At 50.9% G+C, this 57,671-nt stretch carries 32 protein-coding genes and 1 tRNA gene (2 of these 33 cut by a window edge); 21 read left to right on the top strand and 12 right to left on the bottom strand.

Going from position 1 to position 57,671, the window contains the following annotated elements; all coding sequences use genetic code 11:
• The 4 genes from ssb to F4Y64_04580 form a co-directional block, all read left to right on the top strand.
• Nucleotides 1–501 carry the 3' portion of a single-stranded DNA-binding protein gene (ssb, locus tag F4Y64_04595; protein MXX96878.1) on the top strand. 15 nt of this gene lie to the left of the window's left edge, so only the last 501 of its 516 coding nucleotides appear in the window; its start codon lies off the left edge, out of view; the stop codon is at nt 499–501.
• A gap of 278 nt (nt 502–779) precedes the next feature.
• Nucleotides 780–2,177, top strand: a complete 1,398-nt coding sequence (locus F4Y64_04590; GenBank protein MXX96877.1) for a sodium-dependent transporter — start codon at nt 780–782, stop codon at nt 2,175–2,177.
• Nucleotides 2,178–2,325: 148 nt separating this feature from the next.
• A complete protein-coding gene (locus tag F4Y64_04585) occupies nt 2,326–3,603 on the top strand; it encodes an HlyC/CorC family transporter (protein ID MXX96876.1) in 1,278 nt (425 codons plus the stop codon).
• Nucleotides 3,604–3,672: 69 nt separating this feature from the next.
• A complete protein-coding gene (locus tag F4Y64_04580; protein MXX96875.1) occupies nt 3,673–5,169 on the top strand; it encodes an amidophosphoribosyltransferase in 1,497 nt (498 codons plus the stop codon).
• On the opposite strand, the gene F4Y64_04575 is transcribed toward F4Y64_04580, so the two are convergent.
• On the bottom strand, nt 5,166–5,642 hold the full coding sequence (locus F4Y64_04575; protein ID MXX96874.1) for a nuclear transport factor 2 family protein: 477 nt from the start codon (nt 5,640–5,642) through the stop codon (nt 5,166–5,168). The genes F4Y64_04580 and F4Y64_04575 overlap by 4 nt on opposite strands.
• 310 nt (nt 5,643–5,952) lie before the next feature.
• Between F4Y64_04575 and F4Y64_04570 the strand changes: the two genes are divergently transcribed.
• The 4 genes from F4Y64_04570 to F4Y64_04555 all read left to right on the top strand — a co-directional run bounded on the left by F4Y64_04570 (nt 5,953) and on the right by F4Y64_04555 (nt 13,487).
• Nucleotides 5,953–7,524: a sugar porter family MFS transporter gene (locus F4Y64_04570; protein ID MXX96873.1), complete on the top strand. Its 1,572-nt coding sequence runs from the start codon at nt 5,953–5,955 to the stop codon at nt 7,522–7,524.
• Between the two features lies 1 nt (nt 7,525).
• Nucleotides 7,526–8,848, top strand: coding sequence for a hypothetical protein (locus F4Y64_04565; GenBank protein ID MXX96872.1), 1,323 nt, complete (start codon nt 7,526–7,528; stop codon nt 8,846–8,848).
• Nucleotides 8,796–12,263: a hypothetical protein gene (locus tag F4Y64_04560; protein MXX96871.1), complete on the top strand. Its 3,468-nt coding sequence runs from the start codon at nt 8,796–8,798 to the stop codon at nt 12,261–12,263. Before F4Y64_04565 ends, F4Y64_04560 begins: the two co-directional genes overlap by 53 nt.
• Before the next feature lie 129 nt (nt 12,264–12,392).
• Nucleotides 12,393–13,487: a beta-lactamase family protein gene (locus F4Y64_04555; protein MXX96870.1), complete on the top strand. Its 1,095-nt coding sequence runs from the start codon at nt 12,393–12,395 to the stop codon at nt 13,485–13,487.
• A 163-nt stretch (nt 13,488–13,650) separates the two neighbouring features.
• Here F4Y64_04555 and F4Y64_04550 read toward each other — a convergent pair whose 3' ends face one another.
• The 3 genes from F4Y64_04550 to F4Y64_04540 all read right to left on the bottom strand — a co-directional run bounded on the left by F4Y64_04550 (nt 13,651) and on the right by F4Y64_04540 (nt 21,358).
• Nucleotides 13,651–17,751 (bottom strand): S8 family serine peptidase, encoded by a 4,101-nt coding sequence (locus F4Y64_04550; protein MXX96869.1) that lies wholly within the window; start codon nt 17,749–17,751, stop codon nt 13,651–13,653.
• Nucleotides 17,752–17,818: 67 nt separating this feature from the next.
• Nucleotides 17,819–20,869 (bottom strand): glycosyl hydrolase, encoded by a 3,051-nt coding sequence (locus F4Y64_04545; GenBank protein ID MXX96868.1) that lies wholly within the window; start codon nt 20,867–20,869, stop codon nt 17,819–17,821.
• 416 nt (nt 20,870–21,285) lie between these two features.
• Nucleotides 21,286–21,358, bottom strand: a tRNA-Ala gene (locus F4Y64_04540).
• A 245-nt stretch (nt 21,359–21,603) separates the two neighbouring features.
• Here F4Y64_04540 and acnA point away from each other — a divergent pair.
• Entirely contained in the window at nt 21,604–24,318 is a 2,715-nt protein-coding gene (gene acnA, locus F4Y64_04535; protein ID MXX96867.1) for an aconitate hydratase AcnA, read from the top strand.
• On the opposite strand, the gene F4Y64_04530 is transcribed toward acnA, so the two are convergent.
• Together F4Y64_04530 and F4Y64_04525 are read right to left on the bottom strand one after the other, a co-directional pair.
• Nucleotides 24,285–25,859 carry a hydantoinase B/oxoprolinase family protein gene (locus F4Y64_04530; GenBank protein ID MXX96866.1) on the bottom strand — a complete coding sequence of 525 codons (1,575 nt, stop codon included), beginning with the start codon at nt 25,857–25,859 and terminating at the stop codon, nt 24,285–24,287. The genes acnA and F4Y64_04530 overlap by 34 nt on opposite strands.
• Entirely contained in the window at nt 25,849–27,885 is a 2,037-nt protein-coding gene (locus tag F4Y64_04525; GenBank protein MXX96865.1) for a hydantoinase/oxoprolinase family protein, read from the bottom strand. Before F4Y64_04525 ends, F4Y64_04530 begins: the two co-directional genes overlap by 11 nt.
• A gap of 325 nt (nt 27,886–28,210) precedes the next feature.
• On the opposite strand from F4Y64_04525, the gene F4Y64_04520 reads away from it, so the two are divergent.
• Together F4Y64_04520 and recO are read left to right on the top strand one after the other, a co-directional pair.
• Nucleotides 28,211–29,146, top strand: a complete 936-nt coding sequence (locus tag F4Y64_04520) for an outer membrane beta-barrel protein (protein ID MXX96864.1) — start codon at nt 28,211–28,213, stop codon at nt 29,144–29,146.
• A gap of 134 nt (nt 29,147–29,280) precedes the next feature.
• Nucleotides 29,281–30,138 (top strand): DNA repair protein RecO, encoded by an 858-nt coding sequence (recO, locus tag F4Y64_04515; GenBank protein MXX96863.1) that lies wholly within the window; start codon nt 29,281–29,283, stop codon nt 30,136–30,138.
• A gap of 65 nt (nt 30,139–30,203) precedes the next feature.
• Here the strand turns inward: recO and F4Y64_04510 are convergent, their stop codons facing one another.
• Nucleotides 30,204–31,907, bottom strand: a complete 1,704-nt coding sequence (locus F4Y64_04510; GenBank protein ID MXX96862.1) for an SGNH/GDSL hydrolase family protein — start codon at nt 31,905–31,907, stop codon at nt 30,204–30,206.
• A gap of 579 nt (nt 31,908–32,486) precedes the next feature.
• Between F4Y64_04510 and F4Y64_04505 the strand changes: the two genes are divergently transcribed.
• The 10 genes from F4Y64_04505 to F4Y64_04460 all read left to right on the top strand — a co-directional run bounded on the left by F4Y64_04505 (nt 32,487) and on the right by F4Y64_04460 (nt 52,905).
• Nucleotides 32,487–33,479: a LacI family transcriptional regulator gene (locus tag F4Y64_04505; GenBank protein ID MXX96861.1), complete on the top strand. Its 993-nt coding sequence runs from the start codon at nt 32,487–32,489 to the stop codon at nt 33,477–33,479.
• 136 nt (nt 33,480–33,615) lie between these two features.
• Entirely contained in the window at nt 33,616–35,247 is a 1,632-nt protein-coding gene (locus tag F4Y64_04500) for a CRTAC1 family protein (GenBank protein MXX96860.1), read from the top strand.
• Nucleotides 35,244–36,428, top strand: a complete 1,185-nt coding sequence (locus F4Y64_04495; protein ID MXX96859.1) for a tetratricopeptide repeat protein — start codon at nt 35,244–35,246, stop codon at nt 36,426–36,428. The genes F4Y64_04500 and F4Y64_04495 overlap by 4 nt, the downstream gene beginning before the upstream one ends.
• 213 nt (nt 36,429–36,641) lie before the next feature.
• Nucleotides 36,642–39,623, top strand: a complete 2,982-nt coding sequence (locus F4Y64_04490; protein MXX96858.1) for a T9SS type A sorting domain-containing protein — start codon at nt 36,642–36,644, stop codon at nt 39,621–39,623.
• A complete protein-coding gene (locus F4Y64_04485; GenBank protein MXX96857.1) occupies nt 39,623–42,388 on the top strand; it encodes a TonB-dependent receptor in 2,766 nt (921 codons plus the stop codon). The genes F4Y64_04490 and F4Y64_04485 overlap by 1 nt, the downstream gene beginning before the upstream one ends.
• A complete protein-coding gene (locus tag F4Y64_04480; GenBank protein ID MXX96856.1) occupies nt 42,388–45,765 on the top strand; it encodes a hypothetical protein in 3,378 nt (1,125 codons plus the stop codon). The genes F4Y64_04485 and F4Y64_04480 overlap by 1 nt, the downstream gene beginning before the upstream one ends.
• Entirely contained in the window at nt 45,762–46,817 is a 1,056-nt protein-coding gene (locus F4Y64_04475) for a PorV/PorQ family protein (GenBank protein ID MXX96855.1), read from the top strand. Before F4Y64_04480 ends, F4Y64_04475 begins: the two co-directional genes overlap by 4 nt.
• Nucleotides 46,717–48,057, top strand: coding sequence for a peptidylprolyl isomerase (locus F4Y64_04470; GenBank protein ID MXX96854.1), 1,341 nt, complete (start codon nt 46,717–46,719; stop codon nt 48,055–48,057). The genes F4Y64_04475 and F4Y64_04470 overlap by 101 nt, the downstream gene beginning before the upstream one ends.
• A 425-nt stretch (nt 48,058–48,482) precedes the next feature.
• Nucleotides 48,483–50,339 carry a family 16 glycosylhydrolase gene (locus F4Y64_04465; protein MXX96853.1) on the top strand — a complete coding sequence of 619 codons (1,857 nt, stop codon included), beginning with the start codon at nt 48,483–48,485 and terminating at the stop codon, nt 50,337–50,339.
• A 373-nt stretch (nt 50,340–50,712) separates the two neighbouring features.
• Entirely contained in the window at nt 50,713–52,905 is a 2,193-nt protein-coding gene (locus F4Y64_04460; protein ID MXX96852.1) for a glutamine synthetase type III, read from the top strand.
• A gap of 58 nt (nt 52,906–52,963) precedes the next feature.
• On the opposite strand, the gene F4Y64_04455 is transcribed toward F4Y64_04460, so the two are convergent.
• The 5 genes from F4Y64_04455 to F4Y64_04435 all read right to left on the bottom strand — a co-directional run.
• Entirely contained in the window at nt 52,964–53,626 is a 663-nt protein-coding gene (locus F4Y64_04455) for a nitroreductase family protein (protein ID MXX96851.1), read from the bottom strand.
• 2 nt (nt 53,627–53,628) lie between these two features.
• Nucleotides 53,629–55,134 carry an asparagine--tRNA ligase gene (locus F4Y64_04450; protein ID MXX96850.1) on the bottom strand — a complete coding sequence of 502 codons (1,506 nt, stop codon included), beginning with the start codon at nt 55,132–55,134 and terminating at the stop codon, nt 53,629–53,631.
• Entirely contained in the window at nt 55,130–56,602 is a 1,473-nt protein-coding gene (locus F4Y64_04445; GenBank protein ID MXX96849.1) for a GWxTD domain-containing protein, read from the bottom strand. Before F4Y64_04445 ends, F4Y64_04450 begins: the two co-directional genes overlap by 5 nt.
• Nucleotides 56,603–56,711: 109 nt before the next feature.
• A complete protein-coding gene (locus F4Y64_04440; GenBank protein ID MXX96848.1) occupies nt 56,712–57,152 on the bottom strand; it encodes a hypothetical protein in 441 nt (146 codons plus the stop codon).
• Nucleotides 57,153–57,424: 272 nt separating this feature from the next.
• Nucleotides 57,425–57,671 carry the final stretch of a DUF3524 domain-containing protein gene (locus F4Y64_04435; protein MXX96847.1) on the bottom strand. The gene runs 872 nt beyond the window's last position, so only the last 247 of its 1,119 coding nucleotides appear in the window; its start codon lies off the right edge, out of view; its stop codon occupies nt 57,425–57,427.

Genomic DNA, 57,671 nt, shown 5'->3' with positions numbered 1-57,671 from the left:
GTAAATAAAGTCGTCCTCATTGGACGCATTGAAGAAGAACCTGTCCTCCGTCATACCCAAGCCAACACAGCAATCTGCTCGTTTCGTGTTGTAGTAACTGAGACGTATGTCAATCGGGATGGGAATCCCACGGAACGCAAATCCACGCACAGCGTGGTCGTTTGGGGGCAAAAAGCGGAGACATTCAAAAATCAGGCCCACGCAAATTCTCTCATATTTGTAGACGGGAGTATTCGAAACCGCTCTTATGAGGACCGCGAGGGAAATCGGAAGTGGGTCACGGAAATAAATGCTCAAAATGCATTCGTACTGGATGCCGTGAGCGGACATCAAACGCATCAGGGAACACAAGGTGGATATTCGCAGCCTCAGCCTGCTACCTATCAGACCCCAGCCCAACAAACTGCGCCTCCCTCACAACAGCCTCCGGCTCAGCAGGCCCCCCCGGCGGTGGAAGGCTCTTCTACATCACATGTACCGGAAGATGACCTTCCCTTCTGAGGATATGAGTAGAACACTCCGGGTATATTACGTAAAATTCCGTTTCCACCCATCAGTACGCAGTTGATCCCCTGCCCAGTCTTCCGCGCATTGTGGCAGGAGTCTGACCTTGCTGTTAGTCACTCTCGTCGAGTCAAGTTGCTTTTGACAAGCTTTGCGAATTGATCCCCGAGGTAACTTGCAATCCCCGTAGTTCTTTATCTTAAGCGTTATTCTCAGTGAGAATCTATCTACACAAGTAACTCTAGCAAAAATAGAAATCAGAGATCATGGCATCAATTCAGCAAGGCGGCGCGAATGATCGCGGACAGTGGAGTGGAAGGGTAGGATTTATTCTGGCTGCTGCCGGAAGTGCGATTGGATTAGGGAATATTTGGCGCTTCCCCTACTCTGTAGCAGAAGGTGGCGGAGGCTTATTTGTCCTGATCTACCTGTTTTTTGTTCTTGCAATCGGCCTCCCTGTGCTACTGGCTGAACTCAGTCTGGGCCGCGAATCAAGACGTAACCCTGTCGGTGCATTCAAGGCGGTGATCCCTGGGAAAATGTGGCCCTACGTGGGCGGTCTCGGGGTTTTGACGGGCGCAGGCATCCTTGCCTTTTACTCCGTAATCGCCGGCTGGACATTGGGGTACCTTGGCAAGGCCGCATCTGGAACACTGGCACAGGCGCAGGATGGGGAAACCAGTGGAGCGATCTTTAACTCCTTCGTGGCAGATCCTTTCTGGCCTATCCTACTAAGCGGATTGTTCTTGCTGCTGACCCTGTTCGTTGTGCGAGGAGGCGTTTCCAAGGGAATTGAACGGGCAACCACACTGTTGATGCCGGCTCTTTTTGTACTGCTGATTGCAATGGCAATTCGAGCAGTCAGCCTCCAGGGAGGCATGGACGGACTGGTTTACCTCTTCACGCCCGATTGGTCGAAACTGAGCCTGAATGTGGTCATGGGGGCACTTGGACAGGCACTGTTCAGCTTAAGCTTGGGGATGGGGGCAATGATCACCTATGGATCCTATGTTTCTAAACGGGAGAATCTCTGGAAGTCAGGCATCTTTATTGCAATTGCAGACACCGGGATTGCCCTGTTGGCTGGGCTCATTATTTTTCCAACCCTCTTTTTTGCAAACGCAGACCCTCTTGCCGGTCCAGGCCTCGTATTTGTGGTACTTCCAACCATCTTTAACCAGATGCCTCTTGGAACTGTCTTCGCTGTAGCGTTTTTCTCACTACTCGCGATTGCTGCACTGACCTCAACCGTTAGCCTTCTTGAGGTCGTTGTTGCATATTTCGTAGACGAAAAGGGTTGGAAACGGAATCGGGCGGCGGCAGCGGTTTCCGGATTTTGCTTTGTTCTGGCTGTGCCTTCCGCACTCGCATTCGGAGCAGCACCGGCACTGAGTGGAGGCGAAGGTTCTCTGCTGCCATTCAACCTTGATTTCCTAACCCTGAACAATAATATCTGGGGGAATTACTCCCTGAGTATCGGAGCGTTTCTGATATGCATCGGAGTCGCATGGGCGTGGGGTGTTCCCAAGTTCCTGGCTTCGCTTGAAGATGGCGGTGATCGTAAATTCCCTATGCCTGGGCGTGAGCTCGTCGGCTTCTTGGTTAAGGTCGTTTGCCCACTAGCCGTACTGATTGTTCTTATCTTTATTGTAGTAACTGGGGAATATTTTTAATTGCGTGAATATCCACCTAGTTCTCTGATTCGTATGCACCAAATCTTTTCGAAGTTTGGACCCTCCTGAAGGCCCCATTCTGGCCATACTCAGTCTGCTACCCCAGGCTTTTGGTGTGCCGGTATCACCGACTGAAATTATTGTCTTTCTGCTGCTGCTTCTTGCCAGCGCAGTCGTATCAGGTTCGGAAGTGGCGCTTTTTTCGTTGAGCACCACAGATCGGGAAACGCTCGCTGCGCGGGGGGATCGCCGCAGTCAACAGGTGCTGACACTCTTGGAAAAACCTCGTCAGCTACTGGTTACAATCCTTTTTCTCAACACACTGATCAACGTTTCTGCCGCCATTCTTGCGGCTATGGTGACAAAAAACATCGCAGAACACCTTGAATTCAGCATTGAAGTTGTTTTTGCCGTTGAGGTAGTTGCACTCACGCTCACGCTGCTGATTGTATCCGAGATCACTCCCAAACTGATTGCGTCCAGATATTCAATCTCATACAGTCGCAGTGTTGCAGGAGTGCTTGCGTTCATCTCCCGTCCCCTGTATCCAGTGACATTCCTGCTGACACGTATGTCGACCGGCGTACAGGGAGTTTATCGTAGCTGGGGAAATCATGAAGATATTGACAGACTTTCTTCAGATGACCTGAGAGTGATGGCCGAGATCGGTAAAGATCATGGTTCTCTGGAAGAAGACGAACATGGCTGGATTCAGTCACTCCTTGATCTTGGTGAAACCACCGTCCAGACCATAATGGTCAATCGCCTGGATATTTCGGCCATCCCCGTCACTGCATCTCTGGCCGAGGCATTGGACTTGATTCGTGCCTGTGGTCACTCCAGACTTCCACTCTATAAAGACCACCTAGATAATATCCAGGGCATTGTCTATGCAAAGGATCTGCTGCCCTTCATCAACCAACCTGACTCCAAAGTATACTGGAATCAGATCATCCGGCCTCCGATTTTCGTACCACTTGGTCGAAAATCAGATGATCTACTGCAGGACTTCCAGCGCCGTAAAACCCATCTGGCAATTGTAGTGGATGAGTATGGAGGTACGGCGGGACTGGTAACGCTGGACGATATATTAGAGGAGGTTGTCGGAGAAATTGAAGATGAACATGACGAGGCGCGGGATACGCTCATCACTCCACTGGGCGAACTGGAATACCGCGTGGATGCGCGGATCCCCCTGACGGATCTCAATGACACCTTAGATATTTCCCTGCCAACGGATACCTACACATTCGAAACCCTGGGTGGACTCATATTTCACCTGGCCGGAGATATTCCTGAACCAGGATTTACGACCACACATGGTCAATTGGATCTTTCAGTGGAAGAGGTGGAAAACAACCGAATCCGCTTGGTACATATCCGTGTCCGCAACGACACCAAAGAGTCGAACGACATAATTTCATAGTAATATGAAACCCTAATGAGCTCACTGGATTCAATGGCTTATCCATCACTGCTACGCCACTGAGCTCGCATGGACAGCATGAGAGACCACTGCGGAATTTTTGGCATTTTTAACTCGCCGGAAGCCGCGCGGCTTACCTATTTTGGTCTGCACGCTCTCCAGCACAGAGGGCAAGAATCGTGTGGGATTGTTAGTTCCTCCTTTGACCCGGTACGACAGCGACGAATCATGTCTGCTGTACGTGACTTTGGCCTTGTCCTGGATGTATTTGATGATCCCAGCCTTTTCCAAAATCCCCTGAATGGTAAATCGGCAATCGGCCACACTCGTTACTCTACGAGTGGTTCTTCAGTAAATCGTGCCAATATTCAGCCTTTCCATGTTCAGTACCGAGACGGAAATCTCGCGGTTGCCCACAATGGGAACCTCTCCAATGCAGCCAAACTTCGGCGTTCATTCAGTGAGCAGGGAACGCTATTTCAGTCAACCTCTGATACGGAACTCATTCTGCATTTGATTTCCCAAAGCCGCCAGGAAGATCAAGTTGATCAAATTCTGGATGCACTTTCGGGAGTCGAAGGTGGCTATGCATTGACCCTGCTTACTGACAACCGCCTGATTGCGGTTCGCGATCCCAATGGCTTCAGACCGCTTGCGCTTGGACAATTACCCGAAACAGAAGCGAATGGGGGAATCTCCTACTGCGTTGCGAGTGAGACCTGCGCCTTTGATATGATTGGGGCCGAATATATTCGTGATGTTGAACCGGGTGAGGTCGTCATCATTGATCAGGATGCCTGTGAGATGGGGGAACCCCGCAGTGAACAGCTCAATGGCCAGTACGGTGTGAGCCAATGTATTTTTGAATACATCTACTTTTCCCGGCCAGACTCCCGGATTTACGGCGAGATGGTTGATAAAGTGCGCCGAAAATTTGGCAAGCAACTCGCTCACGATGCTCCTGTGCCTCGTGTACCAACGGAAGAAAAAGCTCCCCTTGTGATTTCGGTGCCGGACTCTTCCAACACTGCTACACTCGGGTACGTAAGTGAATGTCAAAAGCTTGGATACCGTTGCAAGTACGATATAGGTTTGATTCGCAACCACTATGTGGGTCGAACCTTCATCGCACCAGGCCAGGACAGCCGCGAGCTACGAGTGCGGTGCAAGTTTAATACCGTTGATGGTGTACTGAGAGACCGGATTGTCGTCGTCCTGGACGATTCGATCGTTCGGGGAACGACAGCAAAGCTGCTTGTGAAGATGATTCGGGAGGCTGGTGCGAAGGAAGTTCATTTTCGTGTCGCTTCACCAACTGTCATGAATCCCTGTTTCTACGGGATGGATTTCCCCAGCAAGCAGGAATTGCTTTCAAGCAAATTCGATGATGTAGCCGCCATAGGAGAGTGGCTTGGCGTCGACTCTCTTGCTTACTTGAGCATCGAGAGCCTCAAAAAAGCGGTCGGGGACGCCCATGACAGCCCGCACGGCTACTGTGATGCCTGTTTTACAGGATGCTACCCTGTACCCGTGGAGAACAGTGTCGCCAAAGAGGCCTACGATTAAGGGCCCTCTTCTGGCACTTCACAGGTGGGTGGACGATTCGTGTCCGCCAGATAAATGATCTTCCAGCCCTCGTCCGTCCGGTAAAGCTGCATTGAGTTCACCCCGCAGTGACTGAGCGTATCACCAAGAAAGAAAGCAAACTCCATCCACGCCGAAGCCAGTCGCCCATCAATTGAGATATGAACATCCCATATCCGCTCATCCCATACCTCGTCGTGCGGTGTACCAACCGCCCGGACAAACCCATCCGTAGGACCGATACGTAGACCTTGAGAACCAGCCCGGGCCATTAGTGCTTCTTCATGCAATACGCTGCGTACCATCGTACTGTCACCAGCGCGCATCCCGTCAAATAAACGATCAATCACGGCCCGAACGTCGGCTTCATCAGACTGAGCGTACGCAGGTACACCCATCGCCGCAATTAATGTAATTATGGAAACACAAGAGAGAAAAAAAGAGAGCCTTTGCATTTGGATACCCATATAAATCTCCCGCCAAAACTCTCACTTGGCAAATCCGTTCCCTCCATTATGCCTCATGATTTCTCCTTGTACTTGAGTACATAATCGCCGGAGATTTTGCGTAGAGCATATAATTTTCTAAATTTTCCCGGTTGAAATAAATGCATGCCTCTTACCTGTAAGGACTAGGGACCCTTGTTCGCCGCACGAACGAGAGCATGAAAAGGTTTTCGTAAAATCTTCGTACATTTCTCCGATGTACCATTACGTACACCTTCCTTGACTGAACTGAACCCTAACGCTTCGTAGCGCCAACACCATGAAAAACAATCTTTATGTCGCAAGAACTGCCCTCATTGTTGCTTTGGGTGGATTCCTCATGGGCTTCGATGCTTCCGTCATCTCTGGAGTTGTTGGCTTTATTGAGGTCGAATTTGCTCTTAGTGATTTGGAACTTGGATGGGCAGTCAGCTCGTTGACACTTAGTTCAACGCTAGCCATGTTGGCAGCCGGACCACTCAGCAATCTGATCGGTCGGCGCAGCGTCCTTTACTGGGCGGCTGTCCTTTATGCTGTTTCAGCGATTGGATCTGCTATGGCTCCCTCCTATCTGATTCTGGTGATCGCCCGCATGGTTGGAGGTCTGGGAGTTGGTGCATCGCTCATTATCGCCCCGATGTACATTGCAGAAATCTCTCCGCCCCTACTTCGGGGACGCATGGTATCATTCAATCAACTCAATATCGTGATTGGAATTACCGTCGCCTTTTTTACGAATTATGTCATTTTGGAACTCGGTGATTCGACTGCTGCCTGGGCACAGGAAATGAATTTCGGCCCGTGGAACTGGCGCTGGATGCTGGGTCTGGAAACACTTCCCGCTGTACTCTACTTTTTTGCGCTTTTTGCGGTACCTGAAAGTCCCCGCTGGCTTGTGATGAAGGGGCGTGTCACCGAAGGACTGGCAATCATGACGCGGGCAAGTGGACCCGATGAAGCAGAAAAAGATCTGCAAGAAGTACAGGCTAGTCTGGATGCAGACGCGGCGAAGGATACGGTTGGTATTGCTGCTTTGTTTGCACCGGCACTAAAGCTTGCACTCCTCATCGGAATTGTAATTGCCGTTGTGCAACAAATTACAGGAATCAATGCCGTGTTCTTTTACGCTCCTATGATCTTCGAGCAGTCGGGGATTGGGACGAACGCCTCTTTTGTCCAGGCGATCCTGGTTGGCATCGTCAACCTAGTCTTTACCATTGTGGCCATCGCTCTGGTTGATCGACTGGGGAGAAAGCCGCTGCTTATTTTGGGGCTTACAGGAATCACCATCGCCATGGCGGTACTGGCCTACGGATTCTATAGCGCCAGCTACACGCTACCTGTAGACGTCGCTCTCCCCGCCGCGATCAATCAGCAGGCCCTTCAGGATATAGTTGGCGTAACCTTCAACTCTGACGTTGAGTTCAAGCAAGCACTTGAAGCCGCACTGGGGCTTTCTGCCGCAAGAGAATTTGAGTCCGATCTGATTGCAGCAGCTATCAGCATGAACCCGATCCTCATTCTGACCGGCATCTTGGGGTTTGTCGCTTCGTTTGCGGTTTCCCTTGGCCCAGTCATGTGGGTACTTTTCTCAGAACTCTTCCCAAATCGGGTACGCGCACTGGCGATTTCATTTGTTGGACTGATCAATTCCGGCATAAGCTTTACCGTCCAACTGATTTTCCCATGGGAGCTTGCCAATCTGGGTAGTGCTACAACATTTCTCCTATATGGGATCATGGCTGCGTTTGGCCTCGTTTTTGTCATCCTTGTTCTTCCTGAGACGAAAGGACGCTCCCTCGAATCCCTGGAGTCCCTCCTTGCAGGAGAACCGAAAACTGAACCCCAATAGTATGTTTTATCGAAGTCTTATCTCCCTTTCCGTGTTGCTCCTCTTCGCGCCTGGGGCAGACCTTCTACAGGCACAGGAACCCGCTGTCGTGGAAATCCGCCAAGTGGACGGAAAATATCATCTATTCAAAGACGGGACCCCTTTCTACATTCATGGAGCGGGTCTCGAATTCGGAAATGTCGAGGTCCTAGCCGTGCACGGAGCCAATTCCTTTCGTACCTGGCGTACGGATAATGGCCAAAGCAGTGGCATAGAAGTACTTGACCGGGCCCATGCAAACGGGTTGATGGTTACGATGGGGATTGAAATTGCCCGTGAGAGACCTGGGACTGGACGCGGCATATTCAACTTTGATTATGGCGACTCTGCGGCGGTTGCCGCCCAATTAGAGAGGGTTCGAGAGGAGGTCATGCTCTATAAAGATCATCCCGCCCTGCTGATGTGGGGAATCGGAAATGAATTAAATCTAGGAGCATCAAACCCACTGGTCTGGGATGCAGTGAATGATATCTCCAAAATGATCCACGAAGTGGACGGGAATCACCCGACACTGACGATGCTTGCTGGGATCCATCCCGAACTGATTCGGCAGATCAAAACTCGCGCACCCGACCTGGACCTGCTTGGGATTCAGATGTACGCCGATATTGTCAATTTGCCACGTTACCTCAAAGAATCTGATTGGACCGGTCCTTACGTCGTGACCGAATGGGGAGCAACAGGACATTGGGAAGTCGCGACCACATCTTGGGGGGCACCGATTGAAAACAACTCCACGGTCAAAGCAGACTGGTACGATCGACGCTACGAAATTGCAATTGTACCCGACACCACTCAATGCGTTGGTTCTTATGTATTTCTCTGGGGGCAAAAGCAAGAGCGCACAGCTACCTGGTATGGCATGTTTATGCCAGACGGAGACAAGACCGCCGCGGTTGATGTCATGGAGCACAAATGGACCGGTTCATGGCCATCGAATCTGTCCCCCAGGATTGATTCCTTTACACTCAATGACATGGAGGCAAATGCCAGTATTGAATTGACTGCAGGCATGGAGGCATCCAGCACCGTCATCGCGGCCGACCCTGAAGGGGATCCACTCAGCTATCAATGGGGTGTTCGGCCCGAAGCCACGGAGGTGGGCCATGGTGGGGATGATGAAGCCGAGCCACCCCTCATACCTGATCTGTTCATAACCGTTAATGACGGACAGGTCAGTTTTAATGCGCCGGCGAAACCAGGCGCCTATCGATTATTTATTCATATTACCGATGGCCAAGGAAGTGCGGCGCACGCCAACATCCCGTTCCTCGTCACAGAATAGTGACTTTCAGGGCATCTTTGCCGGGCACACTAAGCTGTACCCTAGCCGCGGCACATGCTCCGGGCAGTTCGTTGAGCGCTACGGGGAATCCTGGTACAGGATTTCAAATTTTGACCAACTGGCCCCATTCCTGATTACGCTGGCCAGCATCGGAGATCACTGGCTTTTCATTTCCAGCACGGGAGCGTTGACCGCTGGGCGCCGAGACGCAAATCATGCGCTCTTCCCCTATGTGACTGACGATAAGCTTCATGATGCGGCGTCCCATACCGGGAGCGTCACCTTGGTACGCATTGACCGTTCCAACCGAACCATGCTTTGGGAGCCATTTAATTCCGGGCAACGTGGGTTATATCGAATTGAACGGAATCTATACAAGAATGCTGCCGGCAATAAACTGTTATTCGAGGAGTTCAACCGAGATCTCAGTCTCCGTTTTTCCTACAGTTGGCAGTGTGTCAATACGTTTGGCTTTGTTCGCCGTGCTCGGCTGGAGAGTACCTGGCATTTACCCATGCGCATTAGCGTACTGGATGGAATTTCCAATATTCTCCCTTCCGGGGTCAGTGTGGAACTCCAAAGATCTCGTAGCACACTGGTTGATGCCTATAAAGTGAGTGAGTTGGAAAAACAAATCGGCGTCTTTTCGCTGAGTTCATTGATCGTTGACCACCCAGTTCCAGAGGAAGCATTACGAGCTACTCTGGTCTGGCAAAACGGACCGCGCCCAAACTCAATCTTGCTGTCTACAGCACAATTAGACACCTACCGAGAGGGGCAACAACTCAGTACAGAAGATTCAATCCTTGGCCGGCGAGGTGCGTACTTGGTCGAACGTAATCTTCGTCTCACAAAAGATCGCGCTGTGTCCTGGGATTTGATTGCAGATGTGGATCAGCATGTGGGGAATCTGATTGAGTTACAAACAGCTCTGGAGAAATCCTCCACACTCGTCCGTAAGCTGCGTCACCAGGAGCAACAGGATACCACCGATCTTCGGAAACTCATTGCAGGTGCGGATGGTCTGCAAAAAACCGCGCAAAGCATCCAAGATCTGCGACACTATAGCAATACACTGTTTAACGCGATGCGGGGAGGGATCCCCCTCCGCGGATATCATGCTGATAAACAGAATCTGATCCGTTTCGTGTCTGTGCGTAATCGCAACCTTGCATCTTCTCCCTATCTGGAAGCTCTGGAGGACAGCATCGATCTTTCGCAACTATCTCCCCCGGAAGATCCTCAATTATGCAGACTGATTGCTGAATATTTGCCGCTGGCATATAGCAGGCGACATGGGGATCCGAGCCGCCCCTGGAACCTGTTCGAAATCCGCACACACAACGAAAACGGGGAACTGCTATTGGACTATTCGGGGAACTGGCGGGATCTATTTCAGAATTGGGAGGCTTTGGGGAGGTCCTATCCCCGGTACTATTCAGCGATGCTGACCGCCTTTGTCAACGCCTCTACAGCCGATGGATATAATCCATACCGGATTGGACGGAGTAGTGTGGACTGGGAGATCCCTGATGAAACTGATCCATGGGCCTCCATTGGGTACTGGGGGGATCATCAACTCACGTATCTGCTCTGCCTGTTGGAATGGGCGCATGCGCATGATCCAGATACTCTTGCGCAACTCATGGATCTGCGCATCTTCAGTTATGTGCAAATCCCCTACCGACTTGCTGATTATGATCAGATCCTTGCCGATCCAAAACATTCCGTAGAATTTGACTGGGATTTACACAAGAAACTATCCGCCCGAGTGCTGGAAACGGGATCGGATGGATACCTCCTGCAGACCCCCGAGGAAGAACCGGTTCTTGTAACGCTTGCAGAAAAGCTCCTCGTTCCCGCCCTCACCAAGCTCTGTGCAATGGTACCTGGAGGAGGGATCTGGCTTAACACGCAGCGCCCCGAATGGAACGATGCAAACAATGCCTTAGCGGGCTGGGGCTGTTCCCTAGTAACGCTCTTTCATTTGCACCGATATCTGGAGTTTGTTGGAAATTTGTATCAGACCGCAGGAAAATCCTATTTGGTTTCTCCAGAGGTTTCTGGCTGGCTGGATGAGGTCCAACATGCATTAGCCGTCTGCGGTAGCGTATCGAATTCCTCCGACCGATTTGAAGCGATGGATGCGTTGGGAAGTGCTGCATGCCGATATCGTGCAACCCTGTATACCCAGGGGCTCCAGAAAGAGCCCCTCTCACTGGATGCCTCCGCCTTGGCAGGTTTCTGTGCGCTTGCCCGTGAAGCGATCCAACCAACGATTCAGAAATCTATTCGGGAGGATGGTCTTGTGCACAGTTATACCGTGTTTCATTCCCGACCGGATAAAACCATTGATGTTGAAGCACTGCAGCTCATGTTGGAAGGACAGGTGGCTGCTCTGGCCTCAGGCAGTCTCAATACGCAGGATGCACTGAATCTGCTGAATGCGCTCAGGAATAGCCCCCTCTACAATAATCGACATGGCAGCTATCTGCTTTATTCTGATAAAAAACTGCCAAAATTCAGTCTACGCAATCATATTTCTCCGAACGACGTCGTGCGGCTTTCATTGGTGAGGAAGTTGATCCAGAACGAGGATAACCGCCTCATTAGCCGGAATGCTACCGGGCAATACTACTTCAATCCAGCGCTGGTGAATGCCGTCGAATTGGACAACTTAATGGAGACCTTGCAGAACGAAGGCTATAAAGTCACGGCCGACAGTCGATCACAGATTCTCGCACTCTACGAAAAGACTTTTAAGCACGCATCTTTCACGGGACGGTCCGGTCGATTTTTTAAGTATGAAGGTCTTGGTTGTGTTTACTGGCACATCATCTCCAAGCTGCTCCTAGCGGTACAAGGCACGTTTTGGAAAGCAGTCGACACAAACGCTCCGGCGGGCTCCCGTAAGGCACTTGCCAGACATTATTACGAAATCCGCAATAGCTTGGGAGGAAGTCAGCCACCTGCCAAATATGGTACATTCCCCCAAGATGCATATTCGCACACTCCCGGTTGGGGAGGTGCACAGCAGCCAGGCCTGACCGGGCAGGTTAAAGAAGATATTATTTGCCGTTGGGGTGAATTGGGAATTCGTATTTCAGATGGAATCTTGAGCATCAATCCTGAGCTGCTTCGTAAGTCCGAATTCTGCCAAAAACGCGAGCTATTCAGTTGGTATGATATAGATGGTACGCAACAGTCATTCCAGTTGAGTGCCGGTAGCCTTGCATTCACATATTGCCAGGTTCTCTTCGTCTATCATCTTTCAGAGACCCCGCTTCTGATAATTCGAGGAAAAGATTCTGCAGAGAGACCAGACCTGACCCTCTCGCATGAGGAAAGTTCAGCATTGTTTGGGCGCACAGGCGCAATTACCCGAATTGATGTCCATCTGACCCCGGGCGTTTAGTGCTGTGGGAAGGCATGGGAATTCCTCCGCAACAATAACCTGCACGGAGACTGGTCGAAGTCAACATCTTCACAGTCAACCAAGATCAAAACAAAGCGTATTTTGCCCCTACTAAATACAAAATCAACAATGAGTTTTCTACGCTATCTACTGCTGCTGCTGATACTCGTACGGAATGCCACAGCACAATTTGCCCAACTTCCAGATCAATATCGGTCTGCTGCTGATTCTGCCTATGGAATGATTACCCAGACCTGGCAGGAGCAGAAATTCCCGGGAATGGCCGTAGCTGTGGCGGTCAACGGGCAATTGATCTGGTCCGATGCGGTTGGTTTTTCAGACCTTGAACAACGGGTACCAATGTGGCCACACAGCCGCTTTAGGATCGCAAGTATCTCCAAACCTCTCACGGCTGCGGCAGCAGCCAAACTCTATAGCCAAACGAAATTGGATGTTGACGCAAGTATTCAGGAGTACGTGCCGAATTTCCCCCAAAAACGCTGGACCATTACCACACGCCAGCTTGGTGCACATCTTGGAGGAATTCGAGGATACCGGCCAGGCGAAATGCTCTCCGCCGTACCCTACTCCACCGTTGAAGATGGGTTGGATATTTTTTCGGCGGATACCCTGCTGCATGAACCTGGTACGAAGTATCTCTACTCCAGTTATGGATGGAACCTGATCAGCGCAGTGATTGAGGGAGCAGCCCAAGAGCCGTTTCTGGACTATATGCAACGGGAGATCTTCCTTCCATTCAACATGCTGGATACGGTGGCGGATCACCCAGACAGCCTGATTGTGCATCGCGTCCGGTTCTATGTCCGCACCCAGGACGGAACCCTACTGAATGCCCCCTATGTGGATAATAGCTATAAATGGGCTGGTGGTGGCTTTTTATCTACCCCGATCGATATTGTACGATTCGGAATTGCCCATCTGGATACGTCCTTCTTCGACCAGAATGCTAAAGAACTGCTGTTTACCGAACAGCAGACCACTGCCGGTGAACCTACCGGATACGCTTTCGGGTGGCGCGTGGAAACCCGTTCCGATCACCTTCGCTACTTCAGTCATAGTGGAGGAGCCATTGGTGGGACCTCTCTTCTTGTCATTCAACCGGACACCGGTGTCGTCGTTGTTGCCATGGTGAACATGAGCAATGCGAACCTGGACGTGGTTCAGCAGATCGTGTCCCTATTTGTTGACCAATCGCAGAGTTGAATCCGCCAGCACAATAGAAAAAGAGATCCTGGCGCAGCAAGAACGACCCGGCAGAATACCTATTCTGCGAAGATCCGTAAAATTTAGGGCCGCGGGTCGGCCATAGATTCCCTGTATGTATCCAGTTGGACTCACTGAAGCAGTATCTACGCCCGCACATTCATTACCGCACACGCAGGAAGCGGCCGGCTAGTCTTCGAATTCCCACCGGCGATTCTGCTTGAATCCGATACACATACAGGCCCGAGGGCAATGCCGAACCTTCAAGAAGAATGCTCTGGCTCCAGCCCGCAACCAGATCCACCGGGGGCAGAGAAAGTACGCGCCTTCCCATCACGTCAAATACCTCCACGTTCAGGGTGGCGGGCCAGGGAAGGTCAACGACGAGGCGCGTGGATTCTCGAAATGGGTTGGGGTAATTTCCTTGGACCGTAAATGATTCCGGCAGCTCTGCCTGCTCCGACGCGACTGGGCTAAAGACTTCAATTCTGAACATCAAGCTATCCGTCACCCCGATGAAATCGATAGCTTTGAAGGTAAAAGGCATCGGACTTGAAGTAACCACCGTCGGCGTTCCACTGATCGTACGTGTAGATGGATCATACATGAGCCCCCATGGGAGGGATATGGGAGTTATAACGTACGTAATTGGTGAAATGCCTCCCATGGCTTCTGGCAGAATCAGCGGAGTAATGGGCTGCGTACGCGGGTACGATTGATCCGGGATATCATCGGCAAAGTGTAATGCTATACATGTTGGTCCCGAGTGACTCGGGATACTGTTCAGCCACGTCTGAAACTCATCATCGCCGGGAGCACAAAGGTTTTGGCCACCGAAGTCGATTACCTCAAGACTATCCAATTTCATCAAGCTCCTTGGAAGCCGTCCCTTTACGACATTCCCCTCTAAGTTCAGCCGCCTCAGCCGCGAAAGATTCCCGAGTTCGGGTGGGATTGGTCCAGAGAGGGAATTGTTAGACAGGTTTAGGTCCTCCAGCTGCTTGAGGTTCCCAAGTTCAGATGGGATTGATCCGGAAATAGAATTGTTCTCCAGTCTCAAGTCCTTCAGTTGTCCGAGGTTCCCAAGTTCGGGTGGGATTTCACCAGAAAGAGAATTGTTAGACAACCACAGCGCCTCCAGTTGCGTAAGGTCACCGAGTGTGGATGGGATCGGTCCAGAGAGGGAATCACTCTCCAGTCTCAAATCCTTCAAATTGTCGAGGTTTCCTAGCTCGGGCGGGACCTCCCCGAAGAGAGAATTGTCAGACAGCCACAGTCTCTGCAGTTGTTGAAGGTTTCCGAGTTCACGTGGGATAGGCCCGGCAAGAGAATTGCCAGACAGGTCCAAGTCCTCCAATTGCTTGAGAATCCCCAGTTCGGGTGGAATCAGGCCAGAAAGAGAATTTCTATGCATCCACAGCGTCTGCAGTTGTTCGAGGTTCCCAAGTTCGGGTGGGATCGACCCGGTAAGTGAATTGTCCCAGAGCCACAGCCCCTCCAGTCGTTTGAGATTCTTGAGTTCGGATGGAATCGACCCGGAAAGTGAATTGCCAGAAAGGCTCAGCCTCTGCAGTTGTTCGAGGCCCCCGAGTTCACGTGGAATCGGTCCAGAAAGAGAATTGCCCCGCAGGCCCAGCACCTGCAGTTGTTCGAGATTCCCGAGTTCGGCCGGGATCGTCCCGGAAAGAGAATTGTTCTGCAGTATCAGCGTCTGCAGTTGGTCAAGATGCCCGAGTTCAGACGGGATCTCCCCGGAAAGAGAATTGCCCGCCAAGCTCAATATCCATAGTCGTTCAAGGTTTCCGAATTCGGATGGAATCGATCCGGTAAAAGAATTATCCGCCAAGCTCAGAATCCGCAATTGTTCAAGGTTCCCAAGTTCAGACGGGATCTCCCCCGAGAGGGAATTGTTCTGCAGCCACAACTCCTGCAATTGCTTGAGGCTCCCGAATTCAGGGGGGATTGGCCCGGAAAGGGAATTGCTAGAGAAACTCACCCCCTGCAATTGTTCAAGATTCCCGAGTTCAGGTGGAATCAACCCAGTAAGAGAATTACCCCGCAGGCTCAGCGCCTGCAATTGTTCAAGATTCCCGAGTTCGGATGGGATCGACCCAGTAAGCGAATTGTCCCGTAGTATCAGCCTCTGCAGACGTTCGAGATTTCCGAGTTCGGGCGGGACCGGCCCAGAGAGTCCCTCATTCTCGAATAAACCGAGAATTCGTAGGTTCCGCAAGTTCTCAAGTGCGGGCGGCAATGTTCCTCTGAGATTATTGTTTTCCATGGACAACTCGACCACGAGTCCCTCACTGAGCGAGACACCAAACCAGTCGACCAGTTCCTGTTCGCTTGGCACCGTCGTGATATCCCAGTTGTCATTCTTCACCCAGTTATCTCCGTCTGTCGCGGTGTAAAGCGCGCTCAGACCTTGATGTACCAATTCTAGCTGCTGGTTTACGCGAAGCGAAATCATGTCCGCTACATCTTCAAAGGCTCCCTCATGAACATGAGTGAAGAATCGCACGCGCTCGTTGGCAGGGGCATCGGGCGCTACAGTGAACTCGAAGACCACTTCTGCTGAGTCACCGTTATCTAGACGGCCGACCTCAACTTCCGATGTAGTCAACCGCACAAATGAATAGGGCTCGGCTCCGACAAGTCCCACTCGGAGCTGATTGGCATCGACAAGATGGTTGGCTAATGTCATTGTGATGGTCACCCGGTCACCGGGCTCAATGATGCGGTCTCCGTCATTGTCTTCCCATGACCAATGGCTGAGACGTATGGCGGGCACAGTAGGTCTCCGAACTGCCGCCAGTGCATCGACAAATCCCCGGCCCAATTGACCAGCAACCTCGGGATTATCGTCGTCTATGCTCTTGCTCGCCAACCGCACCTGCTCCCGCAGTTCATCTGGAGAGAGGTTTGGGAACCGTGTCTTTACCAAGGCAGCCACGCCAGCCGTCAGAGGAGACGAAAATGATGTGCCGTTGATGCGTACATATCGATTGTCTGATCCGGTGGTAATGATGCTGACCTCTGGAGCAAAGACATTGACCAGCTTCCCATAGTTGGAGAAACCTGCCTTCACGCGCGTTTCCTTCTCTGTGGCTCCTACCGAGAGAACACGTGGATGCCTGGGCGGATAGTCACGGAACACATCAATACTATAATTCCGATTGCCAGCCGCGGCTACAACCAAGGCACCCATGTCTGTTACTAAGTCAAGCACCTGATCAATATTCCTCAGCCTTTGATCTTCCGCCACTAAACCACCCCAGCTTGCATTGATGATATCGGCACCGTTTATAGCCGCATAAAGAACGCCTGTATAGCCAAAGCAAATAATATCATCGAGTTCGGCCCTTCCACATCCCGCGTTGATGTGCATCAACTCTGCATTCCAAGCTGCACCGGCTACCCCCGTATTGTTGTTGGTTACCGCACTAGCCGATCCCGCAACTGCTGTGCCATGCCTAGCATTGCCAGGAGTCTCGGGCATTCCTGTTGGATCGTTATTGGTATCATCCCGGTTGGCAAGGTTTATGCCGTGCACATCATCAATGAATCCATTGTTATCGTCATCAATCCCATTGCCTGGAATTTCATTCGTATTCGTCCATACATTTGCCCGAAGGTCCTCATGTCGCCATTCGCCCCCTCCGTCCACGATCGCGATCACCACCTTTGGGGTACGATCTGAACCCCTCACAACGTTCCAAGCGTTGGGGAGCTTCATAGCTTGCAGTTCGGTCTGGAGATTGAATCCGGGATCATTTGGATCGATGTACTCCCAGTGGACTGGCCCCGAGGTTCGATTCACGGGTATTGGTTCTGCGTAGATGACGCCGGGGGCAAAAGCCAAGTCCTTGGCAACTCGTTCAGGGACCACATCGGCGCTGTAGCGTACATAATACGAGCGGCGCAGCGCCAACAGATTATTTCGCGTCTTAGGAGCCGGCTCTACACGATCCAGAAATGGGTACATGCGCTCAATGGTGTGCACTCCGTAGGCAGCCGCTTTGCGGTCAAAGACCTGTAAACCCGTTGTGGATGTCTTGCCGGGAAAGTAGATTCCGTCCTCGAATTGAACCACCACGACATGGGGCACGACCTCCGGGACGTTCTGGGCCAGTGCTCTACCAGTGCAAAAGAATAGAACAAAGGTAAGCCCTAACGTCAGCAGAGAGAATGATTGGTGGATCTTCATGGTCATACAATGAATGACGCGAGCACTGAACGTTAGATCTTGTCCTGGCTTCGGCATTCAGGCCTACACCGGATCCCGTTTCACGGTCAACCTAACCCGCCCCCTTTTCAATCTTTGACCAAAATTATTTTGATTCCAGGTTGATAGCCGGAATGTTTTCCTGCCATATCATCTCATTCAAGGCAGGTACATCCGTCTCAAATATGACCTGAAGGGCCTCCAGCTCAACATCTGTTTGCCTCACTAGCTCATCACGTACCTCGACCGCTTGATCGGTCGGCCGAAAATCACCAATCGCTGCGTTCGAGGCAACCGCTGCCAGTTTATTGTTCAACCGGATTGGAAAATTCAATGGATCCTGACGACTCTGATTTTTCGTTTGATACAACATCTCTTCAATTGCTGTGATCTTCTTAATCAGAGCTTCAGCAGCATCTTTGATGTCTGCATGCTCTTCATCCAAGTTGGAAATAACCCTACGAATCTGACTACGTACAGTGCGGATATCCTTGATGGCCCGATGCATCTCACTGAGCTTGTCCCGGATTCCAATCAGAAATTCAAACTGCATCTGCAAGTCCTCGACACTGGAGCCTGAGCGTGGATCTTTGCGCAACTCAAACGTTGTTTCCAGTGAATCCTCTCCGGCGACAAGTCGAGCGCGATATGTCCCTGGCGCTGCCCTGGGACCTCGGACATTCCCCGCCCACATAATCAGTCCATCAAACGATTCTGCATCTTCATAGCGTGTATTCCAACTGAACACGTTCATTCCGGCTTCTATTTGGAGATCGTCTCCGCCTGCACTGAAACTTTTGATTAGGGTCCCGTCGGACTCGAGGATTTCAAGTTTTGTCGTACTTGAATCAGGAGATTCGTTGAACCAGTAACGCAAATTCACACTTGCACCAGTCCGCCAAGTGAGGTCCGAATCATAGAGCCACATGGAGGAAGAGGCGGGTATGTTGGGTAGTTGGTGTAATGGAGTCACATCCTCCATAATCCAAAATGACCGCCCTTGCGTAGCGACGATCAGATCGTTCTCTTTCCAGTCCAAATCCGTTATGGGCACAATCGGTAAATTCTGTTGGAATGAATTCCAGTTCTGCCCGTCATCAAATGAGATATACAGGCCTGATTCGGTTCCGGCCCATAGGAGTCCGGGATGCACATGATCCGGTTGAACTGAACGGGTAAAGTGCTGAGAATCAATCCCATCAACAATCAACTCCCAATCCGCACCGTAATTTGTGGTCTTGTAGATGTATGGAGAGAAATCGTCAAGCTTGTACCGCGTGCCTGCGAGGTATGCCGCGCCTTCTTTCATGGGATGAGCGACCAGCTCATTGATCTGCATCCACTCCGGCATCCCTTCTGGCGTTATGTCTGTCCAGGTATCTCCGCCGTCGCGGGTAATATGAACCAATCCATCATCTGAGCCGACCCAGATGACCTGAGCATCATGCGGACTCTCTGCCATCGCGAAAATCGTGGCATAGTACTCCACTCCTGTATTGTCTTTCGTAATCGGGCCTCCGCTTGGGCCAAGCTTTGTCGAATCTGCACGGGTCAAATCTGGACTCATCATCTCCCATGATTGCCCTTCATTTGTCGTTCGGAAGAGGTGATTTCCGGCCGCATAAAGTACATTATGGTCGTGCATAGAGAAGACGATGGGAAAATTCCACTGGAACCGGTACTTCATACCCTCAGCGCCGTGTCCCATTGGATTATCCGGGTACACATTCACGGCCCTCCGTTCCCCGGAGTCGTGATCCACGCGGGTCAGATACCCACCATAGGATCCTCCGTACACGATCTGTGGCTGATCCGGCTTGGGGGCTAGCCAACCACTCTCACCACCAGCGGTCGGCTCCCATTCCCGCTCATTGCGGCCATTGGAAGTATGGAGAATGCGTACGGTTGAATTGTCCTGCTGTGCACCAAGAATGCGATACGGAAAGTGGTTGTCTGTGGTCACGCGATAAAACTGTGCGGTGGGCTGGTTGTAGTAGGTGCTCCAGTTTGCCCCGGCATCAAAGCTCACCTGCGCCCCGCCATCGTCTGCAATGATGAGATGACTAGGATCGTCCGGATTAATCCACAGATCATGATGATCGCCGTGAGGGGTCTGGATACTCGAATATGTCCTCCCCCCATCTTTCGACCGCCAGAACTGTACATTCACCACATACACGATGTCTTCACTGCCGGTATCTGCATAGATCCGCGTATAATACCAAGCACGCTGGCGCAAATTGCGGTCTTCATTGATCTTGTGCCATGTCTCACCTCCATCGTCAGACCGGAATACACCACCCTCCGCGGCCTCAATAATCACCCAGATCCGGTCTGGGTTGACTGGAGAAATAGCAATGCCGCTGATGCCAAGCGTGCCAAGCGGCAAGCCGTTATCCTTCCCTGTAATCTCCTTCCATGAATCTCCTCCGTCAGTAGATTTCCAGATCCCACTTCCTTCTCCTCCACTTTCCAGACTGTATGGCGTTCGAATCACGCGCCAGGCACTTGCATACAGGATTCGTGGGTTGGATGGATCCATCGCAAGATCTACAAATCCGACTTCATCATTAATGAAAAGAATCTTTTCCCAGGAATCACCGCCATCAAGCGATCTGTAGATTCCTCGCTCTTCATTGGGACCGGACAAATGCCCCATGACCGCAGCATAGACATGGTCTGGGTCTCGGGGATGAATACGGATTCGTGGGATTCGGTGACTGTCTGACAGTCCCTTGTGCTCCCATGTGCGACCGGCATCAAGAGATTTATATACCCCATAACCATGGGACACATTTCCTCGCACCGTTTTTTCTCCGCCACCAACATAGATTACATTCGGATCCCAAGTACTGACTGCAACGGCGCCAATACTGCCTCCGAAGTAGCCATCAGATATATTTTCCCAGGACGCTCCACCCGTTGTTGACTCCCACACTCCCCCACCGGTAGCACCAAAGTATGCCTTCATGGGCTGACCTGGAACTCCAGAAACCGCCGCTGACCGCCCACCTCTGTAGGGACCAACACTCCGAAATTCCAACGCACTATAGTAAGTTGAATCGTAAGGCTGGGCAGATCCAGGTATCGACCAGAATGGTATTAGTAATAGAGTGATCAATCCCAAGGCGGATTGCAGTATTTGGTTACGCAACATCGTTAAAGTGTCTGAAGTCAACTGCCTAAAATAGGCATTTAGCGATAGTCCTACCCCATAATATGTCATGAATCATGCCCTTGAGTTAAAATTTTGTGACCAAGAAGAGCCCGAAGAGCATAATTTTGGGAACAACCAAATCAAGATGCCCTTTTTCTTGCCTGTCTGGCTTGACGAAGAGCTTGAGGAACCACTCGGCGACCTGAGGGAAAACCAATCATTCGTGACGAGTTCTCGGACGTCATGTACGACGTGCGCAATGAATCAAGGCATCCCAAGAATGATCTGGCCCGATTTTGAGCCCTACCATTGTCTCTTAGCGTCTTTCAGCACGTTACCGAGCAAGCGTAGTAATACAAACTCTACCGGTCTCCTCCCACCACATATCTGCCACGCGTTACCTTCAACCTTCCAAGTGGAGCTAAGCGGAGTCGAACCGCTGACCTCCTGAGTGCGATTCAGGCGCTCTACCATCTGAGCTATAGCCCCTGGAGTTGCGGCGGGTGTACGATTTTTTTTCTCTTCGGATCCGTACAAATCGCCGAAAACGATGACGAATCACTGTACCAGTGCCGTATTGGATCCTGATCAACACGGACACTCTACCTCACGGCAAACTGGAATTACCCTCTTATATACCTGATCTGGGGGACCAACCCATACAAGAATCAGCAAACCATCTGCCCTGAAAATCGTTGACTTGTTCTCACTCTGCTGCCAATATCAAAGTAATCATGAGCGTATCCATACCCACCAAAACTAAAGATCATTTCGGGACTCGAACCTCTTTCGAAACCCCCGATGGATCTGCATGGATGTATCGCCTTGATTCACTCAAGGTAGCCGGGTATACGCTTGATCGACTCCCTTACTCAATCCGGGTCATGCTGGAAGCGGTTCTGCGTGGCTGTGACGGATTCACTGTCACCCCCGAAAATGTGGAGCAACTAGCACAGTACAACCCCAAAGCTCCCCTCCGCGCAGAAGTCCCCTTCTCACCGGCGCGGGTCCTGTTGCAGGATTTTACTGGTGTGCCCGCCGTGGTTGACCTTGCCGCGATGCGCAGTGCAATGGCACGTGCCGGTGGTAACCCGTCCGCAATCAACCCGCGTGTGCCCGTACACCTGATTATAGACCACAGTGTTCAGGTTGACTACTATGGGATCCCCGACGCGTTGCAGCTCAACTCTGATCATGAGTTCCGGCGCAACCAGGAGAGATATGAATTTCTACGCTGGGGACAGCAGGCATTTGACAATTTTTACGTCGTCCCCCCTGCCAGTGGCATCTGCCATCAAGTAAACCTGGAATATGTCGCTCGCTGCGTATGGACAGCAGATGAAGGTCAAGACATCGTGGCATTCCCGGATTCATTAGTCGGCACAGATTCTCACACCACTATGATCAATGGACTAGGTGTTGTGGGATGGGGTGTGGGTGGAATTGAAGCCGAGGCCGTCATGCTCGGCCAACCCATCTATATGCTGATGCCGGAGGTGATTGGCTTCCGTCTCACCGGCTCACTCCCAGAAGGAGCAACTGCGACCGATATGGTCCTTACGGTTACACAAATGCTGCGCAACTACGGGGTCGTTGGCCGCTTTGTCGAATTTTTCGGCCCAGGGATCCGGGCGCTTTCCGTACCTGATCGTGCTACGATCAGTAACATGTCTCCCGAATATGGCGCGACCATGGGATTTTTTCCCATTGATGAGGTGACATTGGGATATTTGCGACGCACAGGTAGAGAGGAGAACCTGATTAAATTGGTGGAGCGCTATACGAAGGAGCAGGGGCTATTTCTGACCCCGGATGCCCCAGAGCCACAATACCTGGACATCTTAACGTTGGATTTGGGAGATGTGGTTCCAAGTGTTGCCGGACCGAAGCGACCGCAGGATCGCATTCCGGTCCCTGACTTGGGTCAATCTTTCCGCACCTCTTTTACTGCACCTACTGGACCGCAAGGGTTTGGACGTCAACCGGCAGACCTGGAGCACCGCGTCGAATCAGCTGACCTCCCGGATCCACTTCGCCACGGGGATGTCACCATCGCCGCTATCACTAGCTGCACTAATACCAGCAACCCCAGCGTCATGATTGGTGCAGGATTGGTTGCAAAAAAAGCGGTTGAACGCGGACTTAAAGTTGCCCCGTACGTCAAAACCAGCTTGGCACCCGGATCCCGCGTGGTGACGGAATATCTCCAAAACGCCAACCTGATGCCCTATCTGGCTCAATTGGGCTTTGATCTGGTTGGCTACGGGTGCACCACTTGTATTGGAAATTCTGGCCCCTTACCGGAGGCAGTAAGCAGTGCCATCCAAAAGGGAGACCTGGTGGTTTCGGGAGTTCTAAGTGGCAACCGCAATTTTGAAGGCCGGATCCATGCTCTGGTCCAGGCAAACTACCTTGCTTCGCCACCCCTTGTCGTCGCCTACGCGCTGGCAGGAACCGTGGACATTGATCTTACCCGTGAACCCATTGGGAATGATCTTGCCGGTCTGGAGGTCTATCTACGGGACATATGGCCGACTGAGGAGGAGATCGCTGAAACCATCGAATCCTCTATCACACCAGCGTTGTTTCTCGACGAATATGGTGGCATCGAAACATCCAACGATACGTGGAATGCGATCGAAATCCCGAGTGGCTCTATCTATGACTGGAACGCTGATTCAACCTATATCCAGGAGCCTCCTTTCTTTGTCGGCCTCACACGTGAAGCCGCCGCTGTGTCTCCAATCAAGGATGCACGCGTCCTAGCAAAATTAGGCGATTCAACTACGACGGATCATATCTCACCGGCAGGTGCAATTCCACGGGAATCCCCTGCTGGCATCTACTTGAGTGAGAATCAGGTTCTGCCACGCGACTTCAACTCATTTGGAGCCAGACGCGGGAACCATGAGGTGATGATGCGTGGTACTTTTGCGAATATCCGCATCAAAAACAAACTCGTTCCCGGCACAGAAGGTGGCGTCACACGGTGCTTTGCCAGCGGTGATGAAATCATGCCCATCTACGATGCAGCGATGCGCTATCAGGAAGCCGGAGTCCCTCTCATCGTTCTGGGAGGAAAGGACTATGGAATGGGATCCAGCCGGGACTGGGCCGCAAAAGGAACGGTCCTTTTGGGAGTCAGAGCCGTCATCGTGGAGAGCTTTGAGCGGATTCATCGCTCGAACCTGATCGGAATGGGAGTGCTACCCCTGGAATTTGTGGATGGCGAAAATGCAAACACGCTGGGACTCGATGGCAGTGAATCCTACAGTCTTGTACCGCCGCAGGAAGCCGGTACTACGGTAGATGTTGTGGCTGTGCGCACCAACGGAGAAGAGGTCCACTTTCAAACACGGTCCCGACTGGATACCCCTGTTGAGGTCGAATACTACCGCAACGGGGGAATTCTGCACTACGTACTGCGCGAGTTTCTTGCCGAGGAATGACCTCCGCCGCCAGGCGTCTCAATGCGAAGACGGGCTCCGGCCTCTAGCCTGCGTGTAAATTGGCCCGGAAGGTTGGTTTTCTGCCCGTCCGCGGAGATGAGAATATTTTGCCCCTTCCGACCCGGAGCACCACCGTGGAGTCCCCAGGGTGCATGGCGGCGGCGTTCGCTGAGCATAGTCACCGTTGCCTCCTTCAAAAGCTCGTACTCTCGCACGATTCCGTCCCCACCGCGAAATCTCCCCTCTCCTCCACTGCCCTTGATGAGTGCGTACTCGTTAATCCGAAAGGGGAACTGCATCTCCAAGGCCTCAACAGGTGTGTTCAGCGTGTTGCTCATATGTACATGCGCACCACTTAAGCCATTCGCGTCCGGTGCTGCCCCCATCCCTCCACCTAGTGTCTCATAGTAAGCATACGTGGTCCCATCCAGATGCCTCCCTCCGATCGTCACATTATTCATCGTGCCCTGACTTGCAGCAGGGATCTGTTCCGGTAACGCCTGTGCCAGAGCCCCGAGAACGACATCCGTGATTCGCTGAGATGTCTCCACGTTGCCCCCTGCGACAGGCGCTGGTCTTGACGCATGGACCAGCGTATCCTCGGGGGCCGTCACATGGATCGGCAAAAAACAACCTGCATTCACTGGCACATCTTCCTTGAGAAGGCACAATACGACGTAGTAGCATGCCGATGCCGTGACAGCCAATACAGTATTTAATGGTGCATCCAATGTTGGATCCGTGCCCGCAAAATCAAACGTGACCTCGCTACCAAGAATTTGAACCGAGGCTCTGATGAATGCATCCTGGCCATCCCGCAATTCCAGCTTATCCTGAAATTTATAGATCCCATCGGGCCAGGTTTGAATTGCAGCCCGCACCAAATTCTCGCTGTATTGCTGCAGATAGGAGCTATACATACAGACCTCTGTCTGCCCATACTTTTCCAATAGTGACTGAAGACGCTGCTCTCCGACTGCATGTGCAGCTCGCTGAGCAGCCAAATCTCCACGCCTCTCGGCGGGGGTACGTACATTGGCAAGTACCACGCGAAGCACACTCTCATTTAATTTCCCCGCCTCGTAGATCTTGATCGGCGGAATGATAATTCCTTCCTGAAAAAGCTCCGTGGACAGAGGAAGCGACCCTGGACTCATCCCCCCGACATCCGCATGATGGGCCCGGCTGGCAACGAAGAAAACCGGTTCGTTACCTGCAAAAACAGGCGAGATCATGGTAATATCCGGCAGGTGGTTGCCCCCATCAAACGGATCATTCAGAATTACGACATCTCCTGGACTCCATTCAGCAAAGGTCCGGAGCGCTGCTTCACAACTCGCAGGCATGGCCCCAAGATGAACGGGTATATGGGCTGCCTGGGCAACCATATTCCCCTGACCATCAAAGACTGCACAGGAATAATCCAGACGCTCCTTGATGTTGGGCGAGTATCCGGTACGCTGCAGAGTGACCCCCATCTCATCGGCAATACCGACGAGTCGATGGCGATAGATTTCTGTCAGAATTGGATCAATCATCATTACGGATCCAGTCAAGATGGAGATTTTGCGATTGGTCAACCATCACACTCCAATCAGAAGAAATCACCAACGTCGAATCATACTGAACGACCAAAGCAGGTCCTTCAAACCTGTACCCTGCGTGCAGGAGATCCCGGCTTAGAAGAGGGACCGTCAATGGCTCATCCGCTGTAAAATAGACGGGAGTATGCGGAGCATCTGCTAGGCTGAGGGAGCGATTTACTGCGTCTTTGTTCGGGGATGGAATCTTTTGCGATTGGGCGATACTGGCCTGCAGTCGTACCGCGACCGATTCGACAGGTAACCCCGGCGTAGAATATCCATAACGCGCATGATGGGCAGCATGAAACGCCTCCCCTGCTGCATCAATGTTCTTCAAAGTAACGGGTAAACTAAGGGGCACGGTGAGTTCGTAGCTCTGCCCGGTATAACGCAAATCAAGGCTACAATCCAATTGTGCGGCATCTGAATCCAGCCGGGATAGGACGACAGATTCCAATTGATTGACGACAGCCTTCAATCGTCCGGGGTTCGCAGCAAGTTCTGCTAACGGAAGCAAAAGTGCCTGCGACGCATCGCTAGTGATATCTGCCATCAGAAGCCCGAATGCACTGAGAACACCGGGGTAGCGCGGAACCAGGATCTTCTGAACTCCTAACGAACGCGCAATCGCGCACGCATGCAGTGGTCCGGCCCCTCCGAACGGGACCAGCACATGTGATCGCGGGTCGTACCCGCATTCCACCGACACACATCGCAGTGCCCGCTCCATGGTCGCATTTGCAACCCGCAGAATCCCCAGTGCAGTTTCTTCTACAGAAAGCCCGAGAGACGCTCCCAATCTTGCAATTGCCTTACGTGCCAACTCCGTGTCCAGTACGCGTGAGGATTTTCCACCAAGAAACTGGGATGGAATCAACCGTCCTAGTACGAGGTTGGCATCTGTGACCGTGGGGACTTCGCCTCCTTGTCCATAACAGACCGGACCTGGTACGGCCCCCGCACTTTGTGGACCTACACGCAGTATACCGCCTGCATCTACGCGGGCCAGACTTCCCCCACCTGCCCCCACGGTATGAATCTGTGTAGCGGGTAACCGGAGTGGAACCTCACAAACAACACTTTCAGTTGTTTGAGGAATCCTGCCAGGACACAATGCTACATCCGTACTAGTCCCCCCCATATCCAGCGTCATGATTTGTGGTTTGGTGGTTCCCAATGCATGCTTCGCCAAAGTAAATGCTCCGACCACGCCTCCTGCGGGTCCACTCAAGACTAGCCGGGCCGGTTGCGATGTCGCCTGTTCAGCGTCCAATGTTCCACCGCTGGACTGCATCACTTTCAGAGTCCTGCCTTCAAGCACGCGTCCAAGGTGTGTTAAGTAACGCATCACCAGAGGGCGAACATACGCATTCACTACCGTAGTTGTCGTTCGCTCGTACTCCCGATACTCAGGCAGGAGATCAACGCTGAGTGAGAACGGCACCCCCGAGAGTTCTTCTTCCAACAGGTCTGCAATCAAGCGCTCGTGCACATTATTCAGGAAGGAAAAAAGCAGGACTACCGCCACGCTTTCCACACGTTTTTGTTTGAGAACCTGCAATAGCTCGCGAAATGCAGAGACATCCAATGCCTTCAGGATCTCACCGTTATGGTCAATCCGCTCGTCTACTTCAAAGCGTAATGATTCGGGAATTAATGGGGAAGCTGCTGGCTGCGAAAACTCATATAATTGAGGGCGATTCTGCCGGCCGATTGCAAGTACATCCGCAAACCCCTGTGTCGTAATGAGTGCCGTGCGAGCTCCACGCTGCTCCAGAAGCGCGTTTGTTGCAATGGTTGTACCATGCATGACTGGTGCTTTGGAGTCTACTTGAAGTATGTCCATACCTCGTAGAATTGCTTGACTTTGATCCTCGGGAGTCGTCGATACCTTGTAAACTGTAAGCCCGTGGGCATCCAGCACTACAAAATCTGTAAAGGTCCCGCCTACGTCAATTCCAATACGCTGACCATTCGCGTGCATTATCTAGCCTAGCTATAGCGTAGCATGATCTAAAGGTACTACTGCAATCGTTGTGAACCGGTGAAGAACGTTTCGCTTACTTGAGGTTCATTCAAGAATATCCAGTCGTTGACCCGTTTTGCAACCGAGCGTGTAACCCCTAACTCATACTCAAGTTACAGGCCGTTAACTGCCCAATATCCAGGAATACATCGCCTTCAGGTGCCTGAGCTTCAAGAGGAATTTTGCTACAGCTCCCACCTGCAAAAACAGTACTTTTCAAAAGGCACAAATTATTCGGATTCTCCGTTGTATTATGTGTCTATAACCATTTTTTGAGACTTCAATGAATTACGGAAAAAGGATCGTGTATTGGGGAACGTCATTCTTCGTAATCTCCCTTATGTTAACCGCAACTTCGTGGGCGCAGCAGACCGCAAAATTTTATATTGGCGGTTCTGCCGGACCGTCCTGGTCTCCCAATGTTACGGTGATAGGAGATAGTAACGACCGCAGCAGTATCTGTGATGAATTCATTAACCCGCTGTATGCCCTATTGCCTGAGTGCACCGTCCCTAATCGTGGGGAAGGCGACAATTGGTCTGTACCATTTGATGCCACCTGGGGAGCTTTTGGCAGTGCCTTTGTAGGATATCGTCTTTCTTCCCTTGTTCGCGCAGAATTGGAGTACCTTGTACGGATCAGTAACTATGGAGAGCGATCTCCTGTCGTCTCAGCAGCGGGTGTAAATTTGGACAAGCTCAACAATGAGCTTTTTATTGCTGAGGAATGGCTAGGAACGGTGTCAACGCTCGGGCTCATGGCAAACGTGCATTTTGATCTGAATATGATTGACGGGCCCATTTTGCCTTACTTGGGAGTGGGGATTGGGTTTGCGAATACCAAGGTTGACTATGGAAGCGTCTGGTCAAGAAGCCCAAACCCTGACGATATTCGTACCGGACGGGACCAGCCCAATGCTGAGGAGATTGCTCGGAATCTGGCAGGTGTGGCCAGCAGTGGACATGTTACAATGGAAAATACTCTACTTGCGTTCCAGGCGATTGCTGGTGCGGAATATTTTGTACATGAACGCGTCGCGTTTGACTTTCGGGCTCGCTTGTTGTTGTCACAGGAATTCAGTGGAACAATTGTCTGGGACCCACTGCGGAGCCACGTCCCGAATCTGCGTAGAGACGGGAGCGAACCCGTCGATGGAATAATGAGTTCTGACGATTTCTCCGCTGTGGTGCTGAGCTTCGGAATGAAATATTTTTTCTGATTCGCAGCAGTGATTGAATTTATCACCCCAGATGATAATCTCTCTGAGTTTACACTCAATGTGTGACTCATTGCTTTAACCTGGGGATTCGGTCCTACCCGGTTCGTGTACGAGATCTTTAACACAACCCTGTCGTGCACCGTGAGAGCGGGGATTTTCTGGCGTATGCAAACGCAACTAAGAAAGATGGACAACTTCAGGTATATGTGTACATTGAGAGGAATCAGTCTTTCAGGATAGCCATGCTGGTTCGTACTGAGGGCATTGTACTGCGATCGGTCCCCTACAAGGAAACTTCCCGACTTGCCACGTTATACACGAGGACGCTTGGGAAACTGACGCTCATTGCGCATGGAGCCCAATCAATCAAGAGCCGCTTTGGGGCAACCCTTCAGCTACTTTCACATGTCCAAGCCGTCATTTACACCCGTCCCACACGATCTATTCAAATCCTGTCAGACTGCTCACATGTGAGGGTTTACAACGAAATCACCAGTGATTTAACGAAAGTGGCTATTGGGCAGCGCATCTGTGAGCTCGTACTGTCGCTCACCGAAGAAGGCCAAAATTCTCCTGAAATTTTCGACCTTCTCGTCCGAGTCATGAACGCCTTGGACAGTCCGGACGTGGATGCCGTTTTGTTGAAACTGTATTTCCAGATTCAATTGATGGAATTGCTAGGTTTTGCACCTGCTTTTAGCCGGGAGTCGGTCGAGGAAATTGCCGAGTCAGGAGGATACCTATTACTGGAGAATGGCACGATCACAAGTCAGGCAATAGATGATCTGTCCACATTATTTGCTTCCAGAAGCGTACTGAGAGCCTTTGCGATTCTGCATCGTGCTGACTTTGACATTATTTTACGCCTAAAACTCACCGCCGCTCAGCGTAAAGAACTCCATACACTGGTCACCACGTTTATGCGATATCATGTACCGGACACCTATCCGGTGCGTGGCCAAAAGGTCATTGACCAACTCTTAGGGTCGTAGAAAGGGTCAGTCGAAACAGGTGAAAGTAATTCGGGGCAACAACCACAAGATCAACCCCAGATAAATCAACGACCTGACTGTGCCGCTCTCTGATACCTTCGGAAATAAACCTCTGCATTCAAGGTATCCCCCGTCAGGACCAAATAGCGAGCCATATTGTAAAGCATCACCGGCGATTCCGGGTAAGAAGATTCAATCTGATGCAACAGGATCCCCGCAGCCCTGAACGCTCCCTGCCGCAGCCGTAATGCTGCCAGTATATTCAAATTGATCTCCGATGGCTGCCTCGCTACCACTAGCTGCATCACCTCCCCAGCCAAGTTGCTTGATTGTCTCGAAGCAAGATCTGCAGCCTGTACGTGCATGCGTTCATTAAAGGGCTGCCAGTACAGAAGTGAGCGTGTATGGGCCAGTGCCTGAGCCGTATCCAGAATTGCAAGGTTACGTGTTCTGGCTTCTAGGAGTGCTTCGTAGATGGGCAGTTGGATGGTAACGGCCAGCGCTGCCAACGAATCTGCAGCGCTTCCCGATTCCCGATGAATCTCCAAGATCTGCTCAAACTGGCGCATTTCCTCCTCCTCTGTGAGCCCTTCTCTGAACGGAAAGCCTAAACGGAGCCTGGCGATCAGTAATCTGGCATACGCAGCATCCAATGGGGATGGATCTCGGGCACCCAAATCCAAGCCCTGGACGTTCACATTCTCCTCCATGGCACGGATGAAAGCCTTCGCGATCAGATCATACCCAAATGCGGTCGGATGAAGATGGTCGGTGAACAGAGAGTCGCTGACCTGATCCGCAAAGAATGACTCCGTATCGACTTTAATCACACCGTGATCCAATGCCAGACGATTGATCACCTGGTTCATTGCCTCTGGAGCTCGAAACCGAATGGGATCATATTCCTTGGCCTCTACGAAAGCTTCCATCGCTGCAGTCGTATCCCCGAGCACCCAACTCTCTTGGCCGTGCTCCCATGCCTCGTTAGCAATTGAATTGACTCCCAGGGGTGGCTGGCCGCGAAGGTTTGAAACCAATGTGCCGACATAGGTCTGGATCCCGGCTCGATCCAGTGATCGAAGGATTGCTGCCAAATTTTTTTCAAAGTTCTCTATCCCGGCAGCGTATACCGGACCGTCCCGGGTAATGGCGACGTCTGTCGTAGACTGTGCCATCATCGTTCGGTTCGACTCGTTAGGGGGTGAAATAATCCGCTCAAACCTTCGGAACAGCACACTTTTCTTGAACCAGAAAAGCGTACGCGTAAGTATTCGCCTTCGATTCGGACCGCCGGCTCCGTATGCTCCGTAGTATTCATTGTGCCCCGCATAAATCAGGACGATGTCCGGCTTCATCTGGAGAACATGAGGAGTAATATCTCGGAGGACATGACTGCTAAGCGCAGTCATCCCGAGGTTGATCATTTCCACCTGACGGGTTGGCTCAATTGAGCGCAGCCTTGCTGCAACTCTCTCTGGAAATCCAGAATTAAACGGATACGGATAGCCGGCAGTGGACGATCCACCCAGAGTTACAATCCGAAGAACGGAGTCGGGCTTCTCCTTCAGAAAAGGATTATAGGCAACTTGAGGGACGAAGCCCCGAAAATAACGACTCGCATAGGCAGGATTTACAGTCTGATACTCTGATTCTCCCGGAACAGGAATGAGAAAAGGATCTGTTCCGAAAAGACGGACGACTCCCTCCACTACTACCAGAAGCACCAGTGGCATTAGTATTGCCAAGGCTTTGAATACAGCCGTTCTCATGTCCAAACAAGCATTACCGGATCCACTTTCCGTACGATTACCTGCACTGACGCTGACTGGCTCAGGTAGCTGCGGTGTCTATCGTATTCCAATCAGATTTCTCCGATAAAAGTAAGCAAACTGGGCTAATCGCGGCAGGGCCAACCCCGTCAGCACTTCCAGTTCCTGGTGCACAATCGGACATTGATTGTCACCTGACTTTTCGTCCCTGACAACCTTAGCCAGCCAGACTCTACCCCACAAGGATCCTTATTATCCCGGGAAATTCCCCTAAATTGGTCCGTGAGAACTACCTGACCTTATGGCTAGGATTCGTGCCATACCCACTACTTTATTTTGAACTATTTCTCAACCTGTAGCCGTTTTGACGATTCACTATCTTTGACGGCGACCAAGCCCTTTGGGCACCGCGTCCGTTCTGCAACTAGTTATCTGACCTGACTGTTTTCCCAAATGGCTCATTATGGTTGCAATGATTATATGATTTCCTGAAACAACCTGAGGGCTTTGTGCCATGAATTCCGTTAATTCACACAGTTTGAGGTATCATTACCCTTTGTTTCTTATTTCTTGCTTTTGATGGACCCGACTGTTCATGATGTAGCACGCCGTGCTAATGTATCTATCTCCACCGTATCTCGTGTACTCAATAATTCTGCTCCCGTCAGTGAAGATAAACGTAGGCGTGTGCTGCAAGCCGTCAAGGATCTGCAGTTTACTCCCAACCCAGCGGCTCGAAGCCTTCTAGGACAGGCTACTGGCACAATCGGAGCCATCTTACCGCACATTACGGGGGAGTTTTTTGCCGACTTGTTAAGTGGCCTTGATGAAGGCATCAAACAACATGAATATTTGTTGATGGTCAGTGCATCAAGACGGTTGGAGCATGATTTCATTGCCGCGCTTCAAGGAATGTACAAGCGAGTTGACGGACTGGTTATCATGGCCCCAGAGCTTTCGGCAGAGCGGGTGCTCACATTGACTGGTTCGTCAGTTCCCGTCGTTTTTCTAAACACACACTCAACCACACCAGGAATGCTCTCGGTGAACTTTAATAACCGTGATGGTATGGTGAAAATAGCTCGGCATATTGCTGACCGCGGTCATAAACGCGCTGCATATATTGGGGGACCGAGCGATGCATTTGATGCGCAGGAACGACAACAAGGGTTTCTCGAAACCGTCCCGGACGGACTCAAGGTGATGCCTTATTCCGGTGATTTTTCATTTGAGTGTGGGTACAAGAATGGGCAGAAAATTCTCAATTCATCCCCACGCCCCACCGTGATTGTGGCAGCCAATGATCTGAGCGCACTTGGTGCCATGCGGGCTCTCCTAGAAAATGGAATCAGCGTACCGGATGAGATCGCAGTGACTGGCTTTGACGGAACAAGAAGCGCTCATTTTTCGACCCCGTCGCTCACAACGGTAAATGTCCCGATTGGACAGTTAGCTGCGAATGCAGTCGAGCTTCTGGTGAACCAACTCTCAAATGAGTCGCCGTATGAAAGTCCCGAAAAACCCGCTGAATTAGAACTGATCGTCAGAGAATCTTCTTCAAAGAAATACTGATCTAGGCCGCGTGTGGAGATTTCGTCCATTCGACCAATTGGGTTCCACAATAAAGAACTCACGGAAGGCTCCCGTCAACTCTTACGCAGGAACTACTCAAAGGAGATCATCTGCCTGATTGCTTCGATTGCCAGTCATGCACAGACAAGAACGCTTGATCTACTTACTTGTATTTTCGGCATCTCTGTATGCAAGTTGTGCTTCTCCGGAACCGGAGTGGAAATTCGTTGAAATCACACAACAGGCTGGGCTCAGCGAATTCAAACATGTCAATGGCGCAGAAGGAGATTGGTACCTGCCAGAAACGATCGGCGCCGGAGGGGCATTTCTAGACTACAACCAGGACGGCCATATTGATCTTGCCCTTGTGGGGGGATCAGCCTGGAACGATTCCACTAGCCGAGGACTCTGGTTGTACCAAGGCACCGGCGATGGCCACTTTCGAGATGTGACCGAAGAAATGAATCTTTCGCTGGTTAATGGCTACGGGATGGGGATCATCTCGGGGGACATTGATCGTGATGGGGATGAAGATCTATACCTTACAACCCTTGAAAAGAATTATCTGCTGGTCAATGTAGGGGATAGTTTTCGCGACGCAACACTTGAATCCGGCCTGGATGCGCCGCCAGAATGGAACGTATCAGCAATCTTTCTGGATGCCAACCGGGATGGATGGCTGGACTTGTATGTAACCGGGTACGTTGACTGGTCGATAGACACTGACTTGGTTTGTACCAGTGATGGGGTGCAAAAACGCTACTGTACCCCGGAGCTCTATACGGGTACTCCCGCACGCTTCTACCTCAACCGCGGCGACGGGACGTTCATTGAACATACCCAAGCCTCTGGGCTTTCGGGATCTGGAAAGACGTTAGGCGTCGTCACGATGGATGTGAATCGGGATCATTGGCCTGACATTGTCGCCGCAAACGACACAGATCCCGATCAGCTATTTCTGAATCTTCAGGACGGCTCTTTCGAAGAGGTTGGGCTTTCTCGAGGGATGGCATTGGATCCCCGCGGCCGTGCCCGCGCGGGAATGGGAATCGATGCAGGTGTCGTGGATTCTACAGGAGAACCGACTATTTTTATTGGGCACTTTGAAGATCAAATGAATGGAGTCTACCGGCGTACCCCGTCAGGATTCTTTGAAGAGCGAGGCCCTAGGAGTAGAATCGGCCCCTTAAGTCTTCCGGCACTCACCTTCGGCATGGTTTTATTTGATGCCGATTTAGACGGTGACCTGGATCTATTGGCCGCTAACGGCCATATCAACCCACAGGCCAGTGAGCGGAGTGACATTGCAAGTTACAAGCAGCTCCCCCAACTTTTCCTGAATGACGGTCACGGTATGTTCGCGGACGAATCCCAAAGACTTGGATTGACGCTCCCCATGGTTGGACGAGGTGCTCTCACTGCAGATATTGATCATGATGGGGATATTGACGTTTTGATCACGGAAAACAATGGAGGAGCCCGGTTATTTCGCAATGACCTCCCTCCCGAGGCAAACTACCTACGTATCCAGCTGAATGGTCTGTCCGTGGATGCAACGATTACTCTCCAAACGGGATCGCAAAAACAATTCCGTCGAATTCGGGCAGGACACAGCTACGCTTCTCAGTCCGAAATGGCAGTGACGATTGGACTTGGAAACGTCCAACATGTTGATACGCTCACCGTATTCTGGCCGAGTGGCATTGTGACACAACGCACGAATATTCCTGCCAACCAAACCCTTGAGTTACGGGAGACAGATTTATGAGAGTTTTAGCATTGTCCCTCTTGCTGATGTTCACTGGCTGTACCTCTTCCGACAGGCAACCGGACGTCACTCAATTTATTCTCCGAGGCAATGAGGCATTCCAGGCTGGCGACTATACCGGAGCCCTGAAATTCGCTGACAGCGCGCTAGCACACAACAGTAATTCCTCTGATGCATACTTCCTTCGTGGACGGGTATATTTCGAACTTGAGCAGTGGGACCATGCGGAAGCTGCGTATCTGGCCGTTGTTGACCTTGAACCTGATTACCCTGGTGTTCGGCACAACCTTGGGAACATCTATTATTTCCAGAGACAATACCGGAGTGCTCTTACGCAATTTATTCAGGCTACCGAGAGCCGTACTTCTGCAAACTCCTGGCATGCTGCGGGAGCAGTGTATAATGCTTTGTCGCTGCCCGACAGCGCGGCGGCGGCGTTCGATCAAGCAATTCGATTAGACTCTTTGTACGGACCTGTGCACACTAGCATTGCTGATTTGCTGGAAGAGCAGGGACACTATCCCGAGGCCCTGGACCGAACCAGGATTGCCCTCACAATCCGCCCTAATCATCTTCCAGATCGGCTCCGACAGGGACGGCTATTATTGCGACTCGGTCATTCGGACGAAGCTACTGCACTTTTGCAGCCCATTATCACAGAATACCCACACCTTGCCGAACCCCGGTTCCTCCTGGGCCAGGCACTGCAACAGTCCGGGTTCATGGAGCAGTCGGCCAAATTCCTTTCAGAGGCGGACTCGCTCCGGGAGATTGAGCAAAGGCGGGGGCAATTGGCAAACACGGCAGAGACGCAACCAACAAATTTTCAGGCACAAGTGGACTATGCCACCGCACTTCGCCGCTCCGGTCATCTAGAAGAGTCGCTAAAAAGATACTTCATTGCAAAGGCACTACGCCCGGAGAACCTGGACCTACAATTCCACATCGCCACACTGGAGACAGACATTGGAAATCTTGCGAATGCTGAAGAAAGGTTACTGCGGATTTTAGCTGCGGATTCAAGCTATGTAATTGCGTGGCTGGGCTTAGCGACCGTGTACGGAAAAACAAACCGTACTACCCCGGCAACAAACGCCTTGCAGCAAGCCGCTCGGATCAACCCTGATCATCCGGCCGTACGGCAATTCCTGGGACAAACGCCGCCCGACCCTTCACAATGAAGAATGGGCCTCCCAGGTAGATCCCCTAATTATTCGACCCGAACCGACTCGCGACTAAGGATCGTTTGGGCAGACTCTAATGAAGCCGTATCCGACTAATGACCCGGGAAATGGGCCGTGACCTGACTTGATTTCTGAAATTACAATTCGGCCAGATAAGTCGCCCCATTAGGTATTTATGAAAACCTTTTCGTATATTCGCTCTTTCCGGAAATGCTGCGGGCATGCCTCGTAAATTTACTGGCAACCTGCCATAGTCCGGAATCTTTTATTTCACCTAACATTGGGAGCCCCATGAAACACACACTTACTCCATTATTAACCCTCGCACTTGTGCTTGTAGGAGTCACAAATGTGCAGGGTCAAGCTGGTCCACCGCTAGGAGACGACTTCATTTTCTTTGTCGACGAAATCAGCACGATGGTCCCAGCACACGATCTCATGGTTGTTGACGATCCTGCGGACGCCACAAATAAGGTCATTGAGTTTACGTACGGAAGCTGGACGTTCAACGCGTTCCGTTGGGTACCTGAAGTAGGCGTTGATATCTCACAAAATCGGGAGGATGGGGATGTCTTTCATGCCCGATTCTGGGTTCACCCCGAAAATGCTGGTAAGGGGAGAGTTCATTTTATGTTTGAAGACAAAACCGATGGAGACAGCGCAGATGACGGATCAGCAGATCTGCCGTTCCGCTTGGTCTGGCACATCCCCGAGAGCATGCGTGACGGCCAGTGGCACACGATCTCTGTACCACTCCCACCCGCTACATACGACGAGCTGGAAGCCGCCAGAGCAGCCGGGGAACTGGATGGCCTGGATAGCTTGTGGTTCTACGCCGGTGCGTACTCCGTTCCGGGAAACTTTGGAGTCGGAATTAGTGATAGATTGGGCCCTAACACTGAAGAGCGTCCCGACCTGTGGGAAGAATTTGAGTGGACGAACGTTCAGACCCTTGGGGTACAATTTGACAACAGCCAAGGCGGAAATACGATTTATATCGATGATGTCTACATCGGGGCCGCGGATCTGGAACTCCATCCCCCAGCTGAGCCTGGTGATCCAGGCCCACCTCTCGGAGATGACTTCATCTTTTTTGTCAACGGAGTCAACACGATGATTCCAGAATTTAATGGTGAGGTCGTAGACGATCCGAGCGACCCCACAAATAAAATAACGCTTCACCAATACGTGCAAGATACCTGGTCATTCCAGAAGTTCCAGTTTGCGGCAGATGTGGGCGTAGATATGTCACAAAATCGGATGGACGGAGATGTTCTCCACGCCCGAATTTGGGTTGACCCCGTGAATGCGGGAAAACCTAGAGTTCAATTATTGATGGAGGATAAAACCGATGGTAGTGGCGCGAACGACGGATCGGCTGACCTGCCCTTTCGCCTAGTCTGGCGCATCCCTGAAAGCATGCGTGACGGCCAATGGCATACAATCTCTGTGCCTCTTCCCCCACCCACGTATGCCGAACTGGAAGATGCCAAAGCTGCTGGAGAGCTTGATGGCTTGGATAGCCTGTGGAAATATGCCGGTGCATGGTCTAACGGGCAATTCGGGGTTGGCGTTTCTGACGAATTAGGACCCAATACCTCAGACAACCCCGATCTATGGCAAGAATTTGAGTGGACGAACGTTCAGAACCTCGGAGTCCACTTTGACAACAATGATGGTGGGGGAAATATTTATTTGGACGATGTCTACATCGGGGCTGTGGATCTGGACCTCTCCGACCAAACCGCACCACCACCACCAGCTGCGGGAGTTTCTGCTGTGGCTACAGCCGATAGTAACACAGTTTCCTGGGCGAGTGTCGACGGCGCCAGTGCTTACAGGGTTTATTATAGCCTAGAAGAAATCACGGATATCGGGGTAACCGGTGTGGGACTTGTGGCCCAAGTCGGTGGCGATGTTACCTCAACTGCTCACAGGTTTGAGCTTCCTCATTCATCCCTTGGGCCGCTTACACTTAATTACGCAGTCACCACGCTTAATGATTCGGGGGTTGAGAACGAGGACGTCTCCACGAGCACGGCCAGTGTCGCAAATGAAAACCTTACTGTCCAGCCTTACATTGCCGAGTTAACCATGGACGAGGTCGACAACCTGAGTGATCTACTTTTTGATGACTCATTCGAGAATATTGTAGTAGATGGGTTCCCAGAAGGATATATGCCCTTTGAACTCAACATGGCACATTCGAAACCTGGGGATGGTGGGCGATTGAGCGAGGATGAAGACCTCAGTGGCAAGCTTTGGGCAGGCTACAATGCAGATCCCCCCGAACTTTATCTATATGTGGAGGTGACGGATGATGAAATCTCGTTGCAGGCGTCTGGTGGCAATCCTGGCGACGGCTGGGAACATGACAGTATTGAGTTTGGCTGGGGTAACTATGATTTAAGAGATATACCTGGTGGTGGGATCTTTACCGGTTCTCCTCCTGATCGGGATCTGCGTGAACGAGCTACAACGCGTGGGGAATTCGCCGACTACCAGTTCCGTATCGGTGGGCAGGGAGACGGGACCAAGGCAGGTACGGAAGCATATGCATTTGTCGGCTTCAGTATTGATGCAATCCCGCAAGGAGGAGGAGCAATCTACGATCAACTCACGGATGAAAATGGCGGGGTTGTTGGCTACAAAATTCTTTCCCTGTTCCCCATGGATCAGATTCAAAGTGTTGATGACATGGATGCAGTCGTTCCCTTGCCTACCGGCGATGAAATTGGCTATTTCCCCTTCAACTTCGTGCTGAATGATGGGGACGGAGGGAACCGTGATAATCAGATTCAATGGTCAACGAAGGCAAATGCAGACGGGCAGTGGTGGAATACGCCAGCACAGTGGCCGGCTGTAGCACTCGTCGGTCGAACAATGGAAACTGGAGTGAATGTTGAAGTTGAAGAACTGCCAGGTGAGATTGTTCTGGATCAGAATTATCCGAATCCGTTTAATCCCAGCACCTCAATCCAATTCTCACTTCCCGCTTCCGAAAGCGTAACCCTGCGCGTGTTTGATGCAATGGGGCGGACCGTGGCAACGCTGTTAGATCGAAAACCACACATGGCAGGTAAACACACGGTCCAGTTCAATGCCGAAGGGCTGGCATCCGGTATTTACTTCTATAGACTTGAAACAGGATCGTCGGTACTAATGACCCAACGTATGGTCCTGATCAAATAATGCAAACATTATCGGGACGCAAGCATGCTGGATTCTGCGTGATCCTATTCTTGCTTTCTATCGGTGGGGTGGGAAGTTTATCTGCCCACCCCACCGATGGCCCGACCGGGAAGATTGCCGGCAGAGTCCTCGAAGCAGGGACAGACTTGGCGCTGCCTGGGGTGAACGTGGTCATCGTAGGAACCTCAATCGGGGGAGTAACCGATGCAGATGGATATTATCATATCCTGAACGTCCCTCCAGGAACCTACAGTGTTCGGGCATCCTTCGTCGGTTTCGCGACCGTGATCACGCAAAATGTACGCGTGGTACAGGACCAAACTACCACCGTAAATTTTGAGCTTCGTGAGGAGACCATTGAGGGAGAAGAGGTTATTGTGGTGGCAGAGCGCCCGATTGTGGAGATGGACCGGACAACAACCACATCTGTGATTGATGCCGAACAACTTGAAGTATTGCCGGTGACCAATGTGCGGGATGCAATCAACCTGCAAGCAGGTGTAGTCGACGGGCACTTCCGAGGAGGACGAACTGGCGAAGTGACCTACCTAGTCAACGGGGTTCCCATTACCAATGCCTTCAGCAAAGATGCCGCGTTCGATATTGAACAGAACATGGTCGAAAGCCTGGAGGTCATCAGTGGGGTCTTTAATGCTGAATATGGCCAGGCGACCAGCGGTGTCGTGAATATTGTCACGAAAGATGTACCTGACAAATGGAGTGGATCCCTCCTCGCCTATGCTGGCGCGATTGCCAGTAATCGCGATTTGGAGTTTGTCGGACGAACCGCGGGCCCTGGACAGGCACTCTCCTTCTCCGACTTTGCTCCAGACACGGTCTCGTATGCCGAAGCAGCCAGCTTACCGAACCTGGTTGATGTCCAGGCGTCTCTGGGAGGCCCAATCCTTCGTGATCGTCTAGGAATCCAAGCCACTGTCCGTTATCTGCAGGACAACTCGCACTTTATTGGACGAAATTTATTTGCGCCATCAGATTCATCCCAAAATCTAAATACCGGACTACCCCCGGAGGCGTGGATCATTGCCTCTTCAGGAAATGGCGATTTCGTCCCCCGTAACCGCACGGATCGCGTGTCTGTAAACGCCACCCTCGGTTACTCATTGACCTCCCGGCTGAAGTTTGACTACAATATTTTTATCCAGTCAGGCACTTTCAAACCATACAGTCACTTTCGCAAGTACACTCCTGACGGGATAAACACCGTTCACTTTTTTAACCAGACACACATCTTGGGAGTACGTTATACGATCGGCAACAGTGCATTTGCCAATCTATCGTACAGCTATCTGCATGATAAGACGGATGTGTATCTGTACGAGTCTCCATTCGATGAACGCTATGTGAGTAGCGATTTTGGATTTCTACAGGGGGCCAATGCATTTGCTGTCTCCGGCAATGACCTGGGCACCAGTGACCAACTCACGGCAACACATACGGTTGTAGCCGATTACTCCCATCAACTCAACCGGGTTCACCTTGTCAAGGTAGGAGTCCAAGCCCGTCTTCATACCTTGGATAACCGTGACTTTGGCATTGAACGTTCCTTCCGAACAGGGAACCTGCCCCAACCGTCCCCTGATCAGTTCGCCGATAATCTCCTTCAGGCAAAACCTGTTGAGTTCTCCGCGTACATCCAGGACAAAATGGAATTCACGGGATTGATTGTAAATGCAGGCCTGCGGTTTGATTACTTTGACCCGGATTATTTGTCTCCAATTGACTGGGGGCAGGGGGAGCTTGAAGAAATCCCCGATCCAGATAGTCCAGGGAGCACACGCTCCAACCGGGAGCCTGCAAAAGTAGACATGCAACTTAGCCCTCGACTTGGGGTGGCATTCCCAATCTCGGAAACCGGTGTGATGCGTTTTTCGGCAGGGCTCTTCTTCCAGATTCCTTCGTTCGGGCTACTGTACACAAATCCTGAATACGAGGTCAACCCCGCTTCCTTGTCCAATTCATTTGGTAATCCCGGGATCAATCCTGAACGTACCCTCTCGTTTGAGATCGGGCTGCAACAGGGGTTCACCAGTCGTATCGGGATGGAGATCACGGTCTTTTCAAAGGACGTGCGGAACTTGACAGGACAGGAAATTTCACGAACCCCGCAAGGCGACTTTGTAATCCGGTGGATTAACCGGGATTACGGCACAATCCGGGGACTCACGTTTTCCCTGTTCCAGCGCCCCGGAGGCTCCTTGAGCTGGACCATTGATTACACACTTCAATTCGCGGAAGGCACGTCCTCTAGCCCTGGAGAAGCATTTGGTCGCCAACAGGCCGGCCTGGATGAAATACTTTCTCTCGTCCGACTGGATTGGGACCGTAGACATGTGCTCAATAATACGATTACCTTGGAACCAATCTCGGGACTATCAATCACGCTGATCAATCGTTTGCAAAGCGGTACGCCTTACACAACAGTGCGAGAGTTTATCCGCTCGGCAAAAAAGAATAACGCAACCAAACCACTCATATTTGGAACGGATATCCGGATGTACTACCGCATTCCTGGAATCCGACCGAACGTGCAATTATTCCTGCAAGCCCAGAATGTCTTTGATACCGTCCAGGAGGTTGGCGTGTACGAAGATACCGGACGCGCAGATGAATCGGTCACACTGGAGCTCTTTCGGCGGACAGGTGCGCAGGTAGGTGGACTCAACAGCCTAGATGAGTTCTTTTATCGTCAGGGAAACTTTGGGGCACCACGTAAAGTCAGTATTGGACTCAACTACCGTTTCTAATGCAGTGCTCAAAAATCCAATGTATCCTTCTTGGCCTGGGCTTGCTCTGTATACTGCCTCCAATCGCAGAAGGGCAGAATATACCTCCCGATCTCAGGGGAGATGAGACTCTGATTGCACGTGGAATCTTGGATGGTAATCTGATAGAGACGAACTTCCGTAATCACGGTGAGCTCGCCCGATGGAATGACATCCCATGGGGGGTTTGGCCGCGAGGTATCGGAGGGCGCCACATTGATGGCGTGGGAATCATGGTCGCCGGACAGGTTCCAGGGGAACGTCTTAAGTGGCCGGAATTTTTCTCAGGAGCCAGAAACGATACGATCCTGAATCCAGTCATCCTTACGTATCGGGATTTTGGAAAACGGTTAAGCCCGGACGGTTCTCTCTGGGGGTGGACTCCCCTGCCAGGGTTCATGAATGAGAATCGCTTGGACCCAATTACTGGACAGCGGACCCCTACCCCCGCCCTTAGTGATGACCCGACTTCCTGGCCCCAGTTCTGGCCCGATCGCCTAAACAACCCTGATGACCCCGGTTGGCCGGGGAACTGGAACGGCTTTTTTGGTCGAAATGTCTTTAATGCAGACCTGGAAAGCTTCTACGTGATGGATGACTTTACAGATTTAGAGTATGCCATTGACCCCGAAACGCAACGACCAAACAGTGAATACGGTGTGTTCTATGCAAGCAGTGCAGATTCGACGATCGGGGGAATGGGACTGCAAACACAGGTTCGCCTCTTCCAGTGGGCCAATGTACTTGCGGAAGATCTCATGTTCATCCTCTACCGGATCACAAACGTCTCGAATAAAACCCATACGGATCTTTATCTGGGACAAATCATGGATTATGGCCTAGGGAATGAGGAGGGTGACGAAAATGCGGCCTTTGACCCTCAGCAGGATGTTGCATACGGCTGGGATCAGGATGGGATTGGTACACGCCCCACTGGAGGGAACTATGACTTAGGGTATACCGGGTTTGCATTCCTTGAGAGCCCGGCTCGAGCGAGTGATGCACTGGACAACGACGAAGATGGGATGACCGATGAGTCCAGATTCAACGGTCCCGGTACACTGGTAGAAGGACAGCAGCAGATCCTGGGGGTTGCCAGTTCAATGTATAATCTGGTGGATTTTGAAGCCTATTATGGCCCCATCGAGTCGCGACCGGCGTACATCGCTGGACGCTGGTGGACTGGGGATGAGAACTTGGACTGGGTTGGCTTTTCCGATGAAAATGGCAACGGAATCCTAGATCCCGGCGAGGCACTCAACAATGATGTAGGCCGAGATGGTCAAGGACCATTTGATCTGGGCTACCCTGGCCCCGATGATGGTGAGGCTGATGGGATCCCCACTCTTGGGGAGCCTAATTTTGACGAATTGGATGTAGATGAGTCTGATCAGGTTGGCTTGACTGGCTTTGATTTACAGACTCGCCCCTTTTATGAAAGCGGAGATAATCTACGCGACGACTCGTGGATGTGGGATCGTATCATCAACTATGCCCAATTTCCCTTGGGAACGAAACCTGAAGCCTTTAAGGCGGACCTTGAGCCCTTCATCCTTTTCTCCTCTGGAGAAATTGGGCTCGAATCGGGGGGGACAGATTTCTTCTCTACGGCCTGGATCTTTGGAGAAGATGAGCGTGATTTCTTCAAAAACCGTCGTACGGCCCAAAGCATTTTCAATGCTGATTACACGTTTGCTCAGCCCCCCTTCCTACCGGCATTGACCGCGGTCCCTGGTGATGGGCGCGTCGTGCTTAGTTGGGATACAATAGCGGTCCGAAGCTTCGACCGCTTTACCCAAGAGTTTGACTTTGAAGGATTCAAACTTTATAAAGGCACGGATCCTCTACTCTTTGATGCGCGCACAATTACGGACATAGATGGCACTGCTACCTTCTTTAAGCCCATTGCTCAGTGGGATTTAGAGAACGATATCCAAGGACCTGTCACCGTCTTAGAAGGCGAAGCCGTTTATAATTTGGGAGACAATACTGGCCTCCAGTTTTACTACATCGATGAGAATGTAACCAACGGAATCACCTACTATTATGCACTGGTCGCATATGATCGTGGGTTCCGGGATCCTAATGATCCGACGAAAGAGTCAATTGATCCCCAAGAAAACTCCTTCAATGTTAGTGTTAATCAGGCGGGACGCCTAACCGGATATTCACGCAATGCCGCTGTCGTCGTCCCGCGATCTGTCCCTGTTGGATATGTCGAGGGTGGTGCAAATGAGGATCTAAGCCGCGTAACTGAAGGACTCGGATCTGGATCCATCAATGTACGGGTAATTCAGGAGGCGCAGGCCGACTTTGAGGGGATCTATCGTATTTCTTTCTTTAGCGAACCCGTGTCTGATATTTCGGACCTGTACCAGACAAGAGCCTATGAGGTGGTAAACATTGTCTCCGGTGAAAACCTCATCGACCCGTCGCCAATGATTGATGCCACCCCTCCCGCAGGCGGGTTCATTATCGAAATAGACAACGTCGAATGTCCTCCTCCCTTGGGTTGCCAACTGGACCCGATGCAGACGGGATTTCTGGCAAACGAGGGCACGCAAAATGAAATCTATGATCTGGATCCGCGTACCTTGGATGGATACTCCACAAACTGGATTGCCTCGGTGGATCGGGATACCACATCAGCGTTTCGTGCATCGCCGGACGACTATCAGCTAATCTGGGTTTCCCCGAACGATTCCCTGTATCGACCACCACGATTCTTTGGATATTTGCGAGATGAAGTTCCAATCTTCACCATCAACAAAACCAAGAATATGCCTGCTGAACTCTTTATGCAGGATACCAATGACAGCGGTGTGTTTGATGCCGGAGATCAGGCTATTATCGCTGAGCGTCCTACCGGTCGTGGCCCTTGGCGTTTTCGTTACCGGATCAAGTTCAATTCTCCCGATGGAAGCTCTGTTGCCCCTGCTGCTGGAAACTCCTTTCATGTGAGTAGCAAAAAACCGTTTGCTACGGGAGATTTCTTCCAGTTTACCCTACGCTCATCGCTGATTGATACGGATCTGGCACGCAGCGAGCTTGATCGCATTGCTGTGGTTCCAAATCCCTACGTAGGCACCTCTTCGTTTGAACCTAGAAGCCAAATTGAAGGCCGAGGTGAGCGGCGGATCCAGTTTATCAATCTTCCGCCGCAGTGCACCATTCGCATCTTTAATATCCGGGGGGAACTGATCCGTACTCTTCATCACGATGGTGTGACGAGCGATGGAGCGGAGTGGTGGGATCTTCGCACGGAAGAGCAGCAGGATATTGCCTTTGGTGTGTATGTATTCCATGTGGAAGCTCCTGGTATAGGAGAACATGTGGGCAAATTCGCCCTTATTAAATGAGCCCTATCATCCGCATCGTGATCTACCGATTTGTGCTACCGTTGCTCTTGATCTTCTGTAGCTCAGATCTCGTGCTTGCGCAAAGCCGCACGGGGACCACTGCCGCCAGCTTCCTGACCCTTGGAACAGGTGCTCGTGGACAGGCGCTCGGGCATGCCTACACTGCCATTGCAACCGGCGCAGATGCGCTTTTCTGGAATCCAGCCGGCGCTGCCCGCTCCTACGGGAATCACTCCGCCGGAAGTGTATTTCTATCACATTCTCGCTGGTTCGCAGACATTGACTACAACGCCGCAGCCGTCGTAGTGCCTGTATATGGTGATCGTGTTCTGGGGCTTAGCGTCGCTGCAGTGAACTATGGGGATATGATCGTACGAACGGTCGCCTTCCCTGAGGGCACGGGCGAAACTTTTCGTGCGAGTGATTTTAGCTTAGGACTCACGTATGCGCAGCCTCTGACTGAATCCTTCTACTTTGGTGGCACAGCCAAATATGTCCGCCAACAGATCAGAGATATGACTGCCAGTACGATTGGCTTCGACTTTGGATTTGTTCTGCAGTCTGATTATCTGCGTGGACTGATTATCGCTGCATCAATCCAGAATTTCGGTGGAAAAATGCAGATGACCGGCGTCAACAGCGTTGTGTTTGTTGACATTGATGAAACGATCAGCGGCAATAATCCTGATATCCCTGCCCACATCGAAATGGATTCCTGGGATTTGCCCCTCTCCTTTAAGTTTGGCATTGCCATGCCGATTGTAAAGGCTGGAATGATTGAGTTATCTGCTCTGGCCGATATACAACAGAGCAACGATAATAGCCTGAATGGGGACGCAGGGGCTCAGTTGCGTGTCCATAACCGAACCTTTAATTTTGATCTTCGAGGCGGATACAAAGATCTATTCCTGGACAATGTAGACAGTCATCTGACGTTTGGAGCCGGAATAGATGTACGAACTTTCGGCGTTCGGCTTGGATTTGATTATGCATACACGCCATTTGACCTTCTCGGACAGACGCAGGTGGTGGATTTTCGGGTATATTTCTGAGTACTGGGGTATCCTCCCGATCTTGCTGTTGCTTGTCAGATGCTCCTCGCCCTTGAGTGAACGAGATCAAGCTCTAGCCCACATTGACGGACACGCCATTACTGTTGGAGATTTTGAACGCTCCTACGTCCAGGCATTAATCCAGAGCGGCCAGAATGATACCCCTGAAGCCCGTTATGAGCACCTTGACGTACTCATCGAAGAGCATCTCTGGTATGAGGAGGCTCTGCGCCGTAATCTGAACTCTGATTCATTACTCTCTGAGTTCACCGAACTATCCCTTAAACGTGCGGTCGGTGGACGTTACTACGAAATTGAATTTCTTGAGCGGCTCCCCCAGCTAACCGAAACAGAAATTCGGCAGGCATTCGCCCGGTATAAACAACCGATGATCGTCCGTCATCTCTTTTATCGCAATGAAGCCGATGCACGTACCGCCCATGCACGACTGGAGGCTGGAAATCCCTTCCTTGACGAGGCACAGGTTGCATTCAGAACCGAATATTTTGACTCTACGGCTGGGTGGCTTGGAGAAATTCGATACTTTCAGGTGGATGATGCCTTCGCTGAAGCTGCTTTTGCATTATCCGTAGGACAATATTCTGACCCAGTTCGTAGTCGACAGGGGTGGCACATTATCAAGGTTGAAGATCGGATAAGAACCCCTGTCATAGCAGAGTCCGAATTCCAAAACCGAAAAGGCGGCATCGCAGGCCTGTTACGCATCCGCAAAAGACGGTTGGAAGGAGATCGCTTTGTTCGCACCTTCATGGAAAATCGAAATGTGCAAATCAACGCGGAAGGTGTACGATCTCTTCGAGCCGCTCTGGGTCGAATCACGAATAACTCTGTTTCTCTTGACGACACCTATGATACTGCCGCACTCCCCCTGAAACCAGAAACACCACTCGCAACCTTTACGATGAATGGGAGCACTCATACCTTTACCGGTGATGATTATTTCTTCTGGCTCCCCGAACTTCCACCTTCCGAAGTAACCTCCAATCCGGCTGCCTCTTTGGGGCGTGCACTCCGCAATGAAGCGCTTGCATTGGCAGGTCTGCAGCTAGGACTCACAAAGGATCAGATTGTCCATGAGGATATTGCCAATTCCACCAGAACATACCTCGCCAATTCTATGCGGAGGTTACAGCCAGACAGTACTTTGTTAATCGCTCTTCGCTCAACTTCATCCATCCATGTAGATACGATGCTTTTCCGGCAAATTATGGTTAACTGATTCTCGTCCCTACGGTCGTCTCTCAAACACCAATAAGCAAGATTTTCTTGTAGCTCCATAAACTTTTCAAACAAGTTTTATACAACAATTTCGTTGACAACGATTCTGTTGTATATCACCGACAATCCTGTGAGATAATTCAATGAAAATATGCTCATACCTGCGAGACTTGAATGACTACATGTTTGAACACATACTGCATATACGAACATAGAACTTGGACTTGTGGACTGCGTCAGCGCCGGGTTTGACATGTGAATGAGTCCGGTAAGCTGTAGAGACACCCACGGACAGTTCGTACCTAAGTCCCCCATCAATTTGGCTTCCGGTATGTAGTTGGAAATTCAGGCCGAATACCCCCGAAATGTGAACATTTTGTCAAAATTTCTGTTTTCGCACATGGACAATTTGGAAACAACTGCCTCATGATACGCGCTATATTTTTGGCAATTTTTTGCTTTTTCGGTTTCGTTACAGCGTCTAATCTGTATGCTCAGTCATCATGGGAGTTGATATGGAGCGACGAGTTTGAATATACAGGACTCCCGGACCCCACTCTTTGGTCATATGACACCTGCCCCAATCTACCTGGATGTGGTAACGCAGAACAACAATCCTATACCGTAAATCGTGAGGAAAATGTACGAGTTGAGGATGGGCATCTAATTATTGAAGCTAAAAAAGAATCCCTGAATGGTCGTGACTACACTTCTGCTAAACTGGTCTCCAAAACAAAAGGGGACTGGACATATGGGCGGGTTGAAGTCCGTGCTCAACTCCCGTCTGGTGTTGGCACCTGGCCCGCAATTTGGATGCTCCCAACGAACAGTTCGTATGGCAATGGTGGGTGGCCCGATACTGGAGAGATTGACATCATGGAACATGTGGGACACAACCATGGATCCATTCATGCGACGATTCATACCGATGCCTACAATTGGAACGGGGGAGCACAACCCCCAGGCGGCTCAACACAAGTCTCCGATGCATCGGAGGCTTTGCATGTTTATGCCGTCGAGTGGACCCCGATCCAGATGGTATTTTCCGTAGACGGCAACCCGTACTGGACCTATTCCAAAGGACTGAGTAATTGGCAAAAATGGCCATTTGACAAAGATTTTTATTTGATCCTGAATATTGCAATCGGAGGCACCTGGGGAGGTCAACAAGGCATTGACGATAGTATCTTTCCGCAAAAAATGCTGATTGATTACGTGCGGGTTTACCGTTACGTGGATGTGCCTCAAGTTACAATTGAAGCCCCTGCGAGCCTAGAAGCAGGCAATACAGCTACTCTCACAGGGACTGCAAAAGATCCTGACGGCCGGATACTGAGAGTGGAACTCTATCAGGATGATGGTCTAATTGAAACGATCTCAGGCGGCGCAGCTGAGTGGAGTACCTCTGTTGAAAATGTATCCCAAGGATGCTATGCGGTGCGTGCCAGGGCAATTGATGTTGGCGGATGGTCTAGCTCATCAGAGACAGAGACGATAACTGTAGGCGATTCATGTACGCAGAATGCCCCCTATCTAATGCGCCCACACCCGATTCAAGAACGAATTCAGGCCGAGTATTTTGACCTGGGTGGCCCCGGAGTCGCCTATCGGGACCGCTCATCCTCAAATGATGGGAATGGGATTCGACTTGACGAAGGAGTGGATGTCTATCCTACAACCGATGGCATTGGCTACCACATTGGAAATACTGCACGAGGAGAATGGGTTGCCTACACCGTTCATGTAGAGCAGGCCGGAATGTATAACCTTCAAATCAGGATGGCCAGGACCAGTCAGGCAGCACGTATCTCATTTTCCCTCGAATTTGACGGTATCGATAAAACCGGGGTTATAGACCATGCTGCTCGCAGTGGTTTTCAAACTGTCCGTGTAGCCGGAATTGAACTGGATGAAGGGACCCAGGTGATGAAACTTCATTTCCATGCAGGAACGCCAGCGGTAAATTGGATGCAATTCCAATTGAGATCGCCGACCAGTAATGAAGATCTTCCCGAACATGATGAGACAAGCCTCCTTGGAAACTATCCTAACCCATTCACAAACTCCACTACCATAACCTATAGGGTCGGTAGCCCCAGTCGAGTGGTCCTGGAGCTATTCAACATACTTGGCCAACGCGTTCGCACACTGACGGACCACTATCACCAAGTAGGTGAGTATTCCACTGTGTTACACGCGGATGGATTGGGTACGGGGACCTATTTCTACACACTAACTGGAGATATCACAGCACAGCGTACACTTCACTATCTTGGACGCTAAACTTTTACCACCAATATGGGGATTCAAGACCTGATCTCCCCATCAAAGAGCTTTTTCTACCCTTGAGCCCCTGCTCTTCCAGTATCCACTATGATACTGGAGCGGCTTCTTTGTCTGTACCCGGCCCTTTCTCCAATCTGACCGCCATCGTCGACCGATTCGCACGAAATCCAGGCGTGTCGATCATAAAGCCATTATTGACTAATTTAGGGGGTATACGCAGATAATTTGATTTATTGAAGAAAAAAGGTATTTTTTCTGTCAATATTCCGTGAATACTGCCAAATTTCCTGAACATATTCTTTACTATTGCGTAACTTTGTCGCTATGAGCCTGCTGAGCTCGGACTACATCAACACACAACTTCAACCTTATGAGTACTCGACTTCATAATCTCACTGCCGCAACTAAACATCGCGCGAACCACATTGAAAAGATCACTCCACCTGATCTGGAAGAGAATTTTGCAGAAAACACGTTTAGCATTGACGAAATGCGTAAGCGACTGCCAAAACAGGTCTTCCAAGGAATGGTCAACTGCATCACAAAAGGCTCACCAATTGCCACAAATCATGCAGAAATCGTAGCTCTTACGATGAAAGAATGGGCACTGGAGCGCGGTGCTACGCACTTTGTCCACTGGTTTCAGCCTCTGACAGGTGGAACTGCAGGAAAGCATGACAGCTTCATCAACCCAACCATCGTTGGAAGTGCCATCACCTCCCTGAGTGGAAAGGATTTAATTCAGGGAGAACCCGATGCTTCCAGCTTTCCCAACGGAGGACTTCGGGGCACACATGAAGCGCGTGGGTACACGGTGTGGGACCCCTCTTCGCCAGCTTTCTTGGTCGAGAATGAAAACGGAAGCTACTTGGCTATTCCTACCTGCTTTGTTTCCTGGACGGGGGAATCACTTGATCATAAAACCCCGCTCCTGAGGTCAATCGACGCTTTGGACCGGCAGGCACGCCGCGTCCTCCGTATGCTCGGAAAAGATACCGAGCGTGTGCAAACGACGGTCGGAGCAGAACAGGAATATTTCCTGATTGATGAAGAATATTTTTATCGCCGACCAGACCTAGTGAACACAGGACGGACCCTCCTTGGTGCGAACCCACCCAAGGGACAGCAATTGGATGACCACTACTTCGGCGAAATCCCAGGCAGACAGCTTTCCTGTATGTTGGATGCAGAAAAAGAACTCTACCGCCTCGGGATCCCCGTCAAGACAAGGCATAACGAAGTAGCACCCAGTCAGTACGAACTCGCTCCTGTATTCGAAACCAGCGGGATCGCCTCAGATCATCAGCATCTCATCATGATTACGCTCAAGCGGATTGCGCGTAAACATGGGCTGGTAGCTCTCTTGCACGAGAAACCGTTTGCTGATCTGAACGGCTCCGGTAAGCATATCAACTGGTCAATCTCAACTGATGAAGGAGAGAACCTGTTGGACCCTGGTCACGCGCCTCACGAGAATCTTACTTTTCTGATTTTCTGCACGGCAGTGATCCGTGCCGTCTATAGACATCAAGACCTGCTTCGGCTATCCGTGACTTCTGCAGGTAATGACCACCGTCTGGGAGCGAACGAAGCACCACCGGCGATCCTGAGTGTTTTCCTTGGCTCGCAGCTATATGATCTATACCAAAAACTGATCAATGGCGATGAACTAACATCGGCCAAAGATACCGACCTGTTTCTGGGGGTAAGTATGTTGCCACTAGTTCCGAAGCACGCAGGTGACCGTAACCGCACCTCCCCGTTTGCTTTCACGGGCAATAAATTCGAATTCCGTGCCGTGGGATCAAGCCAGGGACTGGCCTTCCCGAATGTTGTATTGAACGCGACCGTTGCTGAATCCCTGCGGGACTTTGCAAACAGCCTGCGTGATGCTCTCCGTGGAAAAGACAAGAATGATCCTGAGGTTTTCAAGAAAACGGTGCTTGACCTTCTAAGCAAAATTGCGATGGAGTCTCAATCTATCCTGTTTGAAGGAGACAACTACGCAGAGGCATGGCATGAAGAGGCCGAAGAACGTGGCTTGTTGAACCTGCGCACAAGTGTTGATGCACTCCAGCATTTTGATTCTGAAAAGAACGTTGCACTGTTCTCTTCTTTTGGCATTCTAAGTGCCGCGGAGCTAGAAGCTCGTAAGGAAGTTGCCTTTGAACAATATGAGATGGCAATTGATATCGAAGGGAGGACGCTGGAAAACCTGGTTCGGACACAAATCATACCGGCAGGCTTTGAGTACCTGAATGAACTCTTACAGATCTCGCTTCATTCTTCAAAAGCCGGTCTGAAGTCGAAAGCTGTGTCTCCCGCTGCTCACACTGCAGAATCGGTCAATCGCCGCCTTTCCGAACTGGTTAGTGCAGTAGATGAATTGACCGAACAACTAGACGTACATGTTGACGATCTGCACGAAAATGCACAGCACAAGAAAGACAATGTCATTCCTGCTATGCTCAAAGTTCGGCAAGCTGCGGATGCACTGGAAGGCCTAACGCCACACGATAAGTGGCCACTGCCAAATTACAGTGAGATTCTCTTTGTGCACTAATCCAAACCCGCTTCCTTCGGGATCCTTGCTGTATGGGTAAGGATCCCGAAGGCCCTGCTTAATCGCGTTCTTGCCAGGTAACTAACTGTTCCTGGCTTTTTCGTTTTAGATCCGGTACCATCACACCCTCCGCAGGGTATCCCACAGGAAAGAGAATATAGGCCCTTTCATGTTTGGGTCTCTTAAGGATGTCACCCAGGAATCGCATTGGGCTAGGAGTATGAGTCAGTGTCACCAAGCCCATATTGTGGATCGCGGCGATGAATAATCCGCAGGCAATTCCACAACTCTCTTGAACATAATAATTTTTCATTCCGTCATCACCAATATTCTTGGCAAAACAGACCACCAACCAGGGAGCCATTTCAAGAAACGGCTTGTTCCAGTCGGTGCCAAGTGGGTGAAGGGCATCCAACCATTCCTTAGACATTCGCCGCTTGTAGCTCTCGCGCTCTTCTTTTTCGGCAGCTCTTCGAATCTCCGATTGTATTCTAGGATCATTCACAGCAACAAAATGCCACGGCTCCCGATGCGCTCCGCTAGGAGCCGTGCCGGCGGTCAGAATCGCCTGTTCAATCAACTCACGAGGGACTGGACGGCTACTGAATGTGCGGACAGAACGCCGCTGCTGCATCAGTGCACGGAATTGCTCGGCCCGCGCTAACATTTCTTCCGGCAACCGTGGAGTAAACTGTAGCGGCCTCTGTGGATAACGTTCCATTCCTATGGTGTGAGTCGTCCGAGTGTTCGAGGAAACGGAATCGTTTCCCGGATATGTTCAAGTCCGCAAACCCATGCAACCGTCCGTTCAAGGCCCAGACCAAAGCCGCTGTGGGGCACACTGCCATATCGGCGAAGATCAAAATACCATTCAAAAGCTTCCTGAGGAAGATTATGCCGTCTCACCTGTTCCTCTAAAAAAGCCAAATCATCTGCGCGTTGGCCACCACCAATAATCTCTCCAAAACCTTCAGGAGCAAGAACATCCATCCCAAGTGCTAGGCGGTCATCTTCTGGATCGCGCTTCATATAGAACGCTTTGACGGCTTCTGGATAACGATGCACAATAATTGGGCGATCAAAATGCCAAGTTAATAATGTCTCGTCGCTACCGCCAAAATCTTTACCCCATTCAAACTCAGCCGCTGATTGCCACCACTGAGGTAAGTTCCGCAGTTCTTCCTCGATCTGATCAAGACGAGTATTGATCTCAATCTCACGCGCATCAATACGACGCTTCTTCCACTCCTTTGAGCGCCCATAAATCTCTTTGTTCTGTGCGCACTCGTTTTCGAGATCTGATTTCTCACCGCGTAACCCTTGTTGCCTTTCTTCAATCAGGAGCCGGGTTTTTTCGCTTCGAATAAGCTCCACGGCTTCGCTGTACGTCAAGCGCGGAAATGGTGTCTGAATTCGGTACAGTGCGTCCAGATCCCGTCCCAATAGCTCGAGTTCCTCTTCACAGTCAGACACCGCATCCGAAGCAATCCGAACCAGAAAGTCCTCTGCTAGCGTCATATTCATTTCCAGATCATAAAATGCCATTTCGGGCTCTATCATCCAGAATTCAGTCAGATGCCTCCGTGTCTTTGATTTTTCCGCACGAAAAACAGGGCCGAAGGTATAGATCTTATTGAAAGCCATTGCCATAACTTCCCCATGAAGCTGGCCACTCTGTGTCAGATATGCTGAACTCCCGAAATAGTCAATCTCAAAGAGCGTACTGGTTCCTTCCACCGCATTCTTTGTAAGAAGCGGAGCATCCATCTGAAGAAAACCACGCTCCTGAAAGAAATTGTGTATGCTCATAATGATGCGGTTTCGAATACGCATCACCGCCCAGGGGCGCCGACTTCGAAGCCAGAGATGACGCCGATCCATCAAAAATTCTACTCCATGTGACTTGGGAGTAATTGGATAGTCGCTTACGATCTGGATTACGTCAATGCTCGAAACCTGCACTTCCACACCCCCAACCTGACGTTCATCCTTCTGGACTTCCCCTTTGATCACCAGTGATGTCTCCTGAGTTGCAACAGAAGCATGTTCCCATGAAGACGCATCTACATTCTGCTGATTCACTACACACTGGACTTGACCTGTCCCATCACGGAGAACCAGAAAGAAAAGTCCCTTGGAACCACGTTTTTGCTGCAACCAACCCCGCAGAGTAGCTGTCTGTCCAATCTGCTTTGAGAGTGATTCTATTGTTGTTGTTTCCACGTCAATACCTATCGGAAATTCTTTGGGGCCAATCGGGGAGTTTACGCTCGCCCGCAACCGTAGAATGAATCAATTCGAAATCGCCAAATCCATCTAAATCCGCAAATATAAACTCAGCCTGTCCCTCACCGGGAATGTTATTGTACTTCCATATCTCGTATGGCTTTCGTCCCCGCTCGTACATATTCGATCCAATATTTGTTGGCCTGCCATACCTTAGAAGGGTATTTCCGCGGTCCGTCTCCCATCCTTCGACTCGGTGAGCAGAATAGCGTTCATTGGCATACATCAACAAACGATAGAACTCATCCCGGAACTCATTCCCCTCTGCCCCGGGAGTTGGATCACGTACCTCCCAGAAATCCATTAATAATCTCCTTCGCTCATCCAAATCTTGAACACGTCGAATCTGTCTGGACTCCTGGTCATTCGCAATGACTTGAATATACTTCAATCTCCTTTCTATTTCTTCCTCCGTCATAGTTGCATAACTACTTGTCTCAAACGTCTCGTCACCCGTAATCATATCGGACTGGAGAGTATTTACGGATGGATTGAAAACAAAGAATTTTCGACTCTCTTCTACTACAGTCTCATTGGTACTACTCAGAATTGCTACGTGCAGGAAATAAGTCCCCGATCTAAGGTCAGACAAATCAAATGAACCAACGAGAACATCTGTCTGGCGCACATTACGTTCAGATCGCTCCTCAAGGCCCGGAACCCAGACTGGACTACTTGCTTCTGCGACATACACGAGCACGGTATACTCACCTGAATCCGACGCAGCACAAGCGGTATTATAGGCTTCTACATAATAGAATAGTTGTGCAGAATCCGCGCCGTACAATTGATTCGTATTCGGGACGACCGATAACCCATTTTTGTAGTGAGGATCCTCGTTATCATTCGAATCCACAATACTGGAAGCCAAGATGATGTCTGAAAGCAAACAGTTTTCCCGCTGGCTATAATCAGGTATGATTAGGTCTCGGCGTGACTGGATCACTTCCTGCTCTGCAATCAATAGATCCACTTGTAGCTCATACTTGCCTGGAAGTACCGTGAATCGAGTTTGACGTAAAAAAACTCGCCCCTCAATTATTGAAGATGTGTCGGGCACGAAGAAGCGAAGTTCATCTTCCTGCACCCATACGGGATGATCCTCTGCTAGATCCCGATTCGCATCTGCTGAGGAACGTATCAAACTCAAATGAAATGGAATCGCGATACTGTACCCCGAATCCTGCGCTGCATAGGTAAGGGAACTCGCCTCTAGCGCCATATAAAGTTCTACCAGGGACTCTTGCTCATCATAGGCAAAAGACGCATAATCAACCTCAATCTGAGGTGAGCGTTGGGCCACTACGCTGGGCACCACAAAGAGCAGACTACCGACCATAACTGTCAGGTTACGGATACTGTACCTGAGTTTGCTCTCAACCAATCCCCTGGACTTTATGCGCGAGTCCATCAAAATTGATTTTGTGTTTCTCACTTATCGGAAAAATGAATACAACACAATGCTGTTCCAAGGATTCCGGAAGCAAATCTGCTGAATTTCTGTGCCGTCATGCCACGCCCTACTGATTCGCTAGCACACCTGCTATGTTTGGAGGAGTCCAATCTCGTGGTTTCATCCATTTGCCATCCTCACGGGCATAACTGCCGGATCCGAATTTTCGCAAATTCGCCTCATCTACCTCACGAAGCAGTTCCTCATCTTCTATCCCAAACGCAATCAAGGTTCCTATCGTTACCACAGATATGTCGGCACACCCATCCGCTACACCTTCTAGATCAACCGGCTTATTCGGCGTAAACTCACACGAATCTATGTCTGCCTCCTGCCCCTGAACTCGAACCGAGATACCAAGGGCATGCACGGTTTCCAATGCTTCCTCAAGAATCAAACGAGCACGAAGCAGCCGTGTATGTTCATCTGGAACCACTACTTCTGTTGGGGTCTCTTGGCCGACCTTCTCCATAAAAGTTTTTACACGCTGATAGTGTTCTGTTGGCATCGCAGTTCATAGGAGTTTTTACAAAAATAGGGATTTCGAATCAGATCAGAATGGCTGCAGATGGTTCCCCACTAGGGGGTTATTTCGGGGTACTCTGTCCCCTTCGTGAGTGAGTCCAGCCGGATTAGTAGTCCCAACCAGACAGCATTATCAAATGAACCGACCAGCGCGTCTCTCGCAAAAACCTGGCAACCACAGAGCTTTCCTCGGAGCTGCCTCCACCATTTCCTTCCCATACTCTCCCACCCCCACACGAGACAACGCCGTCTCGTTCACACTAAAGACTCTATCAGAGCATCATATTGCTCTACATGAACCGACCAATCAAGACGGGCTACGATCCCTCGAAGTGTGCTGGTGGGAAGTGGATGCTCTTCACCGGTCAACATCCCCTTCAAAATTGAAAACAACTCTTCCTCCGTTTCATAAAGGATGGGAGCATGCAGTAGTGGCTTATGTAGATTTTCTGGAATCAATTCCGGATAACTCAAACGATTCGGTAGCAGGGGATGACACCCG

It is taken from the genome of Rhodothermaceae bacterium (assembly GCA_009838195.1).
Taxonomy (GTDB): domain Bacteria; phylum Bacteroidota; class Rhodothermia; order Rhodothermales; family Bin80; genus Bin80.
This window is presented reverse-complemented; position numbering and strand designations above follow the sequence as displayed.

Coding starts and splice junctions, on each gene's coding strand:
- F4Y64_04580 (MXX96875.1), top strand. CDS start 3,673: ATGGACAGCATGAGAGACCACTGCGGAATTTTTGGCATTTTTAACTCG.
- F4Y64_04575 (MXX96874.1), bottom strand. CDS start 5,642: ATGCAAAGGCTCTCTTTTTTTCTCTCTTGTGTTTCCATAATTACATTA.
- F4Y64_04570 (MXX96873.1), top strand. CDS start 5,953: ATGAAAAACAATCTTTATGTCGCAAGAACTGCCCTCATTGTTGCTTTG.
- F4Y64_04565 (MXX96872.1), top strand. CDS start 7,526: ATGTTTTATCGAAGTCTTATCTCCCTTTCCGTGTTGCTCCTCTTCGCG.
- F4Y64_04560 (MXX96871.1), top strand. CDS start 8,796: ATGGCCAAGGAAGTGCGGCGCACGCCAACATCCCGTTCCTCGTCACAG.
- F4Y64_04555 (MXX96870.1), top strand. CDS start 12,393: ATGAGTTTTCTACGCTATCTACTGCTGCTGCTGATACTCGTACGGAAT.
- F4Y64_04550 (MXX96869.1), bottom strand. CDS start 17,751: ATGCCGAAGCCAGGACAAGATCTAACGTTCAGTGCTCGCGTCATTCAT.
- F4Y64_04545 (MXX96868.1), bottom strand. CDS start 20,869: ATGTTGCGTAACCAAATACTGCAATCCGCCTTGGGATTGATCACTCTA.
- acnA (MXX96867.1), top strand. CDS start 21,604: ATGAGCGTATCCATACCCACCAAAACTAAAGATCATTTCGGGACTCGA.
- F4Y64_04530 (MXX96866.1), bottom strand. CDS start 25,859: ATGATGATTGATCCAATTCTGACAGAAATCTATCGCCATCGACTCGTC.
- F4Y64_04525 (MXX96865.1), bottom strand. CDS start 27,885: ATGCACGCGAATGGTCAGCGTATTGGAATTGACGTAGGCGGGACCTTT.
- F4Y64_04520 (MXX96864.1), top strand. CDS start 28,211: ATGAATTACGGAAAAAGGATCGTGTATTGGGGAACGTCATTCTTCGTA.
- F4Y64_04510 (MXX96862.1), bottom strand. CDS start 31,907: ATGAGAACGGCTGTATTCAAAGCCTTGGCAATACTAATGCCACTGGTG.
- F4Y64_04505 (MXX96861.1), top strand. CDS start 32,487: ATGGACCCGACTGTTCATGATGTAGCACGCCGTGCTAATGTATCTATC.
- F4Y64_04500 (MXX96860.1), top strand. CDS start 33,616: ATGCACAGACAAGAACGCTTGATCTACTTACTTGTATTTTCGGCATCT.
- F4Y64_04495 (MXX96859.1), top strand. CDS start 35,244: ATGAGAGTTTTAGCATTGTCCCTCTTGCTGATGTTCACTGGCTGTACC.
- F4Y64_04490 (MXX96858.1), top strand. CDS start 36,642: ATGCTGCGGGCATGCCTCGTAAATTTACTGGCAACCTGCCATAGTCCG.
- F4Y64_04485 (MXX96857.1), top strand. CDS start 39,623: ATGCAAACATTATCGGGACGCAAGCATGCTGGATTCTGCGTGATCCTA.
- F4Y64_04480 (MXX96856.1), top strand. CDS start 42,388: ATGCAGTGCTCAAAAATCCAATGTATCCTTCTTGGCCTGGGCTTGCTC.
- F4Y64_04475 (MXX96855.1), top strand. CDS start 45,762: ATGAGCCCTATCATCCGCATCGTGATCTACCGATTTGTGCTACCGTTG.
- F4Y64_04470 (MXX96854.1), top strand. CDS start 46,717: ATGTACGAACTTTCGGCGTTCGGCTTGGATTTGATTATGCATACACGC.
- F4Y64_04465 (MXX96853.1), top strand. CDS start 48,483: ATGATACGCGCTATATTTTTGGCAATTTTTTGCTTTTTCGGTTTCGTT.
- F4Y64_04460 (MXX96852.1), top strand. CDS start 50,713: ATGAGTACTCGACTTCATAATCTCACTGCCGCAACTAAACATCGCGCG.
- F4Y64_04455 (MXX96851.1), bottom strand. CDS start 53,626: ATGGAACGTTATCCACAGAGGCCGCTACAGTTTACTCCACGGTTGCCG.
- F4Y64_04445 (MXX96849.1), bottom strand. CDS start 56,602: ATGGACTCGCGCATAAAGTCCAGGGGATTGGTTGAGAGCAAACTCAGG.
- F4Y64_04440 (MXX96848.1), bottom strand. CDS start 57,152: ATGCCAACAGAACACTATCAGCGTGTAAAAACTTTTATGGAGAAGGTC.